The sequence below is a fragment of the Bifidobacterium sp. A11 genome (assembly GCF_000499185.1).
GTDB lineage: Bacteria > Actinomycetota > Actinomycetes > Actinomycetales > Bifidobacteriaceae > Bombiscardovia > Bombiscardovia mizhiensis.
Genome location: NZ_AWUO01000002.1, coordinates 173,014 through 230,684, shown reverse-complemented (window position 1 = coordinate 230,684; position 57,671 = coordinate 173,014). Strand labels below are relative to the sequence as shown.

The 57,671-nt window shown below is 59.4% G+C and carries 37 protein-coding genes, 1 tRNA gene and 3 pseudogenes (2 of these 41 only partly in view); 21 read left to right on the top strand and 20 right to left on the bottom strand.

The annotated features are described in order from the left end of the window. Positions 1 to 1,091, bottom strand: partial view of a chromosomal replication initiator protein DnaA gene (gene dnaA, locus P273_RS0103565; RefSeq protein WP_024627114.1) — the 5' portion only. Its footprint begins 655 nt before the window's first position; 1,091 of the gene's 1,746 nt are visible here — the first part of the coding sequence; its start codon is at positions 1,089 to 1,091; its stop codon lies off the left edge, out of view. 332 nt (positions 1,092 to 1,423) lie between these two features. Between dnaA and rpmH the strand changes: the two genes are divergently transcribed. The 8 genes and pseudogenes from rpmH to P273_RS09770 all read left to right on the top strand — a co-directional run bounded on the left by rpmH (position 1,424) and on the right by P273_RS09770 (position 10,143). Continuing rightward, positions 1,424 to 1,558 (top strand): 50S ribosomal protein L34, encoded by a 135-nt coding sequence (gene rpmH, locus P273_RS0103560; protein ID WP_015022700.1) that lies wholly within the window; start codon positions 1,424 to 1,426, stop codon positions 1,556 to 1,558. A 26-nt stretch (positions 1,559 to 1,584) separates the two neighbouring features. Beyond that, positions 1,585 to 1,956 (top strand): annotated as a pseudogene (rnpA, locus tag P273_RS0103555) (ribonuclease P protein component); the annotation flags it as partial. A 128-nt stretch (positions 1,957 to 2,084) separates the two neighbouring features. Continuing rightward, positions 2,085 to 2,396, top strand: a complete 312-nt coding sequence (gene yidD, locus P273_RS0103550; protein WP_024627112.1) for a membrane protein insertion efficiency factor YidD — start codon at positions 2,085 to 2,087, stop codon at positions 2,394 to 2,396. Positions 2,397 to 2,398: 2 nt separating this feature from the next. Beyond that, positions 2,399 to 3,421 (top strand): membrane protein insertase YidC, encoded by a 1,023-nt coding sequence (gene yidC / locus P273_RS0103545; protein WP_024627111.1) that lies wholly within the window; start codon positions 2,399 to 2,401, stop codon positions 3,419 to 3,421. A 177-nt stretch (positions 3,422 to 3,598) separates the two neighbouring features. Beyond that, positions 3,599 to 4,135, top strand: a pseudogene (locus tag P273_RS0103540) (protein jag); the annotation flags it as partial. A 546-nt stretch (positions 4,136 to 4,681) separates the two neighbouring features. Next, a complete protein-coding gene (locus P273_RS09775) occupies positions 4,682 to 5,563 on the top strand; it encodes a 16S rRNA (guanine(527)-N(7))-methyltransferase RsmG (RefSeq protein ID WP_081709240.1) in 882 nt (293 codons plus the stop codon). A gap of 2,032 nt (positions 5,564 to 7,595) precedes the next feature. Beyond that, the gene (locus P273_RS0103525; protein WP_029676100.1) at positions 7,596 to 8,543 is read left to right on the top strand and encodes a ParA family protein; all 948 of its coding nucleotides are present in this window, start codon (positions 7,596 to 7,598) and stop codon (positions 8,541 to 8,543) included. A 4-nt stretch (positions 8,544 to 8,547) separates the two neighbouring features. Continuing rightward, positions 8,548 to 10,143, top strand: coding sequence for a ParB/RepB/Spo0J family partition protein (locus P273_RS09770; protein WP_081709239.1), 1,596 nt, complete (start codon positions 8,548 to 8,550; stop codon positions 10,141 to 10,143). 766 nt (positions 10,144 to 10,909) lie between these two features. Here the strand turns inward: P273_RS09770 and trxB are convergent. Next, positions 10,910 to 11,854: a thioredoxin-disulfide reductase gene (gene trxB / locus P273_RS0103515; protein WP_024627106.1), complete on the bottom strand. Its 945-nt coding sequence runs from the start codon at positions 11,852 to 11,854 to the stop codon at positions 10,910 to 10,912. Positions 11,855 to 11,963: 109 nt separating this feature from the next. On the opposite strand from trxB, the gene P273_RS0103510 reads away from it, so the two are divergent. Then, positions 11,964 to 12,314, top strand: coding sequence for a hypothetical protein (locus P273_RS0103510; protein WP_024627105.1), 351 nt, complete (start codon positions 11,964 to 11,966; stop codon positions 12,312 to 12,314). Between the two features lie 1,124 nt (positions 12,315 to 13,438). Here the strand turns inward: P273_RS0103510 and P273_RS09220 are convergent. The 5 genes from P273_RS09220 to P273_RS0103485 all read right to left on the bottom strand — a co-directional run bounded on the left by P273_RS09220 (position 13,439) and on the right by P273_RS0103485 (position 23,276). Further along, on the bottom strand, positions 13,439 to 14,653 hold the full coding sequence (locus P273_RS09220; protein ID WP_024627104.1) for a D-alanine--D-alanine ligase: 1,215 nt from the start codon (positions 14,651 to 14,653) through the stop codon (positions 13,439 to 13,441). Positions 14,654 to 14,656: 3 nt separating this feature from the next. Beyond that, positions 14,657 to 15,940 (bottom strand): PLP-dependent aminotransferase family protein, encoded by a 1,284-nt coding sequence (locus P273_RS0103500; protein WP_024627103.1) that lies wholly within the window; start codon positions 15,938 to 15,940, stop codon positions 14,657 to 14,659. A 240-nt stretch (positions 15,941 to 16,180) separates the two neighbouring features. Then, positions 16,181 to 20,401 carry a murein biosynthesis integral membrane protein MurJ gene (locus P273_RS09500; RefSeq protein WP_051354106.1) on the bottom strand — a complete coding sequence of 1,407 codons (4,221 nt, stop codon included), beginning with the start codon at positions 20,399 to 20,401 and terminating at the stop codon, positions 16,181 to 16,183. Beyond that, entirely contained in the window at positions 20,398 to 22,611 is a 2,214-nt protein-coding gene (locus P273_RS0103490; RefSeq protein WP_051354105.1) for a DUF6049 family protein, read from the bottom strand. The genes P273_RS09500 and P273_RS0103490 overlap by 4 nt, the downstream gene beginning before the upstream one ends. Further along, entirely contained in the window at positions 22,608 to 23,276 is a 669-nt protein-coding gene (locus P273_RS0103485; RefSeq protein WP_024627100.1) for an NUDIX hydrolase, read from the bottom strand. The genes P273_RS0103490 and P273_RS0103485 overlap by 4 nt, the downstream gene beginning before the upstream one ends. An 81-nt stretch (positions 23,277 to 23,357) precedes the next feature. Between P273_RS0103485 and P273_RS0103480 the strand changes: the two genes are divergently transcribed. Beyond that, positions 23,358 to 24,770 carry a CCA tRNA nucleotidyltransferase gene (locus tag P273_RS0103480; protein WP_024627099.1) on the top strand — a complete coding sequence of 471 codons (1,413 nt, stop codon included), beginning with the start codon at positions 23,358 to 23,360 and terminating at the stop codon, positions 24,768 to 24,770. A 123-nt stretch (positions 24,771 to 24,893) separates the two neighbouring features. On the opposite strand, the gene P273_RS09495 is transcribed toward P273_RS0103480, so the two are convergent. From P273_RS09495 to P273_RS0103440, 8 genes are all read right to left on the bottom strand, one after another. After that, positions 24,894 to 28,664 (bottom strand): InlB B-repeat-containing protein, encoded by a 3,771-nt coding sequence (locus P273_RS09495; protein WP_172637238.1) that lies wholly within the window; start codon positions 28,662 to 28,664, stop codon positions 24,894 to 24,896. Between the two features lie 233 nt (positions 28,665 to 28,897). After that, entirely contained in the window at positions 28,898 to 29,509 is a 612-nt protein-coding gene (locus P273_RS0103470) for a LytR C-terminal domain-containing protein (protein ID WP_029676096.1), read from the bottom strand. Positions 29,510 to 29,519: 10 nt separating this feature from the next. Further along, positions 29,520 to 30,440, bottom strand: coding sequence for a 4-(cytidine 5'-diphospho)-2-C-methyl-D-erythritol kinase (locus P273_RS0103465; RefSeq protein ID WP_024627097.1), 921 nt, complete (start codon positions 30,438 to 30,440; stop codon positions 29,520 to 29,522). Continuing rightward, complete coding sequence (rsmA, locus tag P273_RS0103460) at positions 30,437 to 31,318, bottom strand: 16S rRNA (adenine(1518)-N(6)/adenine(1519)-N(6))-dimethyltransferase RsmA (protein ID WP_024627096.1); 882 nt, start codon at positions 31,316 to 31,318, stop codon at positions 30,437 to 30,439. The genes P273_RS0103465 and rsmA overlap by 4 nt, the downstream gene beginning before the upstream one ends. A 32-nt stretch (positions 31,319 to 31,350) precedes the next feature. Next, positions 31,351 to 32,754 carry a G5 domain-containing protein gene (locus tag P273_RS0103455; protein ID WP_024627095.1) on the bottom strand — a complete coding sequence of 468 codons (1,404 nt, stop codon included), beginning with the start codon at positions 32,752 to 32,754 and terminating at the stop codon, positions 31,351 to 31,353. A 405-nt stretch (positions 32,755 to 33,159) separates the two neighbouring features. After that, a tRNA-Thr gene (locus tag P273_RS0103450) sits at positions 33,160 to 33,233 on the bottom strand. A 119-nt stretch (positions 33,234 to 33,352) separates the two neighbouring features. Beyond that, positions 33,353 to 34,276, bottom strand: a complete 924-nt coding sequence (locus P273_RS0103445) for a thioredoxin domain-containing protein (RefSeq protein WP_024627094.1) — start codon at positions 34,274 to 34,276, stop codon at positions 33,353 to 33,355. A gap of 61 nt (positions 34,277 to 34,337) precedes the next feature. Further along, a complete protein-coding gene (locus P273_RS0103440) occupies positions 34,338 to 36,341 on the bottom strand; it encodes a serine/threonine-protein kinase (RefSeq protein WP_024627093.1) in 2,004 nt (667 codons plus the stop codon). Positions 36,342 to 36,518: 177 nt separating this feature from the next. On the opposite strand from P273_RS0103440, the gene P273_RS0103435 reads away from it, so the two are divergent. From P273_RS0103435 to P273_RS0103425, 3 genes and pseudogenes are all read left to right on the top strand, one after another. Next, entirely contained in the window at positions 36,519 to 36,917 is a 399-nt protein-coding gene (locus tag P273_RS0103435) for a carboxymuconolactone decarboxylase family protein (RefSeq protein ID WP_024627092.1), read from the top strand. 203 nt (positions 36,918 to 37,120) lie between these two features. Next, entirely contained in the window at positions 37,121 to 38,248 is a 1,128-nt protein-coding gene (locus P273_RS0103430) for an ABC transporter ATP-binding protein (RefSeq protein ID WP_024627091.1), read from the top strand. Between the two features lie 171 nt (positions 38,249 to 38,419). Then, positions 38,420 to 39,772, top strand: a pseudogene (locus tag P273_RS0103425) (DUF4032 domain-containing protein); the annotation flags it as partial. 397 nt (positions 39,773 to 40,169) lie between these two features. Here the strand turns inward: P273_RS0103425 and rlmB are convergent. From rlmB to P273_RS0103395, 5 genes are all read right to left on the bottom strand, one after another. Beyond that, complete coding sequence (gene rlmB / locus P273_RS0103420) at positions 40,170 to 41,162, bottom strand: 23S rRNA (guanosine(2251)-2'-O)-methyltransferase RlmB (RefSeq protein WP_024627089.1); 993 nt, start codon at positions 41,160 to 41,162, stop codon at positions 40,170 to 40,172. Positions 41,163 to 41,277: 115 nt separating this feature from the next. Beyond that, on the bottom strand, positions 41,278 to 42,042 hold the full coding sequence (locus P273_RS0103415; RefSeq protein ID WP_024627088.1) for a carboxymuconolactone decarboxylase family protein: 765 nt from the start codon (positions 42,040 to 42,042) through the stop codon (positions 41,278 to 41,280). 107 nt (positions 42,043 to 42,149) lie between these two features. Next, positions 42,150 to 42,731, bottom strand: a complete 582-nt coding sequence (gene dcd, locus P273_RS0103410) for a dCTP deaminase (protein WP_024627087.1) — start codon at positions 42,729 to 42,731, stop codon at positions 42,150 to 42,152. Between the two features lie 839 nt (positions 42,732 to 43,570). Beyond that, positions 43,571 to 44,974, bottom strand: coding sequence for an MFS transporter (locus P273_RS0103400; protein WP_024627086.1), 1,404 nt, complete (start codon positions 44,972 to 44,974; stop codon positions 43,571 to 43,573). A gap of 13 nt (positions 44,975 to 44,987) precedes the next feature. Next, a complete protein-coding gene (locus tag P273_RS0103395; RefSeq protein ID WP_024627085.1) occupies positions 44,988 to 45,980 on the bottom strand; it encodes a nucleoside hydrolase in 993 nt (330 codons plus the stop codon). Between the two features lie 274 nt (positions 45,981 to 46,254). Between P273_RS0103395 and fbaA the strand changes: the two genes are divergently transcribed. The 8 genes from fbaA to P273_RS0103355 all read left to right on the top strand — a co-directional run. Next, on the top strand, positions 46,255 to 47,319 hold the full coding sequence (gene fbaA / locus P273_RS0103390; RefSeq protein ID WP_024627084.1) for a class II fructose-bisphosphate aldolase: 1,065 nt from the start codon (positions 46,255 to 46,257) through the stop codon (positions 47,317 to 47,319). A 206-nt stretch (positions 47,320 to 47,525) separates the two neighbouring features. Beyond that, complete coding sequence (locus tag P273_RS0103385; protein ID WP_172637237.1) at positions 47,526 to 48,170, top strand: CPBP family intramembrane glutamic endopeptidase; 645 nt, start codon at positions 47,526 to 47,528, stop codon at positions 48,168 to 48,170. A 142-nt stretch (positions 48,171 to 48,312) separates the two neighbouring features. Further along, positions 48,313 to 49,614, top strand: coding sequence for an adenylosuccinate synthase (locus P273_RS0103380; RefSeq protein WP_024627082.1), 1,302 nt, complete (start codon positions 48,313 to 48,315; stop codon positions 49,612 to 49,614). Positions 49,615 to 49,623: 9 nt separating this feature from the next. Next, positions 49,624 to 50,592, top strand: a complete 969-nt coding sequence (locus P273_RS0103375) for an FAD:protein FMN transferase (RefSeq protein WP_029676092.1) — start codon at positions 49,624 to 49,626, stop codon at positions 50,590 to 50,592. A 399-nt stretch (positions 50,593 to 50,991) separates the two neighbouring features. Then, positions 50,992 to 52,248: an MFS transporter gene (locus P273_RS0103370; RefSeq protein WP_253269565.1), complete on the top strand. Its 1,257-nt coding sequence runs from the start codon at positions 50,992 to 50,994 to the stop codon at positions 52,246 to 52,248. A 265-nt stretch (positions 52,249 to 52,513) separates the two neighbouring features. Further along, a complete protein-coding gene (ilvC, locus tag P273_RS0103365) occupies positions 52,514 to 53,563 on the top strand; it encodes a ketol-acid reductoisomerase (protein ID WP_015022635.1) in 1,050 nt (349 codons plus the stop codon). A 408-nt stretch (positions 53,564 to 53,971) separates the two neighbouring features. After that, positions 53,972 to 56,950, top strand: coding sequence for an Ig-like domain-containing protein (locus P273_RS0103360; RefSeq protein ID WP_024627079.1), 2,979 nt, complete (start codon positions 53,972 to 53,974; stop codon positions 56,948 to 56,950). 148 nt (positions 56,951 to 57,098) lie between these two features. Continuing rightward, positions 57,099 to 57,671, top strand: partial view of an immunoglobulin-like domain-containing protein gene (locus P273_RS0103355; protein ID WP_024627078.1) — the start only. It continues 2,601 nt past the right edge of the window; only the first 573 of its 3,174 coding nucleotides appear in the window; the start codon lies at positions 57,099 to 57,101; its stop codon lies beyond the right edge, outside the window.

Here is a 57,671-nt window from a genome sequence, read left to right as displayed (position 1 = left end):
TGGAAGAACTGGTCCAGGGTGGCTTCCTTGCCCCCCAGAAACTGGATGTCATCGATAAGGAGTACATCCACCTGTCGGTAGCGGCGGTTGAATTCCGCGATCTGGCCCGAGCCTTGGGTGGAATTCTGCAGGGCGTCGATGAACTCGTTGGTGAATTCCTCCGAGTTGACATATCGGACCTTGAGCGAGGGATCCTTGACCAGGGCATAGTTGCCGATGGCGTTGAGCAGATGGGTCTTGCCCAGGCCCGAGCTGCCATAGATGCACAAGGGGTTGAAGTCCTGGCCCGATCCTTCGGCCACGGCCAGGGCCACGGTCCGCGCGAAGCGGTTGGAGTCTCCCGGGACGAAGGTGTCGAAGGTGGCGTTCTTGTTCAGGTGGGTCTGTGGGTCGCGCTCCACCCGGTTCTGGTTCATGGGGAAGCGGGGCACGGTGAATGCGGGCCGGGATGCGGTCCTCTCCGCCTCGCTCGGCTGGTCAGCATCAGCGCCTGCTGTTGGCCTCATAGTGGGTGAGGGCTCGGACAGCTCGGCCTGCATATCCAGGGTCATGGGCACATAGGTGCCTTCGTGGAAGTCATTGACGGAGACAATCGGGGACTTGGAGGTTTCAACAGCCTCGGTCCGCCAGTTCGAATGGGCCTCTGAGTCGGAAGAGGATTGGTTGGCGCCAGCCTGACGCTGGTAGTCGCCATAGGGATCCTGAGCAGGACTGGGGACCTGGCGGAATTCACCGCTGCCCGGGGCGGAGCCCGCCATGGCGGATGTACGTTGGTCACTCTGCTGATCGGCGGCCATCTGCTTGGCCATCTGTTCTGGGTAGACGATTTTGATGGCCGGGAACATTTCCTGGTTGGTGACCAGCTGCAATGCACTGAGGACGGGCTGGCTAAGAGGCCCCTGAATTGCTTCCTGGGTAGCCTTGGAGGAGACCCGTAGAACGATGGTGGTGCCGAAGACCGCCTCGGGGGTGATGTCCTCCAGCCAGCCCTTGTCCCTGGAGGTCAGTGAGCTGCTGTAGCGGAGCACCTGCAGGACCGAATCCCAGATGCTCTTGGCCTGGGCAGCGGCATCCAGCGGATCCTGCGCCATCAGTGTGCTCCTCTCTTCTCGACGACGGATTGTCCCGTTCTTCATGCTTCTCTCAAAGTCGACAGTAGCCCATTGTTACACCGACTTTGCGCGGTTATCCACAGGATAGCGTGTTGTATCTGCGGCGAATGTGAATAACAGTGATGTAATTTGTGGATAAGTGAGGGGGCTCTTTCTCCCACCATGACAGGGTTTGCACGGGGTAAGTAGCAGTGCTCAGGAGTTGGATGACGGAAGCTTGTTTGACTCCGTCCCGGCTCATGTGTACCGTGATATAGCTTGACTCATAACGAGCCGTACTCGAGTATGTCTACACACGGGAGCAACGAATTATGAAGAGGACATTCCAGCCCAACAATCGCCGTCGTCACATGAAGCACGGATTCCGCGCTCGCATGCGCACCCGCTCCGGTCGCGCTCTGATCAACCGCCGCCGGGCCAAGGGTCGTCGCACCCTCTCCGCCTGAATCGGATCCCAATTCCTTTTCAGAAGGTGGAACGGCTGAGGAGCCACCGGGAGTTTACGGCGGTGCTCAGGCGACGCCATCGGGTCAGCAGCCGGGATCTGGTCATACATTATTTGATACCCGGATCTGACCGGACGGTGACCCCGCTGCCGGCGACATCGGCTGCGAGTGAAGGGCGGCATGACATCCTGCCTACTGGTAGACGCCGCATGGGGCTCGCTGTATCCAAAAATGTGGGTAAGGCAGTGACCCGGAACAAGGTCAAGCGCAGATTCAGGCAACTTGCCGGATCCAAGGAGGACCTGCTGCCATCCTCCTGTGATCTGGTCATGCGCGCCAAACCCAGTGCTGCTACAGCCACCTACAAGCAGTTGGATGAGCAAGTGGACAGGCTCTTCCGTGACCTCATGCGCAAGACCGGAAAGACTGCCAACGGTCTCGATGCACAGGGACAGGCAGATTCGCAGCTGGCCGGGTCCAAGCGTCAACCGGTTCAAGGGCTGGAAGTCAGCGAAGGAAGCAGGGCATGAGCGGCCTGGCCTCCCGGGCTCTGCAGGGTGCAGTCCGCTGGTATCAACGCCACATCTCACCCTTGTCGCCGCCTAGGTGCCGTTACTATCCGACTTGTTCCCAGTATGCTTTGACTGCCCTGCAACGGTTCGGGGCCTTGCGTGGAACTATTCTGGCCGTTCTGCGGCTATTGCGTTGCACGCCCTTCAACAACGGCGGAATCGATGACGTGCCCCGGAGATTTTCCATCTTCTATCGATTCTCGTGGTCCAAGGCCCATGAGGAGGCCCGGCTGACCCCCATGGCCCCAGACAAGGAGACGGCCTGACAATGTTCCAGAACAACGACACTTTCACTTTCGATACGGGCATATACGGCTTCTTCTATAAGATCCTGTACCCCATCGAGTGGCTCATGACCTACATCATGACCTACTGCCACAAGTTCCTGACCCTGATCGGGTTCCACAAGGGTCCCGGCGTGGCCTGGGCGCTATCGGTAGTGATGCTGGTGCTGGTCGTCAACCTGTGCGTGCTGCCGCTCTTCATCAAGCAGTTGCGTTCCATGCAAAAGATGCAGGCCCTGCAGCCCAAGCTGATGAAGATCCAGAACAAGTACCGCAACAAGAAGGATCCTGCCAGCCGAGAAGCCATGAGCCGGGAGACCATGAAGGTCTACCAGGACAATCATGCCAACCCCATGGGGTCCTGTCTGCCCGCACTGGTTCAGGGCCCGGTCTTCATGACCATGTTCTACGTGCTATCCGCTGTGCCCTTCATCGCCCGGGGCAAGCGGGCACCTCTGGGAGCCTTCAACAGACAGGTGGCGCGAGAATTCGAAGAGACCACCTTCTTTGGCCTGCGGATTTCGGACAACTTCATGTCTGCCCAGGGTGCGGGCCGCATAGTCATTGTGGTCTTCATCGTGCTCATGTGCCTGGCCATGTTCTACTCGCAGTTCCATAATGTTCGGCGAAACATGCCCAGGTCGGCCATGCAGGGACAGCAGTACAAGATGCAGCAGATGATGGCCTTCATCTTCCCGGTCATGTACATCTTCTCGGGTATCTACTTCCCCTTCGCTGTGCTGATTTACTGGCTGACCAACAACCTTTGGAATCTGGGCCGAACCCTCTTCCAGGTCCGCCATATGCCAACGCCTGGATCGCCTGCCGCGGAGAGCAAGGAGGAGCGGGATCACCGCCATGAGAATGCCCGCCGCAAGCGCCAGGGGCTGCCCTCCTTGGAGGAGGAGCAGTTGATGGAGGCCAAGCGGCTGGAGGAGGAAGCCCGCAACAATAAGAACGTCTCCCACCAGCGTTCTCAGCCCCATCGCAAACGTCGCGGCCGTTGATGCAGCTACTGGCAGTGGCGGCCGACGTGGTGACCTGGCTTTCGGTCGGGCGGATACTGGAGTAGTCTGCAATCATCACGTCCGTGTATCCTCAATACTGGACACTCGATTGGTGACCAGGAATCCAGTGGGCCTGAGGTTATGAATCGGATGTAAACGCGTGTAAGGAGAGCATAGATGTCTCAGTCTCTGGACCAGGGAAAGACCATCGAGCAACTCAACGAGGAGGCGGATGTCGCCGCCGACTATCTGGAGGGGTTGCTGGACATCGTCGATTACGAGGGCGATATCGAGATGGGGGTGCGCAACCACCGTCCGACCGTGCAGATTGTGGCTGATGACGATACGGATATCAAGCATCTGATCGGCAAGGATGGTGAGGTAGTCGACGCTCTTCAACAGCTGACGCGGCTGGCCGTGCAGCAGAAGATAGGGGAGCGCTCCCACCTGATCGTGGATGTGGACGGCTTTCTGCGGCGCAAGCGTGAGCATCTTCGCGAGCAGGCCCTGGATGTGATCGACGAGGTTCGCGAGACCGGCGATCCCGTCAATATGAAGCCTATGAACTCCTTCGAGCGCAAGATCGTCCATGACATGGTACGCGAGGAGGGGCTTAAGTCACGCTCCCACGGTGAGGAGCCTCACCGGTACGTCACCGTCTACCTGAAGGCCAAGAGCGAAGACGAGGACCTGTCTGACGACGTTGAGGACGAGCCAGTCGGGTATGACGCCCCGCTTGATGCTGATGAAACCGATCAGGTCGATGATTCGGCTGACTACGCGGCTGATGACGATCCTGCTGACGCGGACAGGGAGTGACAGTAGAGCCAAGTAGAGCTATGCTCCGATGAAGTATTTGTGATGTCGGCCTTTTTGGATTGCTCCATTGTTTGGTGCGGCCATACTGTGTAAGTCCGTTTTGTTGTCGGTCTGTGTTGCGCTATTCGGTAGGTATGTTGTCTTGTCTGGTTCATGATGGTGCTTAGTTTGCCATGCTGATTAATTCGGAATGCTCTTGGTTCGTGATCCTCTATAAGAGGCTGCCTTCTATGCTGCTTCCGTTAGGATATTGATGTGTGCCTTTGACGCTCTTTTGTGGTTGAAAACCATACGTTGGTAAATGGGCTGCCTTCGGAGTCCAGAGGTTTTCGATTCTGACAGGGTGAGATGCCGCTTGATACGAGATACAAGACAGTATGACGCTGTCAAGGTCTGTGGCTGTGATTAATTGTGTGCCGAATGCAGATGTGAGGAGTTGAAATGGCTGTTGTGGATGATGAGCTGAACAATAGTCCCCTTTTGAGGCAGGTTCTCGGCGATGCTTTAGTACCCATGCAGCGTTTTCACGACAAGCTCCTACGTGAGGGCGTGGAGAGAGGAATCATTGGCCCCCGCGATGAAGACATTATTTGGGAGCGGCATATACTCAATTCAGCTGCCATTGTGCCTTTTGTGCGTGAACGATTGACTACTGATGGTCAGACAGCGACAGTGGCAGATATAGGTTCCGGTGGCGGCTTCCCTGGTATTGTACTGGCTGCGTGTCTTCCGCAGTGCACTGTGGTACTTGTCGAGCCAATGGAGCGGCGTGTGCTCTGGTTGCAGGAAGTCATTGATGAGTTGCAACTGGTTAATGTGTCAGTGCTTCGCAAACGTGCAGAGGATCTGGCTCCGCAATCCTCTCATGCATCAAATCGGCACAACAAAAAAGGTTCACATAGCCACCGTCATGGTCGTCGCCGAAGCGAGGAAGTGTCTAGTTCCGTTTCTGGCCACGGTTCTTCGACTTCGGTCACCACCAGGAATGGTGACAGTCAGCAAGTTGCGAATGGGATCGAATCCTCGGCTGTGATGGGCGGAGCAAGTCCGGCAAATATGGATTTCGTGCCTTCAGTTCCTCAGAATTTTGATGTCGTGACCTGTCGGGCTGTAGCACCTATGACCAAGCTCGCTGGGTGGACTCTACCTCTCTTGAGGTCAGGAGGTCAGCTTATTGCTCTTAAAGGTCGTTCGGCGCAAAATGAGCTTGATAAAGCTGCTAAAGAGATAAAAAAATATCATGGAGTGAATCCACGGGTTCGTCAAGCCCCTGTTGCACCCGGTCTTGAGGACACTCATGTGGTTCTTGTGGACAAAAGCTAAAGCACGATATTGTTAGGACACAATTTAATGACTTCGTTGTCAGCGTCTTTGCACAACAGGGAGATAAGACTCTGCTAAATCAGAGAATAAATTATCAATTTCTAAGCAGAGCTTTGTCGAGTCTGACCAGGAATGACTGATTCTGTCTACTAGATCGAGCCTGCTTTTGCCGGACTGCAACTCAACTGGCTGCCACCTAATCGGAAGGGATGACATGCTCAGTTAAGGGGAGTACAAAGTATGTTTGAAATCAAATATGACTTTCTTAAGAATGGTTTGCAGTCCGAGGCTGTTAGCAACTTTGATCCTCCAGTATCTAATCTGTCCGCAGAGCAAAGCCATCATAAGTCACATATGAGTATAATATTTGAAATAGTAAAGCTTGTTTCATTTGAGATCAAACACATCGCCCCGTCTCTTCCGACTGCTTTGCTATAAGGCTTATTTCATACTGGTTTTGCCTTTCAAACATTGTTGTGCCGGTTGTATAGGGTTATAGCTTAGAACGGGATATACCGCCAACTTTAGGATGCTTGATTAGCCAACTCTTGTGATGCCGTCCTTTGATACTCAGTGACCTAGCAATTCACCTGTTTCATGTGCTAATTCGTCTTATTTACGCCCGCCCTGCTGTTTCTATTTACGGGTTCCCATTGCATAAGTGCAGTTTGGTTTGTCTAACCTGTGTGTTGATCTGCGTTGTATCTTCATTAATACTCATAGAGCGCTGTCGATCTTTGCAAATATATAAGTGAGTGCTTGATTAATCGGTTAATACAACCAGAAGTAATTTCTAAATCGGTTTCAACGCTGACTATGCCTTTTTGATGTCGGGTATGGAGGGATATGGAGGGATATGGAGGGATAGCTGAATTGAGCACAAGAGGCCATCCCCCGTTTCTAGTGCGTGCACTAAAGATAGTTTCACGTGAAACATTGCGTAATCAACATCTGTTTTAGTGTGTGGCATGTTGCGCGCTTCGCTACTTATAGTGTTACAGATTCACTCATTCACAAAGAGCCGAGGGTATGTTATATACGAGTAAGTCCACACAAGACGGCTATATCCTGCAGCATCTTGTATCTGACATTATTCTGCCCTGCTACTCTGAGTGGATGACTCCTAACTAGAGATCAGATGCAATGTTTCACGTGAAACCATTGACATGGAATTCAATAATCTTGATCACGGGTAATTGAGTATAAATGAAAGGGAATCACGATATCCTCTATGTTTTGATTAGGAATGGTCCTTGAACTTTATTTTAGCTATTTGCTTTCAACCATATTCTCATGAAGTATAGTGGAACACCTATCAGTATATTGATGCCAGCTGCTTAACAATGTAACAGCTTAAATTCATAATTTTGCGACCAGCGCTGTCTGCTCAATACGTGGTAGTCCTTGCTTGCGCATAAACCTCCTTAGAATACACAGTGGGCAGAACTGTGACACCGAACTGTGTAGGCTAACGAGCAATAACGAGATGGAACTTCCTGAACAATTGAGATGTTTCACGTGAAACACTATCTTGCAGTACAGTTGTATAAGGATTTGTCTATGAGTTTAATTAGACATTTGTAGCAGTCTTATTAAGACTTCTCAGTAGGTGGACTAATCATTGATAATAACCATGAATAGAGCTTCGTGCTGATGAGGCGTAGTTAATTTATTGATTCGCGGTTTTTTAAGTTATGCACAATTGAGACCTGACAGATGAATTATCCACATTGTGTTTTGTGGGTCATGATGTGGTGCAGGAAGCGGCAGAATTGCCAATAATCACAAGGCAAAGCTAATAATTTAAGGGGAGGGTCGGTGACAGATCCGGTATTGGACCTATCCACACTTATCCACAGTTATGAACAGTGACTGTGTGTAACTAGCGATTGGTTCTGACATGTCCAACTAGGACGGGAAAATTGATTTGTTATCAAAAGGAGGATGGTTCGTGACCGCATCGAAGAAGGTGAAACCCGTTTCGAGAAATACCTCGGATATCGGTGAGCAAGGTACGCCGAACGCATCAGGTATGGAGTCGGCAACGGATATTCTGAATCGAATATTCGCTGACGGGACAGGTTCGGTGTCAGGTGCGGAAATGGCAGATCTTTCTGCACGCTATCAGGCTTTACGCCAGGCTGAATTCCCTCATCCTTCAAAAACTCGCTTCATTGCCGTTGCAAATCAAAAGGGCGGGGTAGGGAAGACCACAACTACAGTTAATTTGGCATGCGCCTTTGCTGAATTCAATCAGCGTGTGTTGGTCATCGATATGGATCCACAAGGCAACGCTTCTACTGCATTGGGAGTAGCTCATGAGTCCGGGACTCCATCAACGTATGATGTACTTGAAGGCCGTCTTGGGATTGACGACGTTAAGGTAGTTTCCCCTGAATTCCCCAATCTTGAGGTTGTCCCATCTTCCATTGACTTAAGTGGAGCTGAGCTGGAAGTTGCGGATATGCCCAACCGCAATCAGCTAATGAAAAAAGCAGTTGCTGACTATCTTAAAGTCTGCCATCAGCATTATGACTATGTTCTCGTTGATTGCCCACCTAGTCTCGGATTGCTAGTTCTGAACGCCATGTGTTCAGTCAATGAGGTATTGATCCCAGTACAAGCTGAATACTATGCGCTTGAAGGACTGCAACAGCTACTGCATACCATAGGGCTTGTTCAGCAAAGCTATAATCCCTACCTTGTAATCTCGACAATGTTGTTGACGATGTACGATAGGCGAACACTGTTAAGCAAAGAAGTGTTTGATCAGGTCAAGGAACATTATCCAGAGATAGTGCTTAATACGACCATTCCGCGTTCAGTCAAAATCTCTGAAGCTCCCAGCTTCCGGCAAAGCGTTGTCACCTACGACCCTAAAGGAGCCGGCGCTATTGCTTATGAGGAGGCAGCGTTAGAAATCGCCCAGAGATCCAACCAGGTACTGGAACATATTGCTAATAGAAGACAGGGGGAGTGAGGACATGACAAGCCGTTCACGGTTAGGCAAGGGCTTGGGGGCTCTATTCCCCGCTTTGCCAGGTGAAGATGATGAAAACAATGCTGACAATAATAGTCGGCGACAAGATAATAAAGTACCAAATTCAAGCAATAAGCAGCCGATTTTTCAAGGTTTGGGTGCGGAATCAAATGGACAAAAGCGCCTAGAGAAGGACGACACAACAAAAGGCAAGGCAAAATCAGAAAGAAGTACTCAGCATTCGGATCGTGCTGGCTCAGAGCTAGCGGATTCAGCAAAGTCCTCTAAGAGTGGTCGTAAACGTACCAACGCAGGACAAAAGCGAGTCAGTATTTCCAAGTCAATCGCCGACGATGTTTCACGTGAAACATTAACGTCGAAGAGGACCACCAAGCGTCGGTCTGTTCCCTCCATCAGCAGCTTGGAACACCCTAGTGATTTATTCTTTGGCCCTACGACGACGAATGTTTCACGTGAAACATCGTCGATGATGAAATCGAGTGATGCTGTCGACGATAGGACAAAAGAGGCTCGGCAAAGCGTTAACCGTGCAGTTCCTGCTGGCAATGATACTGAGCTAAATAAGGCAGAAGGCAATACCCAAGAGAAGCTGGAACCCGTCCAAGGCGGGTACTTGGCTGAAGTGCGTGTGGACGATATTAGGCCCAACGCACAGCAACCGAGACAGATCTTCGATGAAGATGAACTGTTGGAGCTGTCCCGCTCCATCAAGGAAGTTGGTGTATTGCAGCCGATAGTGGTGCGAAGATCGACTCTTGCAGACTATCCAAGAACAACTGGAGATAAAACAACCTCAGTTGTCAGCGCAGGCAGTAAATCAAAAGCTGTTGACGCTAAGACCGGTGAAGAGCGATCGGGACAGCTTTTAAACCAGAGAGACGTGAATCTGCGGCAAACAACTCATTATGAAATAATAATGGGTGAGCGTCGTTGGCGTGCTACTAGGTTGGCTGGCCTAGATACCATACCTGCAATTGTTAAAACGACGAGCGATGACACCATGTTGCGTGATGCCTTGCTCGAGAATCTCCATAGAGTAGCTCTTAATCCTTTGGAAGAAGCAGCAGCTTATCAGCAAATGATCGATGAGTTCGGCTTGACTCAGGACGGTTTGTCTAAGTCAATTTCTAAGTCCAGACCTCAGATCACCAACACGCTTCGCTTGTTGAAGTTACCCCCCAGTGTTCAGAAAAAAGTCAGCTCAGGTGTGTTGTCAGCTGGACATGCCCGCGCCTTGCTTACTTTACCGGATGAAAAGTCCATGACTGCTTTGGCAGACAAGATCATCGCTGAAGGATTGTCGGTAAGATCTACCGAGGAACTTGTGGCCTTGCAGACCGGACAGGCGAAGAAGAAAGCAAAAAAGCCTAGAGTAAACGCCTGGGCCGATAGTCCTGTACGCCAGGACCTGGAAAGTCACTTTGATACGAAGGTGGCTATTAAGGGGACTAAAAAGCACGGGAAAATAGAAATCGTATTTTCTTCGCCTGAAGATATGGACCGTATTGTTGGCATTCTCTTGGAGAAGGATCAATCCCCAAATAATGGCAATCGTTCGGGCGATAAAGGCTGGGTTTGATCCTATTCTCAGAATGCGACTGCAGGGGTTGCTTAACCAAACCCTGCCGATAAGGCGAGCGATTGCTTCATAGCCCAAACAGGTCCCGTATGAGCTGATGAGCAATCGCTGCATTTGTCTTAAGACCAGAATGATTAAACCATCATTAGTAAGTGCCAGTCACTGTCCAGATATATCTGTGCTGAAAGGCTGTGCGCAATATACCTATGTTGGCAGACTGTTCGGTTCTGAATAACTGCTAACTGATCAGCCAAGTCGTGTTGTCGGTTAACTACATCCGGTCCGATCGGTATCTCAACTGGTTAGCTGTCATGGGTGGATGAGTGCGCCCAAGTGTGGGGTATGTGGTGAGTCGTTGACTAAGCTGGCTATCTAGTTGGGCGTACTGGAGTGGTTGCTTATGTCTGTGCTGTGTGCCGGCTAAGAGGTAAGTCTCCGCTTAGATGTGGTTCTAGAGGAAGCAAGGTTCCTTTCCTGGCAGGGAAGTAGCATATCTAAGCTAGCCAAGGTCTGTAGGATTTTCGACGTGGCGTTGGGGGGGGGGTGGGGTTCTGTAATGTCTCCTTAGCAGAGAGTAGTTATATCAGCAGGAGACGATAGAAAAAGCTGTAGGGTCAGTGATGTTTCTGTTGAGCGGGCTATTTCGTCGTAACCAATAGACAATTAAGAGCAACTGAATAGGCTGCTGAAATAGTCGATAAACGAAGTGCCTGGCAATCTTAAACTGCCAGGCACATAAATTCTTGTTTGCAGGGCGTATCAGGTCTTAACGGTTATCCAAACTCGTAAGATACTCTTGGGCATCCAAGGCTGCACGGCAACCCATGCCAGCAGCAGAGATGGCCTGACGATAGACTTTGTCGGTTACGTCACCAGCGGCAAAGACTCCGGGTGTGGAGGTCTTGGTTGAACCGCCCTTGACCAGGATATAGCCGTCCTGATCCAGGTCGACTTGTCCATTAAAGAAAGCGGTCTGGGGGGTGAATCCGATGGCAACAAAAACTCCATTTGCTGGAATATTTGACTGCTGGCCAGTTGCTGTGTTGCGCACATCCAAAGAGGTTACACCGCTACCGTCACCGTTGATCTGCGTGACGACCGAATCGAGAAGGAAGTTGATCTTGTCATTGGCCTTGGCTCGGTCCACCATGATTTTTGAAGCGCGGAAGCCTTGGCGACGGTGAATCAAGGTGACAGAAGAACCGAAACGGGTCAGAAAGTCTGCGTCACTCATGGCAGAGTCGCCGCCGCCAACGACCACAATCGGCTTATTCTTGAAGAAAAATCCGTCACATGTGGCGCAGTAGGAAACACCTCGCCCAGAAAACTCGCGCTCTCCAGGAATCTCCAATTTTCGATATTGCGAACCAGTGGTGATAACGACTGCTCGAGTTTGGTATTCTTCACCGCCATCGGTAGTGATCCGTTTGATGTCTCCACTCAAGTCAACTGAGACAACATCGTCGTACTCGATCTGAGCACCAAAATGTTCGGCCTGCTCACGCATCTGATCCATCAGATCCGGGCCCAATACCGCTTTTGGGAATCCAGGGAAATTCTCTACCTCTGTGGTGTTCATAAGCTGACCGCCGGGCGTTAGGGCTCCAGCAATCACAAGTGGAGCATATCCGGCTCTGCCAAGATAAATGGCGGCCGTGTAACCTGCTGGTCCGGACCCTATAACAATGGCATCATGAACAGTTTGCTTCATAACGCTACTGTATCCATGCAGGATGACCGGGTCACACGCGGTGGGCGAAAAGGGCGCTACTTATCTCACAGTAGGTCTGTTTCTGACAGAAGCAGGTTATTCTTAAACTATGGAGAAAACCGTGATAGTGGCCATCGTAACCAATCTTGGGACGATTCTGGTGCTGATCTGGTTTATGCTCCGAGTTGATCGGTTACTGCGGGAGCATCCTAGTCATCAAACAGATGATAAGAGTGAGGATGACAGCTGGCATAGCTGGCATTTTTGGAATCCTCCAAGCTCTGATGACAATGAAGACGAGTTGGACGCAGATTCTCCGGTAACAGATAAAAACCTTGTCGCTGATGATGACATGTCAGTTAGGTCTACCGACCGGTATGCATCCTCAACTCAGGAAGAACTTGGTGAAAGTTCCTCGCGCGGATCGAACAAGAGCGAGGAAAGCAGCAGAGATGAGTAAGGCATATTGAGCAAGGCCGAGGACTGCCCAATTGTAGTAGGGTACGGTTTTAATCGCTTGTTTGATCTTATGAAGTATGGCCTTTGAACAAGGATGGATCCCCTTGGATATATTAATCCACTGATTTGCAGAGTATCTATGGGCATTTATCTATGAGTCCTAGAGTGCGTGGGGTGAGCAAACCGCGTCAGCAAGATGGCTTAATAAATGAAATCTGATCGGAAGATGTGTTCTCAGCGATGAGGAAGGACAAATAGGGGTAAATGAACCGGGATAACTATGCCGGTGACCGAATGATAATTTGCAGGTGAAGACTCAACCCTCGCTCGAAGTTCTTGCTGGCACAGTTGAAGTGGCTCGATTCTTGATGACGTAAAAGCAGTAAAGCATACATGCGATTACGCGTACTTTGATGAAATAACTTGGTATAACATCTTCAGCAAAATGAGGCAGAAGTCGTAGTGATTGCAATCCTGCGAGAGTTGTCTTTATTTTCGTTCGACCATATCTTTATTCGACTCGCACTTTTAACGTGCAGGATTCGCTGTCGGCCGTAGACCGTTATACCGTTTGGGGCTCTCGCTGGAGTCATGCCGTAATTTGATCACCCCAGAATGTTTCACGTGAAACATTGGATATCAACTGTGTTTGCATTCAAGGGTGTGGACGAATACGACGGTTTACAGTGAGTTGGATCTCGGAGGATGACCAGTCATTGCAGCATCGGCAATCCATTGGTCTGCGTCGCTTTTGCAAGTCGGGTTGGTCGACAACATAAAAACCGTGATCTGACTGAACATGCTCTTCGATCAATGTCGGCTTTGGCTGAGTAGCAAAAGAGAAGTGGAGAGTATGGCAGAGGTGGGGAGCTGGACATATCGAATAAAGGGCAGGAAATAACCGATGATGAGTGGCGAACAATGAACCACTGCCATTGTATGGCTGGGAAAGAATGCTAATGAGAATCTGGTGCCCGCCCTGTATGCTATCTGCTGCGCCTGTATTGCAATCGGCGTATATTGCAGATCCGCCTGACGCATATTGTACAAATTGCACATCATGCATCAGGCGGACCTTGTACGTGCTAGCCGAACGATAGGCAGAACCAGAGGGGCTTTAAGGTCTCAATCGGTTCGCTTTTGATTCAAAACTGATTGAACCAATGCCGTGTATAGCTCTGGCAGATTGTAGCCAGCGGCCTGGGCTGACTGTGGCAGAAGCGATGTGTCCGTCATACCGGGCGCCACATTGGACTCCAGGAATTGCGGCTGACCTTGGGCATCAACGATGAAATCAGTTCGTGAAATATCGCGGAGCCCCAGAGCCCGGTGAGCGGTCAGTGCGGCATCGCTGACAGCCTGTGTGGTCTTGGCATCCAGTCGGGCTGGAACATAGAACTCTGTCGGGCCAGGTGTGGAACGAGCCTCGAAGTCGTAGGTGCCTGAGGGAGTCCAGATTTCAAGCGGAGGCAGAACCAGGGGGTGTCCGTCAAACTCAAGGATGGACACAGAGACCTCGGTGCCCGTGACAGCCTGTTCAATCAGGGCTACATCACCGTAGGCAAAGCAATTGATCAGCGCCTGAGTGAGCTGGCTCTGTTCAGTCACCATGGTGCAACCCATGGCTGAGCCACCCATGGTGGGTTTGATGAAGAGTGGAAGTCCCAGCGAACCTAGAAGCATATCGATAACGGGTTCGACACCCAGCTCGCGGAACATGGACTCCGGCAGCGTCACGGAATGCGGTGTGTGCAATCCGGCCATGCGGACGACGTTCTTGGCGATGGGCTTGCTCCAGGCGGTCCGGGAGGCCTTGGCCCGGGATCCGATGTAAGGCAATCCGGCCATTTCCAAGACGTCACGGATGGAACCGTCCTCGCCGTTGGCGCCATGCAGCAAAGGCCAGACCAGATCAGGGCGGGTCGACTCGTCGGTCAGGTAGGGAAGGAGCGAGCCATCCATGTCGTGGACGTGGACTGTCCACCCGGCCTCCTCCAGGAATCCCTGAACTCGATGACCCGAGCTGATGGAGACATCGCGCTCATGGCTGAGGCCACCACAGATCACCAGAAGCGACTTATCTGCACGTTTGGTGGCCTTGCTGGCCAGGGAGGTGACATCGTCCATGGTGACTGGCGTGGCCTCACGGATGGAGCGATGTGAGGTCCGCCTGGCTTTTTTGGCCACTTCGCTGGCACCTGTGGCTGAAGTGGTGGTCGCAGTGCTGGTCGGGCTTGCGGCCGTGGTCATCTTCATGCTCGCGGTTGTCTTGGCCTTGCTGGTTGCCACGGTTTTGCCGCCGGTCTGTTGCCGAGGTGTCTTGCTGTGCTTGGCCGCCATGATTCAGCCCCTTTTCTTGTCGTTGTCAGGCTCGAACAGCCGGACGGTGGCGAGTTCGTTCTCGATGACTGTGGACAGTCTGCGTATTCCTTCTCGGATCCGATCGGGAGTGGGGTAGCAGAAGGACAGGCGCATATGATCCGCGCCCTCCCCGTTATCGTAGAAGGCTGTGCCTGACACGTAAGCCACCTTGGCGGTGATCGCTCTGGGCAGCATGTCCTTGGCGTTGAGCCCCTGGGGTATCTTCAGCCAGATGTAGAAGCCACCCTTGGGCTTCAGCCATGAGCAGTAGGGCAAATATTCCTTCAAAGCCTCGTCCATGGCATCGCAGCGTTCCTTGTACATTCCCCGGTAATCGTTGATCTGCGATTTCCAGTCGAAGTTGTCCAGATAGGTGGTGATGGTCATCTGGCTCATGTTGGAAGGACAAAGGATGGCTGACTCGTTGGCCAGAACCAGCTTCTGTCGGATGCCAGGGGGCGCAACCATCCAGGCCACGCGCATGCCCGGGGCGATGATCTTGGAGAAGCTACTGAGATAGACAATGCCCTCGGAATCGTAAGAGCGCAGGGCCGGATAGGTCTGGCCGTCGAAGGCCAGTAGTCCATAAGGATTGTCCTCGACAATAAGCACATGGTACTTTCTGGCGATCTCGATAACTCGCGGCCGCCGCTCGACACTCATGGTGGCGCCGGCGGGATTGTGGAAGTTGGGCACGGTGTAGAGGAACTTGACCGCTTTGCCTTGACGGCGCTGCTCAAGAATGGTCTCTTCCAGAGCCTCGGGAATCAGTCCGTCTCCGTCCATGGCCACGTTGACCACATCGACCTGAAAGGACTGGAAGACGCCCAGAGCGCCCACATAGTTGGGTGCCTCAGCCAGCACCACATCGCCGGGGTCGCACATGATTCTTGTGATCAGGTCCAGTCCCGACTGGGAGCCGTTGACGATGACCACGTCATCCGGCTGGACGTCCTTGATGCCTTCCAGCTCCATGATGGGCAGCACGTCCTCGCGCAGATGGGGATCGCCCTGTGCTGACCCATACTGCCAGGCCACCTGGCCCTTGCTCCGCAGCATGTCGCCAAGCTGGTCGGCCAGTTTATCGAAAGGCATCCGGCCCAGGTAGGGCATGCCGCCGGCCAGAGAGACCACCTCGGGTCGATTGGCGACAGCGAAGAGGGCGCGAATTTCGGAGGCGCGCATCTGCTCGGCTCGTGCTGCATAGGAGCTATACCAAGGATCGTTCTTGATGACCTTGGGTGCGATATTGGGATCATCCGCCATGACTGACTTCCGCCTTCCTGCCGCCGTTGTCTAAGGAAACTGTATTACCTGCAAGGGCTTTGTTGGAGGAAAAATCCAACACATTACCATTTCGGTACACCCATGGTCGGAACCCCGCCTGGGATTCCTTCCCATTTTCCAGGAACTTTCAATCCTAGCTGCTTTGAGGATCGGCAACAGCAAGACAGCAGCAAGAATGGACAGCCAAGTGTTCCAGCCAGGGACGTGTGGAGGACCTGCTTAGAAGGCCTGGACGGACGTGAAGCGTAGGGAGTTGCCCGGCATGCCGTCCATGGGCACCCAGACGACCAGATCCTGGGTCGTGACCGGCTCACGCAGGGTGACCTGGGTGGTGCCCGAGGGATCGAAGCTGAAGTCGGCCAGCGGCTGCCCCTGGTTGGGCTGGGCTGCTGTGGAGTTCGCGTAGATCTGGGCATGGCCGCCGCTCTGAGGCATGACGATGGTCAGGCGGGAGACTTCCTCCGGTTTGGTCAGGTGCATGTACCATCCGAAGCCCTGCAGGCCGGCGGGCTTGTTCAGGAAGAGCTGCCGATCCGACTGATAGGCTGTGGTGTTCTTGGGCTTGGGCGGATTGGGAACCTTCTTGGCCACCTTGTCAGCATGGCTGACCTTGTCGGTCCCGGCCTTGGCCTTGCCGTTGGTCCTGGCCTTGCCATTGTTGGAAGTCGTCGCCTCCTCGTCCCCATCAGTCCCACCGGGGAAGGGGACGTTGGACATGACCGGCCAACCGCCCTCCTCCTTGCCGACCTTGGGTCGGGAGCCGGAGATGGTCGAGATCGCCCACACCAAGGCCACTACGATGATTGCGGCCGCTACGGCAATGACTACGGAACGAGTCGTGAAACGACCGAATAGACGCGTGTCGGCCATGTCTGTCTCGTCATCCAGATCCTCGTCTTGGCTATCGTCCGGAAGTTCCGAATAGGTCACCGGCGCTGGCATGGAGTGAATTTCGGGCGTGAAGCTGGGGGGCAGAGGCTCCATGACCGTGGTCTGCTGCTCTTCTTCGTCAAAATCGCGCTTCTTGGAGGATCGGGGCGCTCGTTCGGCATCCTGATTCGAGTGGTCATTCTGCCGCTCTTCGTATGTCTGATCGGTCGAGCCGCTGGCCACGCGCGCATGGGTCCTGTCGTGTGCCTCGGCGTCATCCTCGCGCCGGGCATGTGTACTCTGTGGGACGGTCTGTGAGGCGGTCCGGCTGGATGCTGCCCTGGCCTGACGACCGCCGGTCTCATCGCTTTTCTCGTTGCTGGACTTGTCGAAGTCCCACTGGGTGAAGCCGCGCTCCACGGGGTTGTCTGCGGTCACGCCGCTGCCGCTGATGGCCTCGGGCGGCCGATGCTGATCGTCTCCCACGGTCGGCATCCGCCCGGTCACTGCCCTGGACTCCTCGTCATTCAAGGCAGCGGGCCTGGCAGTCGTCGTCCTGAGTGCGCTCACATCCATGGCCGCGGTCTTGCGGGAGCGGCTGCTCAAGGAGCGCAGCCGTTGACGTTCGTCGAAGAGCGAGAAGAGGTCGGTGTCCGTGTCTTCGGGATTGAGCATCTCGATTTCGCTCCGGCCGGGGAAGAGCAGTTGGTTGGTCTTCCAGTGCGGCTCATTATGGGTCACAGTCTGTGCGGCAGGCAGGGCTGAGGAGGTCAGCCCATCGGGCAGGGGCAGTACATCCTTGGGATCCACCGGTCTCAGAGCCACGGTCTCGATGGAGGCGCGGCCGTCCATCTCAGGCCAGATCAGATCACTGTCGGTCAGCTCCTCGGGAGGGATCCAGGGACTGAGCAGTGCCGACAGCTCGGCCAGGGTGACCAGGGGCACCGGCTTGGCCCCTTGATCATCAGTCAGTCCCAGTCCGCGCATGCAGATGATCCTGAACTCCCCGGGTGTGTGTTTGGGGAGCGCTTGCAGGCTGGGCTGTCGTCCGTCTTGGTCGGGTCGGCGGGTCAGCATGGCGTAGAGCACGCCAGCCAGTTCGCGTATGGCATGCTCCTCGTCAGCCAATCCCGTCTCGTTCGGGACTGACGGGTGCGCGATCATAGGCGAGATGGGGGCATCGGCCAGGGTGATAGAGGCCGGCGCCAGCCTGATGGTACTGGTTGAGACTGCATAGTCGACCATGCCGGCGGCATGCAGGGTGCGCATGGCCTCGGTGACCTCACCCATGATGGTGCCTATGGCCCGGTCGCTCAACGTCTCGCCGGCGGGCCCGTGCATGTAGTCCCTCAGGGACATGCCGGCATCGGGAGCGGTGACGATCAGGGAGACCCCATCCCTGGTGTGCAGCTGGTAGACCGGAGTGAATCGGCGGTCCTTGCTCAGCGCCAGGCCGGAGGCGTTGACGTTGATCAGATCCGTGCAGGTCGAATCGCCGGCGATAAAGAGCTGGCAGTCCCTGTCCAGCACCTTGTCCTTGGCCCGCCAGACGCTCAAGCCGTTGGCACGGCGGAGCAGGGTGACCAAGGTGTATCTGCCGAGGATGGTGTCTCCGATATGCGCGTTCATGCTTGCCGAGCTCTCATCAGAAGTGGGGCGTCGCCCGTAGTTGGCGACGCCGTGGTGGACCGTGCTGTTCCTAGGCTCAATCCTAACGGGTTGCGGGGCCGGAGGGGCCGGAGGGGGCCCGGCTGTCGCGGATTCTCCATCAGTGCCATGCTCGCGGGTCTCTTCGAAGTTCTCCAGAGCCGCGTCCATGCCAGGCTGGGTGGAATCAGGAGAGGAGGAGTGCACCACCCTGACCGAGCGGTCGGCCAGCCGGGAGGGCCGTCCGTCCAAGGCGTCTAGGCTGCGGACAGGATGTCGGGCCGTCCTGCCTAGACGGCGGGCCAGGTCGATCATGAGCTGGGTGAATTCCTCGGTGCGTAGCGCAACCAGGGTCACGGCGTAGATGGCCGCTGTCAGCAGGGTGATGACCACGCAGATAAAGAGCGCCTGTACCCAGCTCATGTGGCCCTGCCGGTCCTGGACCCAGGCACCGACCAGGCGGGTCAGCGGAGTCTTGACCGTCAGGGAGGCCGCCAGTGCCAGACCCGCCGCTAGGAAAGCCTTGGCGTAGGTGCCAAGGATGCGTCGGCCATCCAAATATCCCTGGAAGGGCCTGCGCAGCATGCCCGCCAGCATGGGGAAGCTGAGGATGTTGCTCAAGGACAGGCTGAGTCCCACCAGGGCCGCCCAATAACGGGGAGGGGCCAGGCGGATGGATGCCAGGACCAACACCACCTGGATAGTGTTGGAGACGGCCGCGAAGATGAAGGGATGCCGTCCGTCCTCGAAGGCGTAGAAGGTGCGCTGAATGAGCAGGAAGGCGCTCATGGGCACCAGCCCCAGGGATAGACCTATCAGGGGTCCCGAGATCAGGACTGCCTCGTGGACGCCCACGGAGGGCAGCAGGGCACGGGTGATGGGCACAGGAATGGCCAGCATGACCGCAGTGAAAAAGAACATCATCAGCCCGACATTGCGCAGGGCCTGGCTCAGATCCTCGCGGGCATCCCCAATGCGGCCGTCCGAAACCGCCTTGGACAACTTGGGGAAGATGGCCGTGCTGACGGAAACGGCCACCAGGGAGTATGGCAGGATGAAGAGGGTGTAGGCGTTCTGGTAGGAGCCGTTGCCGGCGATGTCCAAGGGGTTGCCCTCCAGGGGGGCGCCATTGTTGATGCGGGCGTTGATCACGTTGGCCAGCTGGTCGATGACCACCACACCCATGCTCCAGGCCGCCACCGATCCCATGGATCGCAGGCCGATGCCCCGCAGACCCCAGCGCGGTCGATAGCGGAAGCCGCTCATGATCAGGGGGATGAAGAGGACCAGCGCTTGGAAGGCCACTCCCAGGGTCCAGGCTCCGGCGGTCAGGGCCACCTTGCCGTTGTCCCAGAAACCCACCGGCTGACTGCGGGCGTTGCCGAACAGAAGAATGAAGACCAGGAAGCCAAGGCAGCTGATCAGATTGGCGCCCACCGAGCTCCAGGCGTATGCGGTGAACCGGCCCTTGGCGGCCAGGATCTGACCAAGTACCGTGTAGAGCCCGTAGAAGAAGACCTGGGGCATGCACCAGAGGGTGAAGGAGTTGGCCAGAGCGCGCTGTGCGGGGTTCCACTTGGAGTTCAGATAGATGGTGGTCAGCACCGGGGTGCCCAGCATCAGCAGCAGGGTCAGCAGGGCCAGGAGAACCATGGCGACGGTGATCAGCTTGTTCAGCCGGTCAGCCGCGTCCCTCTCCTTGAGGGTGCGTACGATCTGCGGGACCAGGACGGCGTTGAAGATGCCACCCGAGATCAGGGTGAACATGACCTGGGGGATCATGGCGCCGGTCTGGTAGGCGTCGGCTGCGATCCCGGTGGTGCCGATGGCGGCTGCCAGCAGGATGGTGCGGATCTGACCGGTCACCCGGGAGGCCGCGGTGCCCGTGGCCATGATGGCGGAGTTGCGCCCTACGGAGCTCATTCGTCCGGGTCCTTCGTGCGGTGGAACTGCCGCCAGAGCCCCAGGAGCCCAAGGAGCACGGCGAAGACAATGATGAGCAGGCCGCTCATGTCGCTCAGGCGCAGATTGCTGGTGATCTGAGCCCGGCGCATCTGACCGAAGGGACGGCCCTGGCTGTCCAGCAGGCCGATGTCCACGTTGGCCCTGCCGGCAGTCGCCACTCTGACCTTAAAGGTCACTTGGGCCTCGGATCGGGCGGGAATGACCACATCCGCCAGGCGCGAGGTGACGATCTCCATGGAGTCGGTTCGTGCGCTGATGCGGGCGTGGACCGGGTAGGGATGGCTGTTGCTGACGGTGACGGGCATGGAGGCCGTCTCGCTGACCACGTTCAGGGACTCGCTGGGCGTGATGCTGATGCCGTCCAGGAGCCGGTGGGATATGGCGCCGGCCTGATCGGCCAGGCCGGCGGCGGCTGGGGTTCCGCCCAGGGACTTCAGGGCTAGATCATCGTGGGCTGTGGTCAGTCGGTTCAGCCACTGGTGTGGATCCTTGGGCTGGCGGGCGGTGGTGTCAGCATCCTGTCGGGCCAAGGCCTGGCTGTCGGCCTTGCCGGCCGTGGCGCTGGCAGAGGGCTGGGCGGTCTGCTGATCGTCGGCCAGAATGGAGGAGGCGAACCGGTCGATGTCCGCCCTGCTGGCGATCAGGGAGTCCAAGGTGGCTGCCGAGCTGTCACCATGTTTGGCGCCGCCCTGACCGTCATCGGCTTCGAGGGCCTTGAGCAGGCCAGATGAGCCGCCGGTGAAGTCGGGTGCTCGCATCAGATTGTCCATGGGTTCCAGGTGGATCCAGGGAGCGTGCTCCAGCTCGGTCATGATCCTGTCCGCATGCTGAGTGTCCTGATCGGCATCGAAGCAGACCATAAGGGAGCGCTCGGCGTAGGGCTGTTCCATCTGATAGAAGGCGCTCTGGGCCATGAAGCGTGCCGTCTGCCCCGCCTGGGTCTGCTCCCCGGTGGCCCGCGTGGAGCTGGGGTTGCCCCTGGCCAGGTTGCTGAGTTCGCGCTGGGCCGACAGGACGGTCACCTGTCCGGCCTGGGTGTCGATGGTGTACTTGCCGGTGTGAGCGGAGGTGCCGGCTCCTACCTCGAAGCCCTGCGGGGCAATGACCGTCTGGTAGCCGGCGCGGCGGGCTGCAGCGATGGATTCCATGGTCCACTCCTGCCTGCCCTGCCAGGCGTATGTGCCGGAAGCGGCATCAGTATAGAGCTTGGTTGCAGTCTGGGCGCTCCAGGACTCGGGGGTGACTCCGGCCTTGGCATAGCGATCCTGGTTCTGGGAGGCGTATCCGGTGATGTCGAAGTCGGCTGGCTGGATCAGCCCCTGGATCTTGGGACGGTTGGTGAAGGCGGACAGGTAGACCGGATCGCCCAAGGCCTGCAGGGCCCCGTGCTTAGCCAGCAGCTGACTCTGATCTTCCTGGCGGCGGCTCCCTTGACGGGTCAGTGTCACGCTCTGGTCTTCATCCTTGCCCGGGTCTGACTCGGATTCGGTACCTGGCTGGGTCATCAGCGCTGTCATGGCCTTGTCGTCAATGTTCCAGTCCGAGGAGATCAGCGGCATGACCATGGTCAGAGACAGTGCAGGGGTGCCAGCAGTGGGCAGTCCATCCCATGTCCGGGTTAGAAAGGTGAACACGTCGCCCAGAACCCGATTCTGACCGTCGCTTAGGGAAAGCCGGATGGGTTTGGGCCCCCAGCTGGTCATCTTCTTGATCGCGCCTTGATCAGCCGGCAGATTGACTGCAACCTCAGTGCTCTGCCCGGCCGGGATTGTCGGTACGGTCTGTGTAGCCAGCACGTCCGGGGTGGGGATGCGGGCGTGGCCTTCGGACCAGGCCTGCATGTCGGCCCGGGAGCTGAAGGAGTACAGGGCACTGGTGGACACGCTCAGATGGGCATTTTCCATAGGCTGGTTCGCGGTGTTGGTCACCGTAGCGCGCAGGGCATAACCGGATTTGTCAGTCACCACAGGCGTCGACCAGCGCAGAGCCACCTCGGCCGAGTTCTGATGATTGGGGGCAGCCAGTGCCGGTGTTGGTAGCCAGGGAGTTATCACCAGGGCTAGCAGGAGGACGATCGCCGGCAGGATTCGAGCCCACCCGGCCCATCGATTGAAGGCATGGGTGCGCTGGCTGGTGCGCCCGCTCGGGCGCAGGGGGGTCTGGATCATGGCTGTTTTTTGTACTTCCTCGCGTAGAGCCAGGCTATTTTACGCTCATTAGGATAACTGAGCACCGAGGTCAGGTCGGAAAAGTCCACCCAGATGGCATCTTCGGCCTCGTGATCAGGGTCGCCCTCCACGCTCAGGGATCCGCCGATCATCCGCAGGACGAAATGGTGGACCAGCTTGTGGACCCGTTGGTTGGTTCCGGTGAACCAGTAGTCGATGGTGGCGATGGAGTCGGTCACCCTGCCCAGTATCCCCGTCTCCTCGTGGACCTCGCGCACGGCCGTCTGCTCGGGTGTTTCCCCCTTCTCTATATGCCCCTTGGGCAGACACCATTCCAGGTGGCCCGAGCGGGAATGCCGGGCGATGATGGCCACCCGGTCATGCCGGTCGAAGATCAGCCCACCCGCCGAATATTCGCGCACCACAGGCAGATCCTGGGCATCCAGGGAGGCGAAAGTGGAAGGACCGGAAGCGTGTTTGTGCCGGGGCATGAGGGCAGGCGTGGGAGCATCATCCTCGGTCTGTATGCGCTCGCGAACCTGCGGATCCAGGCGTTCGCTTACAGTCTCCACTAGGTGGTCCCGCCCCTGCTGTCCGCGGGCATGGGTGCCCGCAGAGTCGGCGCTATGTGCAAGCATGCGCGCCATGTCCGCGGGCGTAATCATACTCCAACTCTACGTAAGGTAATGTGCAGGTGGGGTAACGGTATGCTAGTAGGCGCATCAACTCCGTAGGAAAGGGTGAGCGTGGATTTCCAAGTCTGGCCGGAGGCCATCGAGCTCGGGCGCCTCTTCGCCGAGCAGGGATATGAACTGGCGTTGGTAGGGGGTCCTGTACGCGATCTGCTCCTGCACCGGCCCTCCCATGACCTGGACTTCTGCACCTCGGCCCGGCCCGAGCAGTTCGAGCCCATCCTGCGTCACTGGGGGTCGGGCTTCTGGGATATGGGGCGCAAATTCGGTACCCTGGGCGCGCTTCGCCGGCGTCCAGACGGCACCGAGGTCAAGGTGGAGGTGACCACCTACCGGCGAGACACCTACGATCCCGACTCCCGCAAGCCCGAGGTGGACTATGGGGACAACCTTGAGGGCGACCTTTCACGGCGTGACTTCACCGTCAACGCTATGGCTCTGCGGGTGCCCGACCTGGTCTTCGTAGACCCCTACCGGGGGGCCAACGATCTGGCCAAGCAGGTGCTGCGGACCCCGGTGGATCCCCGCCAATCCTTCGATGACGACCCCCTGCGGATGATGCGGGCCGTGCGGTTCGTGGCCCAGTTGGGATTCACCATCGCACCGGAGACAGCCGAGGCCATCACCCGCATGACCGAACGAATCAGCATCGTTTCGGCCGAGCGGATTCGCGACGAGCTGACCAAGCTCATGCTGGCCGACCACCCCGTCCGGGGCATCGAAGCCTTGGTGCAGTCCGGCTTGGCCGACATCGTTCTACCCGAGATCCCAGCCCTGCAGCTGGAGATCGACGAGCATCACCGGCACAAGGACGTCTTCGAGCACACCCTGATGGTGGTGGACCGGGCCATCGCCCTGGAGACCGGACCTGACGGACCTGTGCCTGCTCCGGACCTGACCCTGCGTCTGGCCGCCTTGCTGCACGACATCGGCAAGCCCGCCACCAGACGCTTTGAGCCCGGTGGCAAGGTGAGCTTTCATCATCACGACGCGGTCGGGGCCCGGTTGGCCCGCAAGCGCCTCAAGGCCCTGCGCTTCGACCACCATCTGATCGCCGACGTCTGCGATCTGATCTCCATGCACCTGCGTTTCCACGGCTATGTGGACGAGCGTTGGACCGATGCGGCCGTACGCCGCTACGCCCGGGAGACCGGTCCGCTTTATGAGCGGCTCAATCGCCTGACCCGGGCCGATGCGACCACCCGCAACAAGCGCAAGGCTCAGGTCTTCTCCTCCGCCATGGACGAGTTGGAGGACAGGGTGGCTCAACTGCGTCGGCAGGAGGATCTGGATGCCATCCGGCCCGACTTGAATGGACAACAGATCATGCAGATTCTGAACCTCAAGCCGGGACCGCAGGTGGGACGCGCCTATCAGCACATGCTGGACTACCGCCTGGATCAGGGCCCGGTCGACCAGCAGACAGCCGAGCAGGAGCTGCGGGACTGGTGGCAGAGCCAGAGCTAGGGCCAGGCCTGGTCCGCCTTCTGCAGGTTCGGCTGCCGCCGGATTATATGTGGAAGATGCTTGCCGGGTCATCAGGTGCCAGGCTGGTATTGGCTGTGATTGTTGTGTGGCCCGGACTGTTGCTTACTTGTGTGAAGTGTTCATGCTGTCTGTCGTGCGGGCCTGCTTTTGGCGGCTTTTGGCGGCTATGGCGGCTCCTGCAGTGAGCAGTCCTGTGGCGAGCAGAAGGAGCATGCCGTCGCCTCCGGTCAGGGGCAGGCTGGCGATGGCCAGGTACCGGTAGGTGTTGCCCTTGTCGGTTTCCTGCTGTTTGCCGTCCTGGGTCCAGTCGATGGCCACGGGCACCAGCCCCGGCGTGTAAGGGGGAGTGGTCACCTTCCAGGTGCCGTCGGGGCTGGGCTTGAGGTCCTTGCCTGCGGCGAGGCACGTGCCCTGCTCCTGATTCTGGCCGAAGCATACGCTGGTGGTCTGCGGCTCTCCGGGGAAGCCGACCGGTCCCGGCCTGTTGGCCGGCCAGGCGTTGGAGGGGGCGCGCCCCAGCTGACCGTTGCCGTTGTTTCCCCAGGTGTAGAGCTGGCCGTCGGAGCCGATGGCTGCGGAATGATACCATCCCACGCCGGATTGTTTCCAGGCGAATCCCTTGGGCGCCCCCTGGGGCTTGCTGACCAGGGTCGGCGTCTGCCGGTCGGTGGTGGTGCCGTCACCCAGCTGGCCGCTGATGTTCCATCCCCAGGCGTACAGGTTTCCATCGGATCCGGAAGCTACAGAATCACCGTCGCCAAGGCTGGGTTGTGCCCAAGTGAATCCATTGGACTTCGCGATCTGAATTGGCGTCTGCCGGTTGGTGGTGGTGCCGTCGCCCAGCTGGCTCTCGGAGTTTCTTCCCCAGGTGTACAGGCCGCCGTCGGAGCCGATGGCCGCGGAGTGATGTTCGCCTAGGCTGGCTTGTGTCCAGATGAATCCTTCTGGCGCTCCTTGGGGCTTGCCGATTTGCACTGGCGTCTGCCGGTTGGTGGTGGTGCCGTCGCCCAGTTCGCCGTACTGGTTGTCTCCCCAGGTGTAGAGGCTGCCGTTCGAGCCGATGGCCGCGGAATGCCAGCCGCCTAGGTTGACCTGTTTCCAGGTGAATCCTTCAGGTGCGTCTTGGGGCTTACCTATCAGGACTGGTCTGTTCTGGTTGGTGGTGGTGCCGTTGCCGAGCTGGCCATATTCGTTGTACCCCCAGGTGTAGAGGCTGCCGTCTGAGCCGATGGCTGCGGAATGAAAGCCACCCAGGCTGACCTGTTTCCAAGTGAATCCTTTGGGTGCCCCATCGGGCTTGTTGACCAGGACTGGTCTGTTCTGGTTGGTGGTGGTGCCATCGCCCAGCTGGCCACTGCCGTTGTCTCCCCAGGCGTACAGGTTGCCGTCTGAGCCGATGGCTGCGGAATGCCAGCCGCCGAGGATGACCTGTTTCCAGGTGAACCCGTCCGCCGCACCCTGAGGCTTGTTGACCAGGGCCGGCCTGCTCCGGCTGGTGTTGGTGCCGTCGCCCAGCTGTCCGTCGTCGTTGCCTCCCCAGGTGTAGAGGTTGCCGTCTGAGCCGATGGCTGCGGAATGGTTGTAGCCCAGTCTGATCTGGTTGAATCTGATGCCTCGCTGTGCGGGCGGAGTCAGGGTCACCTCGGTGCCGCCGGTCTCGGGCCCATGGTCCGGGCTGATGGACCAGTGCTGCGTGTCTTCCCTGGTCCAGTGGGCGGTCAGGGTGGTGTCATGGGTGACTGGTTGGCTGAAGTCGTAAGCGACATCGCCTTGGAACCAGCCGTCGAACAGGCAGCCTTCGGCCCTCGGGTCCGGGTAGGGGCGTTCCGCCTGCCCGTCCTGGGTGACGGACTGGCTGGGGGGCATGCCCGTGGGGGCGGGGCAGGAATCGTTTTTGGAATTGAAGCCGACTTGGTATTGGGGGGCGATGTACGTGTATTGCAGGTGATCGTCCGGCTGCGGCCCGTTCCGGCTCCAGCCGACCGTCACGTCCACGCCCCCCGGCTCATGCTTGGGCGTGGATGCCTGCCAGGTGCCGTCTTGGTTGGCCGTGATCCCTGTGGCCTTGGCCTGGCCGAACAGGACGCTAGTGGGAGTGAGGGCGCCGGGGAAGTTGACCATGCCCGGCCTGTTCCAGCTGGTGGTGGTGCCGTTGCCCAGCTGGCCGTTGCCGTTGACTCCCCAGGTGTAGAGGTTGCCGTCCGAGCCGATCGCTGCGGTATGGTTGCATCCTGGGATCGTGTATTTCCAGGTGAACCCGGCGGGTGCGCCTTGAGGCTTGTTGACCAGGATTGGCCTGCCCCGGGTGGTGTTGGTGCCGTCCCCCAGCTGGCCGTTTTCGTTGCTTCCCCAGATGTAGAAGTTGCCGTCCGAGCCCAACGCCTCGGTATGCCAGTCGCCTAGGTTGACCTGTTTCCAGGTGAATCCGGCGGGTGCGCCTTGGGGCTTGTTGACCAGGGTCGGCGTGTGCCGATCGGTGTTGGTGCCGTCGCCCAGCTGGGTTCTGTAGTTTTGCCCCCAGGTGTACAGGTTGCCGTCCGATCCGATTGCCGCGGAATGCTGCCAGCCTATGCTGACCTGTTTCCAGGTGAATCCGGCGGGTGCACCTTGGGGCTTGTTGACCAGGGTGGGCGTGTGCCGGTCGGTGGTGGTGCCGTCGCCCAGTTGGCCGCTGAAGTTCCATCCCCAGGTGTAGAGGTTGCCGTCCGAGCCTATAGCTCCGGAATGATTGCAGCTAAGGCTGGCCTGTTTCCAGGTGAATCCTGCTGGCGTGCCTTGGGGCTTGTCGACCTTGATCGGCCTGGTCTGGTTCGTGGTGGTGCCGTTGCCCAGCTGCCCATACTGGTTGTTTCCCCAGATGTAGAGGTTGCCGTCCGAACCGAATGCTGCGGTACTCAAGTCGCCTAGGGTGAATTGTTTCCAGGTGAATCCTGCTGGCGTGCCTTGGGGCTTGTCGACCGGGGCCGGTGTGTTCCGCTTGGTGGTGGTGCCGTCGCCCAGCTGGCCGCGGCCGTTTTGGCCCCAGATGTAGAGGTTGCCGTCCGAACCGAATGCCGCAGAATGGTCCCAGCCTATACTGACTTCTTTCCAAATGAATTTTTCCGGCGTGCCCTCGGGCTTTTTGACATGGACTGGTGTGGACCGGTTGGTGTAGGTGCCGTCGCCCAGCTCGCCGGCGCCATTGTCTCCCCAAGTGTAGAGGTTGCCGTCCGAGCTGATGGCCGCGGAATGAAGGCCGCCCATGCTGAGCTGGCTGAGTCTGATGCCGCGTTGCGCGGGCGGGGTGAGGGTGACCTTGGCGCCCCCGGCTATGGGCCCTTGGCTGGGGCTGATGGCCCAATGGCCGTCTCCCTTGGTCCAGTGGGCGGTGAGGGTGATGCTACCGGTGACGGGCTGGGTGAAGTCGTAGGCGACGTCGCCTTGGAACCAGCCGTCGAACAGGTATCCGTCCCTGGTGGGGTCGGGGCTGGGCCGACTGGCCTGGCCCCCGTCGGGGATGGTTTGGCTGCCAACGCTGCCGCCGCCTGCTGTATTGAAGCTGACCGTCCAGGCTGCGTAGGACCGGGCCTGGGCGCCGGCAGCATCGCCGGCAGTGTCGAGCGTGGGTGAGGAAGGTATCGGGGTCGTGTGGCTCAGGGGTGAGGACGCTGGCAGGGGTGAGGACGTTGGTGGTGAAGACGTTGGTGGGGAGGACATTGGTGGGGAGGAGGACGGCGATACGGCCTGCGGGCTATCATCCCCCTGCTGTTTATCTAGGGTGGTGGGCGTGGCTGCTCCGGATGGGCTGCCGGTGCTCCCGGCCAAAGCGGGTGTGCAGGACAGGGCTAGGAGAAAGGCTAGGGCGGCGGCTGCCATGCCCGAACGTTGACGCATGATGAGTCGACCCCCTTCTTCGCAGAGTCTGCTACAACATCCCCCAGACATCGCACTCAAAACTGCACCAAAAAGCTGTACTAAGAAACTGTATCAAGCGCGCAAACACCCACCAACCAAGGGTATTACACTCCCTACCATACCACGGGTGCAAACGCCTCCGGTTGAAGGTTCTACAACAGCCGGGTCCGCGCTCCTGGGCGGGATGCCAGGCCGGCAACATTGCTGCGGTGTCAGGCCTTGGGAGCCTTGGGCAGGTTCTTCAGGGAGGAGGGGTCAGCCAGGCAGCCTTTGATGGCTTTGATGTTACGGCCTACGACAGAGGTGCTGTCCTCGTCGTTCAGATCGGTAAAGGTTGCCCCGATGACCACATCGATCAGATCGTCGCTGCGGTCGTCCATGACCAGAACGGCATCGTTGAATTGGGACCCCACCGTGTAGCCGCGATCAATGGCCGAGGCGCCAAAGCGTATCTGGGTGCGCGCTGTCTCGGTCTTGCCCGGATAGTCTGCCACATCCTGCATGTTGAATCCCCGATTGCGCAGGGCCGACGCCAGGGCAGTGGCCAGACCGGACTTGTTGGTTCCGTTGAGCACCCGCACACGGATGTCGGGGTGGTTGACCAGCTTGGACTTGTCGGGCGGACAGGGCACGGCGACCCCATAGTTGGGTTTGGCGATGGTGGCGTGTTTGGCGGTATGCCCGATGGATCCGAAGATGATCAGACCACAGATGACCAGGATGACCACTAGGGCGCTGACGGCTATAGTGAAGACCATCTTCTGCCGCCGTCGTACGAACTGCCTGCGGGCCTCGCGTTCGTCGAGTGGTTCGGGATTCGTCATGTTGCCTACTCTACTGTCCATGGGTGACTCGCAGGGGAACCATCCTGGGCAGGACTGGCGAGTCAGCCTCAATGATTCGGTCCACGGCATTCTGCTCCCGCCAGAGTCTTATCAGTGTTGCCGCCTGGTCCAAGTGAGGAACCATAGCCACCACCGATGGGCCAGATCCCGAGACGAAAGCTGGCCCTGCTCCTGCCCGCCGGGCCAGATCCAGAGCCAGGAGCGAGCGTGGGTGAAGAGCGCAGGCGGTTTTTTGCAGGTCGTTCAGGTCGCCGGGGCTGGGGCCGATCGCGTCGAAAGCCTTGTATACCTGGGCCGTGCTCAGCTGATCTTCATAGGCGCCGATCAGCAGGCGGCCGGTCAGTCCGGCATTGCGCAAACTTCGAGCTTCTGCGCCAGCCGGATCCAAAGGCTCCAGAACCTGGCCGAAACCCGAGCCGTGGCTGAGACCACCATGCAGGCAGAAGGGCAGGTCTGCGCCCAGCCCGGCGGCGATCTCATCCAGTTCAGCTGCGCTCAGCCCGAGCTCCCAGAGCCGGTTCAGGCCCAGCATGGTTCCGGCCGCATCCGTGGAGCCCCCGGCCAGACCGGCACCCACCGGTATTCGCTTAATGATGCGGATGTCCACATCCGGCTGGTGCCCGGTGGCCTGGGTCATGGCTAGGAGGGCCTTGACGGCCAGGTTTGCATGGGGATCAGCGTCATCGTCAGCCAGATCACCCAGATGCTCGCCCTCCATGTGCAGCCTGAAACCGCTGCCAGGTTCTCTTGGACGCAGCTCCACTCTGTCCAGGATGCTTACGGCGCTGTAGATGGTGTCCAAGCGGTGACGGCCACCCCAGTCCGCCCGGGCGGGTCCGACCCGAAGCAGCAGGTTGATCTTTGCCGGGCAGTCCAGGGCGATCCCCTCCCTGCCGACAGCCGGGCTCACGCGGCCACCTCGCGGCCGGCCCGCTCCAGGGCGGCGAATTCCGCAATGGTCATGGTCTCTCCACGTCGGCTCGGATCGATACCTGCCACTTTGAAGGCCTCGGGAGACACCAGGCCCTTCAGGGCAGCATGCAGGGTCTTGCGGCGCTGGCCGAAGGCAGCGTCGATCAGAGCGAAAACCCGAATCCGCGTTCGCTCGTCCTCGCCGATGTGTCCTTCCTCGTTACGGACAAAGCAGACCAGTGCCGAGTCGACATTGGGAGCAGGCCAGAAGACGTGACGTCCGATCCTTCCCGCTTGGGTGGCACGGCCGTACCAGGCCAGTTTCAGGCTGGGGGTGCCGTAGACCTTGGAACCCGGGCCAGCTGTCAGACGATCCGCCACCTCCTTCTGGACCATGACCAGGAACCGGTTCAGATTGGCGAACCGGGCCAGGAGGGTCAGGATGATGGGAGTGGCCACGTTGTAGGGCAGGTTGGCTACCAGGGTCAGGTCGTCGGTTCTGCCCGCGTCGCCTGCCAGCTGAGGAGTCAGGGTCAGGGCATCCCGGTTGATCACGGTCAGCCGATCCAGGGCTTCCGGCATGCGTTGGCTGACGGTCTGAGGCAGGCGCCGGGCCAGCCCGGAGTCGATCTCGTCGGCGGTCACCAGACAGCCTGCCTCCAGTAGCCCCAGGGTCAGGGATCCCAGACCTGGACCCACCTCCAAGACGGACTGACCGGGTTTCACCTCTGCCAGGCGGACGATCCTGCGTACAGTGCCTGGATCGATGACGAAGTTCTGGCCCAGGCGCTTGGTGGGATGGATGCCGGCCTGGTCGGCAATGCGTCGGATATCGGCGGCACCCAGAAGGCGGTCGTTCTCGGTTTTCGTGTTCATGTCGGTTCGCTGCTCGTGAATGTAGTAGGGAGTCAGTACCAGTTGTACTGTTCCGAGTGGCGCCAGGCCGTGCTGGGATTCCCGTATTGTTGGGCGATATACCAGAGGCCCCAGTCGATTTGGATGGCAGCATCGTCATGCCAGTTGGCACCGAACTGGCTCATTTTAGAGCCCGGCAGGCTTTGGGGGATGCCGTAGGCACCGGAAAGGTTTTCGGCATCCCATTGCCATCCTGATTCTTTGTTCCAGAGTTTCACCAGGTCTGCGAACTGCGAACCTGTCCACCCGCGCTGCGCAGCTGCTCCCGAGGCATAGGTCTGGGCAAGCTCTGCGCTGGCATGCCAAAGGCCGCTTGGAGATGGACTTGGTGCTGGCGACGGGGCTGGTGTGTTTTCGTTCTGGCTCGGGGGGTCTGGTTTGGGCGTTGTATTCGAGCCTGATGGTTGTGATGTCTGCGAGGGCGTGGTAGTTGTCTTTCCCGACTGCGCATCCTTGCTTGGCGAGGAGCTTGGAGAGGAGGTGTCCTTGGCGTGATCGGACCCCTTGTCCTTGGACTGCTGCCCGCTGCTCTGCCCCTCCTTTGGCTTGTCGGGGCCGACGGCCACCACCTGATCCACTGGCATGGCCACGGTCTCCTCCTTGACGACCTGCTCCGATTCTGCCTGTCCGTCCACATAGGTGACCTGGATGGTCTGCAGACGCTGGCCGGCTACGCCCTCCTGTCGGATCTGGGTCTGGCCTGGTGCCAGGTTCGGGTCGACCACGGTACGTGTGGCAAAGGCCAGGGGGATGGTCTTCTGGGTGTTCCCGTGGGTGACCCGTCGGACACGCAGAACGGTGGCGCCCTGGTCGTGCTCCACACTGACCCGGTCCTCCTTGCCCAGCACGATGCCCTTGGAGTCCAGGATGGAGGCAGCCGGAAGCTTGCCGTCAGGGGCCACCGAGGTCTTCCCGTCGGCCACGACCGTGACCGGCCCCGCCTGGTTGATGACCAGACCGCCAGTCAATTGGTTGTAGACGTTGCCTATATCCACGGTGACCTTCATAGCCTGCTTGCGGTTCTCCTCGAAGAATCCCAGCAGCTGGTCCATGCTGGTGGCTGTGGTCCAGAAAGGCACTCGCTGGCCCTGGATGACGATGGTGGTCTGATAGGCAGAACGCACAGTGACTGCCGCATGGTTGTTCAGCTGGCCTCCGGAGGTGGAATCGACCAGGTCGTGGGTCTTGACCTTGATTCCCTGCTGGCGCAGCAGGCCGTCCACGCTGTAGGCGTAGGTGGTCACCGTTTTGGTCTGCCCGTTGACGCTTAAAGCTACGCTCTTGCGTGCAGTGATGCCGAAGGTCAGGACCATGGCCAGAACGACCAGGAGCGCGCATGATGCCACGCGGATCCTTCTGAGCATGACAAAACGCCGCGGCGTCCAGCGTCTGGCCATGTGCTCGCCTCCCCGTTCCTGCCTTGTCTGTACCTGGCAATTCTAGCGGCGCGGGCATGGAGCCAAGCCAGACAATCCGCAAGGTCGGGCAAACATCCACATTTGTCACAGACGGGTGGCAACAAAAAAGCCGACCTGGCCGTCATCGGTCAGTCGGCTTCTCAAGACCCGGGCCCTGGGCCGGCGGATCAACGTCAAGAGGACGGGAATGAAGGGGAATGATCCCGTCCTCGAATACGAACGGAGATGGTTGGGGAAAAAGCTCCGTTCGTACTTCGGAGAACGAGCCTCCGAAATGACTTACTCGAGGGAAGTATTTGTAATTATCCAGGTAATGTCCATTATTATAGCCTGTCCCGAGACAAAGCTGAATATGTGGAATAGGGGGGTTCATTCCTGGCGTAGAGCCTCCTGTCAGAGTCGAACTGACGACCTGCCGCTTACAAGGCGGCTGCTCTGGCCAACTGAGCTAAGGAGGCGGTCCCGGTGGTCCATTACAGCTCCGATACAGCTTCGGGCCGCGGTACGGAATGATATCGTACCATCACCATGCCACCAAGGGGACGCTGGACGCGAAATTTCTCTCGTCCTGCCAGGTTCAGTCCAGCGAGCGCGGTTGGCCGGAGGCGCCGATGGCGGGCATGGTGCCCTTGACGCCCATCTTTGACTGGTCCAGACCCAGAGCCTTGAGCAGGCCCGAGCGGTAGTCCAAGCCCGCCTGGGACAGGTTGCCCAGCTCCCAGTAATTGCCGTTGATGCGGACCGTGGGCGTGGTCATCTGCCCCTTGTTGGATCCGGAGGGATTCCAGAGCTCCTTGCGCAGGGGCGTATAGGCGTCCATGGCCTTGATCCAAGCCCGGTAGTGGCCCTTGACCGCCTGATCGGCAACCTTGGGATCAACCCCGGCCTTGATGGCCTGTTGGCGGATCTTGTCGTTGCTGATGGGGTGGTAGTCGGACTCGTCTGGCTGGAAGTCCTTGGCGTAGAGATTGGCGATGAAGGGCAGCAGGTGGTCGGGGTCGTGTTGGGCCACGTAAATGGTGGCCGTGCCCGTCCTGGTTGAGTAATTGTCGGTGGAGAGCCGATCCATGAAGCTCATGGGGTAGATGACCAGGTTGATCTGCCCGGCATCAACCAAGCCGGTCAGGGTGGAGTCCAGCCCGCGATGCAGGGCGCCGCAGCCTGGGCACATGAAGTCCATGTAAATCTCTACGGTCGGAGCCTTGGCCACCGGCTTGTTAAGCCCCTGGGAACTGATCAGGAAGCCACCCTGGTCATTGGCGGCCGAAGGCTTTTCCTTGACCTTTGCGACGGCCTGGCGGGCCTTTTCCAGGTCCTGGGTCTTGACCGGACGATGGCTGCGCCAGTAGAGGAATCCGCCCAGAGCGATCAGTGCGATGAGCGCCACAGTGACGATGACGCCGATCATGGTCTGCTGGCGGCGCTCCTTGGCCTCCTGGAGCCGCCGGGCCTCTTCCTGGGCCTTGAGCGCGGCCTTGCGGTTCTGCTTGCCCTTGGACATGACCTGGATCCTTTCCTTGGCGTACTGAGCATAGTGTAGCCGCCAGGGGTGGAGCGCGACCTTAGGCGCGCAGGAGGTGGATGGGGGCCCAGTCCATGGACGGCTGTGTGATCAGTCCGGCCAGGAGGACGGCAATAATCACCAGCCAGATCAGGAGCAGGATCCACCTGCGACGGGGGTTGCCCGGCGCCGTGGGATTCTGGCGGCCCATGGGGATGCGACCCGCCGCCAGCCGCAGGACCATGTTGCCGCTGTTGGCCTTGGGGGCAGAGCGGTTCTGCGTCGGCAGGGTCGTCAACAGCCAGCCTGCCAGCGTCGCCAGGGCCATGGCCAGTCCGCCGACGGACAGGGGCCTGGCCGCTGGCAGGGGGAGGGTCAACAGGTGTTCGCCCAAGGTCAGACCTGCGCGGACGGTGGTGAGGGCGCCCGCCCAGGTCAGCGGCAGAGCGACCAAAACTTGGACAAGGATCATGCCCGGCAGGCGCAGCAGGGCGGCCGCCAGGCCCTTGAGCAGGTGCCAGGGGAGGGCGGCCGCGTTCAGCAGACGGTCGGTGCTCCGCCGAGGGCCGTCGCGGCGCAGCTCGCGTTCGATCTGGGCTTTGATGCTCCATCCGGCAGTGCTCAGGGCCCAGAGAAGGATTCCGGCGGTTGCCATGGCCGAGACCGGAGCCAGTGCTGTCAGCAGGGCAGGGAACATTCCCAGCATGACCAGGCAGGGGGTTCCGGCCTTGAGGTAGCGCAGGCGTCGCGTCTGGGCAGGGGGCTGGTCTCCCAACCAGTGGGCGTTTGCGTCATTGCCGTATCCGCTGGGTAGGGGCTGTGCCGGCGGTAGCGGATCCTGAACGGTGGTGGTTTGGAGATCTTGACGATCGGCTACAGGCTGGAGATCCTGCCAGGTCTGCGTCTGCTCCTGCTGCTCCTGGGCTGCTGGAAGGGGATTCAAAAGGCTGGTGGGCTGTTCCGAGTCGGGCATAAGGGTCGTCTGCTCATCGGTCCCCTTATCTGTCGGAGGTCGTGACCAGGCCGTCCGCGGACTGTCTGGATCGGCCTGGGTGATCGGCGGCATGGGCATGGTGGCCGGCTCAACGACCATGGTGGGCGCGTCGGCCTGCCCCTCAGCCTCCGAAGAGTCGCCGCCAAAAGGGCGCATCGCCCCCTGACCGCTCTTGCTGGGTTGCTGATCGTCTTGCTCCCCTTGCCAGGCCTGCGGATCCATGGCGTCCTGGCCGATGGCCGCCAGGAGCTCCTCGGGCGTGCAACGCGCACTCCTATCGGGGGAGAGGGCCGAGCGCAAGGCTCTCATGGTGCCGGTGGGAAGTCCGGACAGGTCGGCATTGCCCGAGGCCTCCCGTTCCAGGACCGCCATCATGGGTTTGTCGCCGAAGACCGCACGTCCGGTGGCTGCATAGGCCAGAACAGCGGCCGTGCTCCACCAGTCGGTTCCCTGGTCCGCCTCGGCTCCATCGATGATCTCCGGGGCGATAAAGCCGGGGGTTCCCATGACCAGCCCGGTCCGGGTCACATGACTCTGCCCCTGGCCCATGGCGATGCCGAAGTCCACCAGCACCGGGCCCGAGACCGAAATCATGACATTGGTGGGTTTGATGTCCCGGTGGACGATGCCCGCCTGGTGGACGGCTGCGACGGCATCGGTCAGTTTCCGTGCCAGCCGTTCCAGGTCGTCGCCCCGATAGGGGCCGTTGACGGCCACGTCGTCGCGGAGGTTGCGCCCCTCGATCAGTTCGGTCACGATGAAGGCCAGGGCATCATCTAGTTCCATATCCACGATCCGGCAGACGCCCGGATGACGGATCCGTTGCAGGGCCAGGGCTTCGCGTCGCAGGCGTTCGCGGGCCGAGGCGCGGTCGCGTTCGTCGGAGCTGTCTGGAGATACCTGCTCGTCCTCCTCCAGGGATTCCCGCAGGATCTTCATGGCGTAGTCCTGGCCCCCGCCATCCCGCGCACGCCAGACAGAACCCATGGCGCCGCCGCCCAGGGGCTCAATCAGGGTGTAGCCCCCGACCAGCCGTCCCGGCTTCAGATCCAATCCCTCAAGATCGCTCATATCTCCATTGTGCTCCGACTGCTTGAAAAGGACCTGATTGTTGCCTCCTGCTGTTTCGCGGCCTCGGCCGCTGGGAATCTGGCAGCCTGATCGGAGCCAGCGGCATAATGCATAAACAGGCGTTGATACAATATTATCGTTGGGGAAACATCCGAATATCAAGAAAGAAGGGGCTTCATGGAAGCTTCGCGCTTTGAAAAGGGATCTGAGGCCTTGGCCGCTATTGACGGCAAGGGTGGTCAGGCCGTCATTGACTCTCTCCAGGATATAGCGCCGGACCTGGGCCGCTGGATTGTCGAATTTGCCTTTGGCGACATATACACCCGGAAGGGACTCGATCTTCAGCAGCGTGAACTGGTCACCATAGGCAGTCTGGTGACGCAGGGTGACACGGCTCCGCAGTTGGCCGTTCACATACAGGGAGCCTTGAATGTGGGGCTGAGCAAGGCGGCCGTGGTCGAAGCCATACTCCAATGTGCTCCCTACGTGGGATTCCCGCGGGTCATCAACGCGATCAACGTGGCCAGGACGGTCTTCGAGCGCGACGCTGAGGATTCCGACAAGTCCAAGGATTGAGTCGGCAAGGGTTCACACGTCGGATTCAGACCCTGGTGTATAGTGGGCACTGGCTCAAGGGAGAGTTTCTCTTAACCACAAAACAGAAAACCGTCGCATGGCCATACCGATGTCGGTGTTGACCCCGGGACGGAAACCACAGTGAACATCAACCCCTTCACTACGGATCGTTCGGCACGTACCTGCCGATGAAAGGATGAATAATGGCAGAAGTGGTATTCGACCACGTCACTCGTATCTACCCGGGCAACGATGAGCCCTCGGTCAGTGACCTCAGTCTGGACATCAAAGACGGTGAATTCCTTGTTCTGGTAGGGCCTTCCGGCTGCGGAAAGTCCACCACCCTGCGCATGTTGGCCGGCCTGGAGGAGGTCAACAAGGGCCGCATCATGATTGGCGACAAGGATGTGACGACCATGCAGCCCAAGGACCGCGATATCGCCATGGTCTTCCAGAACTACGCCCTTTACCCCCATATGACCGTGGCCGACAACATGGGCTTCGCCTTGAAGATCGCCGGCACCCCCAAGGATGAGATCCGCCAGCGGGTGGAGAAGGCCGCCGAGGTGCTGGATCTGACCGAGTACCTGGATCGCAAGCCCAAGGCTCTGTCCGGTGGTCAGCGTCAGCGTGTGGCCATGGGTCGCGCCATTGTGCGTCAGCCCAAGGTCTTCCTGATGGATGAGCCCCTATCCAACCTGGACGCCAAGCTGCGTGTCCAGACCCGTACCCAGATTGCCGCCCTGCAGCGTCAGCTCAACGTCACCACCCTGTACGTGACCCACGATCAGACCGAGGCTCTGACCATGGGCGACAGGATCGCCGTCATCAAGCTGGGCGTCCTGCAGCAGGTGGGTGCGCCTACCGAGCTCTACGATCGGCCTGAGAACGTCTTTGTGGCCGGCTTCATCGGCTCGCCCTCCATGAACATCAACATCCACCCCGTGGTCAACGGGCAGGCCAAGATCGGTGAGGACACCATCAGCCTGCCGCGCGAGGCCGTTGACAAGTTGACTCCTGACGACCAGGGCAAGATCGTCGTGGGCTTCCGTCCCGAGAATGCTTCTCTGGCCGGTGCCGACGATCCGGATGCCTTCTCCCTGAAGGTGGCCAACGTGGAGGATCTGGGCTCCGACGGCTACATCTACGGCAACATTCTGACCGACAACAGCGCGGCTGAGCAGGCCATCGTCATGTCCGATCAGAACAAGCTGACCACCATCCGCGTCAACCCGCGTGACCTGCCCAAGGTGGGCGACGTGGTCAAGATCCACATCGATCCTGAAAAGATGCATCTGTTCTCTCCGGCCAGCGAGCTGCGGCTGAACTGAGTATTCCTGTGACCCTGCGGTTTGGCCACGGTTTCCCGCCGACCCGCAGGGCCCGTATCGATCATTGATATCATCTCCTTTCCTTGTTGACCGGGTGACCAGGAGCCCCGCGCGGCGCATCCGTGCGGGGCTCTTCCCGTATAGGATGGGCGGCGATGGGATGGATGAAGCATGACTAGCGTGAACATCAACCGGGCAACGGCCTCCTCTCTGGACCCTCGTGCCCTGAAAGCCACCTCGATAAAGACCACGGCCGATCCCTCCTCCGAGCAGGAGCCGGCCGCCCTGCATATCACGGCCACCAGCTCCAACCCCAGGATGTTCACCCTGCCCTGGGAGCGGCCGCTGGCTACCTGGCCCCGGGATCTGCTGGCCAACCTGCCCAGAGGCATCTCCAGGCACGTGGTGCGCTTCGTCCACGTGGGCGACGATGTCTACGCCATGAAGGAGATCACCCAGCGTGTGGCCGAGCGTGAGTACGAGCTCCTGCGCAAGCTGCAAAAGCTGGAGCTGCCCACGGTCAATCCCATAGCCGTGGTTACCGGTCGGCACACTCGCGAAGGGGAGCCCCTTGAGGCCATGCTGGTCACCCAGCACCTGAAGTTCTCACTGCCCTACCGTGCCCTCTTTGCCCGCAACCTGCGTCCGGACACGGCCGAGCGGCTGATCGATGCTCTGGCGGTTCTTCTGGTAAGGCTCCATCTGGCCGGTTTCTACTGGGGCGATGTCTCCCTGTCCAATGTGCTCTTCCTGCGTGATGCCGATGCCTTCTCGGCCTTCCTGGTCGATGCCGAGACCGGCGATCTGCACCCCAGTCTGACCGACGGCCAGCGCGAGTATGACATCGACCTGGCCAGGACCAACATCATCGGCGAGCTCATGGATCTGGATTCCGGTAACCTGCTGGCCGGCGAGGTGGACGAGGTCGGCGTGGGCAACCGGCTGGTGGATCGCTACCACTCCCTCTGGAGTGCCCTGACGGACGTGGACAGCTTCGATCCGGACGAGATGTGGAAGATCGAGCGCCGCGTCAACCGGCTCAACGATCTGGGCTTCGACGTGGACGAGCTGGAGATGAAGACCGAGGAGGATGGCAACCGGGTGCTGGTGCGCCCCAGGGTGGTCGATGCCGGCTACGCCTCCCGCAAGCTGCTGAGGCTGACCGGTCTGGATGTGCAAGAGAACCAGGCCCGGCGGTTGCTCAACGATCTGGATGCCTACCGGGCATCCACCTGGCGGCAGGGCGAGGACCTGGAGATTGTGGCCACCGACTGGATGCGCGAGGTCTTCGAGCCTACTGTGCGTATGATCCCGCCGGAATATCGCTCGCAGATCGAACCAGCCCAGTTCTTCCATGAGGTGCTGACCCACCGCTGGCTGATGGCCGAGAAGGCCGGCCACGACGTGCCCATGGCCGAGGCCGTACAGAGCTACATCAGCGAATCCCTGCCCGAGTACCGGTTGGATTCCGAGGACATGAAGACCATCAACGAAGAGGCCGACGCCGGGGTGGTCGACGACGAGATGCACTGGCAAGGTGCGCATGCTCAGACTGGTCAGGGCGAACAATCCGTCCATGATGGGACCGGCAAGGACGCGGATGGCAGTGACATGAACATCCAAGCCAATGCTGGAGGCCAGGCCAAAGCAGACACTCAGACGGACCGTGACCAGGCTGGCGAAGAGGTACCGTCGCAGCCGGTCTTTGAGGACGCGAATGGTGGCCGAAACTCACTGCGATCGGTCTACGCCCCCGGCAGCCTGGATGCGGCTGCCGACCAGGACGATCAGGATGACGCGGTCTGGGCCTCCAGCTGACTGATTCGTTTGTGCGGCAGGGGTTTGCTGCACGCTGGCTTTTGTGTGTAGACCCTTGCCGTTTGGGCCTGTCTGTTTTCAGGTTACCGGTGCCTGCCTGGGGCTATTTGGCTTGGCTGGCGGATCGTCGGCGTGCCATGGCTACGGCGTAGAGACTGATACCGGCCGCAACCGAGGCGTTCAGGGATTCCACCGAGCTGGAGATGGGGATAGAGGCAAGGGCATCGCAATTCTCCCGGACCAGGCGGCTCAGCCCCTTGCCCTCGGATCCGAGGACCACCACCAGGGGATCGGTCTCGAAGCCGGTCTCGCCTACTATGGCGCTGCCTGAGCCGTCAAGACCGACCGCATAGTAGCCGCGCTCCTTGAGCCCTTGGATGGCCTTGGTCAGATTGACCACACGGGCCACGGGCAGGTGGGCGGCGGCTCCGGCAGACACCTTCCAGGCTGCGGCTGTGACCGAGGCGCTGCGGCGCTCGGGCAGAACCACACCCGAGGCTCCGAAGGCCGCGGCTGAACGGATGACAGCCCCGAGATTCTGCGGATCAGTCACTCCGTCCAGGGCGATGAACAGCGGGCGGGCGGCAACCTTGGTCGCCTGGTCGGCCCCGTCTAGGGCGGCTGCGTGCTTTTCGGCCCTGTCGACCAGGCTCTGCAGGGAGGCGTACTGGTAGGGCTGCACCTTGAGGACCACACCCTGGTGGTTGCTGGACCGGGCGATGCGGTTCATCTCCAGACGGTCGGCTTCCAGCAGGTTGAGTCCCTCCTGCCCGGCCAGCCGCACGATCTCCCTGGTCCTGTCGTCATGGTCCATCCGGGCGGCCAGATAGAGCTGGCTGGCCGGGACTCCTACACGCAGGGCTTCCAGGACGGCGTTGCGGCCGATGACCAGATCGTCGGAATCAGAGGTGAATCGGTCGGCCCGGCGGCGGGCAGCCAGACGTGGATCGGCCGCCTGCCTGCGCTGAGCCGCCTGCCGGGCCTTGTAGGCCTTGTGGTAGACGCGATCCTCAGCCTTGGGGGTAGGCCCCCGGCCGCGCAGTTTGTTGCGGTGTTTGCCGCCCGAACCCTTGGTCGGGCCTTTCTTGTTAGCCATGTCTTCAGTGTAAAGGCAGGCGGGAACCGGTCAGCTGTCTGTCGGACTCAATCTTGGCAGTGGCGAACGCTCACTGTACCTTTGCCGATCGGGTCGCGCAGATCGGCCGTGCGGGTCAACCTAGAGCGGCTACTTGATCAGGATCTGGGAACTCCATCCACTCGACCGGAGACTGCCCGTTCGAAGCTGGGGTGACGGCGATGTGAGCCATGGATGACCTACCCGAGGCGCCATGCCAGTGCCTGACTCCTGCCGGGCAGAAGACCACGTCACCGGGTTCCAGTCTGCGGGGTTGATGGCCCTCCTCTTGCTCCCAACCCTGCCCGGCAGTGACGATTAGCAGTTGGCCATGAGGGTGGGTGTGCCAACGGTTGACGCATCCGGGCGCGAAGGTCACATTGCTGGCTGAACATTCTGCGTCCGGATCGGTCAGGCGGTGCAGCCAGACATGACCGCTGAAGTTGGTTCCGTCAGCTGAATCTCCCAATGGATAGGGGCCTGAATCCGGCTCGGTCCCTGCTGTGGCTGCGGTGGTGTCCTGGCTCTCGTCATCGGGGTCACCTTCGCCGTATATCTCCTTGGCCAGGTCGAACGCCGACCATGCCTTGGGCCATCCCGCATAGAAGGCTAGGTGGGTGATCAGCGCCACCATTTCAGTGCGGGTAACGCCATTGCCCTTGGCCATGGCCATATGGCTCTTCAACTGGGGGAAGAGCCCCATGCTCATCAGACCTGCGCAGGTAATCATGCTGCGGTCTCGAGCCGAAAGCTCGTCCTCGCGGGACCAGACCTGGCCGAAGAGCACATCATCGTTGAGATGGGCGAATTGTGGTGCGAACTGACCGAGCCGGTCGTGGCCCGCCGTCTGTTTGATTGCCATGGGTTAGTCTCCTTGCCATCATCTTGGCCGGGTCATTCCGGCAGATTCAGCTATACCCCTTCGAGTGCGCTCGAAGTCAAGGTGATGGCGAGGGCGGCTGTTGGCAGTCAGTCCGAGACGTCGGCCTTGTAGAAGTTGACGTAGGAGCGTGAGGGGGTTGGACCGCGCTGGCCCTGGTAATGGGACCCGTTGTGCTTGGATCCATAAGGGTACTGAGCAGGCGAGGAGAGCTGGAAGAAGCACATCTGGCCGATCTTCATGCCTGGCCAGAGTTTGACCGGCAGGGTGCTCACGTTGGACAGCTCCAGGGTGATGTGCCCCTCAAAGCCGGGATCGACGAATCCGGCGGTGGAGTGAGTCAGGATGCCCAGACGGCCTAGGGAGCTCTTGCCCTCCAGCCGAGCGGCCAGCGTCGAGTCCAGCTTGACGTACTCCCAGGTGGATCCCAGAACGAACTCGCCCGGGTGCAGGATCCAGGGTTCGTCTTTGGGTACCTCGAACTGTTCGGTCAATGCACCCTGGTCCTCCGCTGGATCCACATAGGTGTACTGATGGTTGTTGAAGACCCGGAAGTAGCGGTCCAGGCGCACATCCACGCTGGAGGGCTGAACCATGGCAGGTGTCCATGGGTCCAGATTCAGATGTCCTGCCTGGTGGGCATCCAGGATGTCATGGTCGCTGAGCAGCATGCCGAGGTATCTCCTTTAGGCTCGTTGGTCGAGGGTCTCTTCTTGGGCGGGAAACCATTCGAAATCCAGTCTAATCGGCCCTATGCCCGCCTTCTGATCTGGCTGGATTCACAGAGAATTTTCAGATAACACTATCGTCACCATAAGGTAGCTGTTCTTTACTATAGATATCGGCTCAAAAACCGAACGGGCGGTTGACCTCCGTCCGACAACTGATTTCCCTTTCTTCTCTCTCGCCCGGCGGTGTTCATGCACCGCCGGGTTCTCTTCATTTTGGGGGAGTATCAGTGCGCCGACGTTTCACGTGAAACCGCATGGTCGATGGCTCAATTGAGTTCGTTGAGGCCTATTACAGGACGATCAGGCGTCTGCAAACCCATGAGTCGTGCAAACCTATGGGTTATCTAGGGCTTGGTTGGGCCGGTTATCTGCTCTTGGAACTTCTGCCTCCCTTGGATTTGAGCATCAAGGTGGACGGATGCCGACAATGGGATGGAAAGTGCCGTCCAGCTGTATTCCTGAGTTCCCTTTCTCTGGCGTCCGTATAAGTTGTGCTTTATAGACAAAGGATTGAAAGCAAGGGCAGAAGATATGGAAGAACCCCCGTCAGTTATGGCTATGACGGGGGTTCTCCACCGGGGGGAGGGGCGGCGATCTTCTTGCCATCGGCGGCTGAGGGAAGAGGGGGACTATCACAATGCCGAAAGCAGTCCGAACTCCGCTTCCTCCCCGGTTCGCGCGGCCGGGTGCCGGGCCTGGACCTGACTCATTCCCAAGGCTGGGAAGAGCGGACCGGGCCGTGCGGCTATCCGACCAAGTATGTGTGGGTCACACCATCCTCACTCCTGGGGAGCCTTGGCTGACATGGCCTTGTGGAAGACGGCCACGATGATCAGGGCCAGCAGGGCGGCCAGCGCCATGACCCAGAACATGTTGGCCACCTGGGCCTGGATACCGGTCTTGGCACCTGCCAGAGCATGTGACCCGAATTGGGGATTGGCCATGAGCCCGCTGTAGACAGCCATGCCGATGGAAGCCGAGGTGTTCATCATCAGATCCCCGATGCCGATACCGCGTCCGTTCTGGTCCACTGGCAAAGTGGCCGAGAAGGAGTCGTAAAGGGGCGTGTAGGACATGGTGATGCCGGCGATGAAGACCGAGGCCAGCGCAGTCAGGACCCAGAAGCCCGAGGTGAGCATCAGGGCCGAACCGGCAGCTCCGGCAATCATGAGCAGGGCAGACAGGATCAGCATGGGCAAGCGTCCCATGGCGTTCATGATGACTCCGGACAGGCAGCCCACCAGGGTGGCCACGATGTAGACGATGGTCAGGCAGAGGGAGACCTGGCTCAGGGAGATCCCGTAGATGCGGTCGCCGATCACGTTGTAGATGGGCACGCAGGCGAAGTTGAAGAAGTAGAAGACGAAGAGGGCCAGCAGGACAGCCATGTAGGCGCCGTTGGTCACGAACCCGCGGCTCAGGAAGGGGTTGGTGCCCTTCCAGACGTAGCCGGCGAAGATCAGGATCAAGACGGCCAGCACTCCCAACATCCAGGTGGCCGGGAAGGAGAAGTAGACGGCTACGAATCCGGCGATCAGCGCGAACAGGGCGATGCCGAAGACGTCGATGCGCTCGCCCTTGATGCCGGTGTCAGGCGTGTACTTGAGCACCGGGGGGATCAGGAGGATGGAGACCAGCGGCACCAGGAAGAGGTAGCGCCAGTCGATGGAGGTGATCAGTCCGCCGGCGAAGATACCCACGGCAGAGGATGCGTAGTAGACGGCGTTGAAGATGCCCAGATAGAAGGCGCGCTCCTTGTCGCTCAGGTACTTCATGGCCATGACCAGGAAGACCGAGCCGGCCACCTGGCCGCCCGCGGTCTGGATCATGCGGGCCAGGACCACGGCCCAGAAGTTCGATGCGCCGAAGAAGCCCAGGAGGCTGCCGACAATCAGGGCGCCCACGCCGAACAGGGTCATCTTCCGGGGGGAGATGTAGTCGCAGAGGGTGCCGTAGAGCATGCAGACCACGCCCAGGACGATGCCGGGCAGGGTGCTGATCAGCGATGCGTTGGCGGACATCCCCAGGGAGTCACCTACGTTCTGAAAGACCAGGTTGAAAGCCTGGATCATCAGTGTGCCCAGCAGGAAGATGGTCAGCAGGGCCGGCAGGGCGCGTTTGGTGCTGCGGCGGTTTTCGTCCACGGTCGCTTCGGTAGCCGTTGTGATGATGGATTCGCTCATGACTGCCGTCCTTCTATCGTTCGCTCTCGGTCTTGCACACCAGGTTCAGAAGCCTGTCCATGAAGCGCCGGGTGAACCGTTCGGTGTCGACGGACAGGGCCACCTTGGTGTTCTTGACCGTGTCCAGAAGCCTGCTGGGGTCGCCGATGGTACGGGCCCGCTGCGGTCCCTCGGTCTCGACCATCAGGTTGGTGGCGAAGGTGGTGACCAGGCTGGGGTCGATGGCCACCGCGGCGGCCAGGGGGTCGTGCAGGTTGCAGCCGCCCAGGTAGACCCCGCTCTCCTTTTCACTGATATCGATGTAGTAGTCGGTCATGTCTGCAAGGAAGCGGCCGGCGCTGGTGCCTGTGGCGCGCAGGGCCTCGGTGTCCTCACGGCTCATCAGGGCCTGGGTGGTCACGTCCAGCCCGACCATGGTGATGTCTGCGGTGGTGGCGAAGACCCGGTTGGCGGCCTCGGGATCCTGGTTGATGTTGGCTTCCGCGAAGGGGCCCACGTTGCCCGGCTGGGTCAGGGTGCCACCCATCATGACAATGCTGATGCGATCGACGATGTCCGGGGCCTTTTCCAGGGCGGCGGCGATGGTGGTCAGAGCACCGGTGGGCACCACGACCAGCTCGCCCTTGGGGTAGCGACGGACCGCGTCAATGATGAAGTCCACCGAGCTCTGCTGGCTGGCCTGCCGGTCGGTCTGTGCTGGGATTTCAATGTTGCCGGTGCCGTTGGCTCCGTGGAAGATCTCGGAGTCCGGCGGAACGCTGAAGGAGTCGGCCGTGCTGGGGTGGTCGATTCCCTTGAAGACGGGGATGTCCTCCCTGCCGTACATGGCCAGCAGCCGCAGATCGTTGTCGACGCCCCGGTCGAGCACCACGTTGCCGTAGGTGCCGGTGATGCCGATTAGTTCGGCGTCCGGGGAGCCCAGGACGTAGGACAGAGCCAGCGTGTCATCGATGCCAGTGTCCAGATCCAGGATGATCTTGCGGACGGTTTCCTTGCTTGCTGACACGTTGGTCTCCTTCCCAGAAGGATGGGCGGCCCCAACCCTCTGCTTACCTATGTCGTGCCTTCCCTAGGCTGATTCGTTACTGCCGTGAAACAAACAACCTGTTTGATGTAACGTTTCATCAAACTGTACGGAGCTAAACTACCTGCGGCTTGGAGGCTTGTCAAAGCGCGTCGTGGGCTGTTCGCCATCAGGGCAGAGACCTGCAAAGCTATCGGTGATGTCTGCAGCTGCGGGTGGTCGGCTGCTTTTCCTTGCAGCCGACGATAATGAGGGTATGACTTTAGCGACTCCTGAACAGTATGCGGCGATGCTTGATGCGGCCAGACGGGGGTCCTACGCCTATCCCGCGATCAACGTGACCAGCACGCAGACCCTGAACGCGGCCCTGCAGGGGCTGGACGAAGCCCAGTCCGACGGGATCATCCAGGTCTCAGTCGGAGGAGCCGCCTACCTGTCCGGACAGCGTCTGGGCGACCGGGTGGCTGGTTCCATCGCCTTTGCCAAGTTCGCCCACGAGGTGATCGCCCGTTACTCAAGCATCACCGTGGCCCTGCATACGGACCACTGTGCCCCGCAATACCTAGACGAATGGGTTCGGCCCCTGCTGGCCTATGAGAGGGACCAGGTGGCCCATGGTCAGGATCCACTCTTCCAGTCGCACATGTGGGACGGTTCTGGCCTGTCTCTGCGGGAGAATCTGGCTACGGCGGCAGAGCTGCTGGAGCAGTCCCGGGCTGCCCACACCATTCTCGAGATCGAAGTGGGCACTGTCGGCGGCGAGGAGGACGGTCACTCGGCTGCTATCGACCAGCGGCTCTATTCCTCGCCCGAGGACGGTCCCAAGGTGGTTGATGCCCTGGGTCTGGGCGAGCGCGGCCGCTACATGGTGGCCTTCACTTTCGGCAACGTGCACGGATCCTACAAGCCCGGCGTGGTCAAGCTGCAGCCCGACCTGCTGGGGCGGATCCAGGCCAGGACCGCCAAGGCCATATCCGATGGGGAGGTTGGCGGCATCCCCGCTCCGGGCGCCCCTGCCGATAAGCCCTTCCTTCTGGTCTTCCACGGGGGTTCCGGCTCGCAGCCGGGGGAGATCGCCTCGGCCGTCGCTCACGGGGTGGTCAAGATGAATGTGGATACAGACACCCAGTACGCCTTCACCAGGGCTGTGGCCGGGCACATGTTCGCCAATTACGACAAGGTCCTCAAGGTGGACGGGGAGGTCGGCGACAAGAGTGAGTATGACCCCCGTTCCTGGGGGCGCCAGGCCGAGGATGGGATGGCGGCTCGTGTAGTCCAGGCCTGTCAGCAGCTGGGCAGTGCGGGGCGGGCCATGAGATGAAACGGCATACGCAATCCAATTCACGCCCACCCAGGCAGGGAATACACAAGACTGCTGCTTGGGGATTGCTCGGGTTCGGCGTATTGCTGATGCTTGATTTCTCAACGACCCCGATGACCGGCCGTCCCTTATGGGCCCAATGGCTGGTGCTGTTGGTCGCCATCCTCCTCGTGGGCTTCGGTGTCTGGTTTTATGCCAAAGTTGTCATGGTGAGGTGGGCCGAACGTCAGCCTACCGAGTTGACGGCCCATGGTTTCCTCGTCTCCTTGTTGGGTGGACTGGGCATCGGCTTCGGATTGTTGGCCCTTTCGGCTTTCATCCTCATAATCCTTGGGTTTTACAGAGTGGATGGCTTCCGCCCATTCGGCGTCTCCCAGATCCTGACCTTAGGAGTTCTGGCTTGCGCGTCGGTTTTTGAAGAACTCATAATGCGGGGTGTAGCTCTCCACGCCCTGGATCGCTGGCTGGGATGGGTGCCTGCCCTGACTTTGACTTCACTTCTTTTCGGGTTCATGCATGCGCTCAACCCTGGGGCTACCCTCTTCTCCTGTCTGGCCATAGCCATCGAAGCCGGTCTTATGCTGGGCTCCATCATGGTATCCAGACATAATCTCTGGATCTGCATAGGCTTTCATATCGGGTGGAACCTCACTGAGGCCCTCTTGGGAATTCCGGTCTCCGGCCAGGATATACGTGGTTTCATGGTCATGAAGGTTCAGGGACCGACTCTGCTGACCGGTGGATCATTCGGCATCGAAGCATCTCTGATTCCGGTCATCCTAGGGCTGCTCGTCAGTGCGGTCTTCCTGCTCTGTCGGGGCGGGGACACCATGATCGGCTCCAGGACCTGACCAGACTTTTCCAATTTCGGATCTACCCATGCTGATGTGAAAGGTCTGGAAGACCTCCAGCTCCATACGTGGGGTTAGGCTCGTCTATGGATGGTCTGCCTTTGTTTTCCTTGGATGGCGACCAGCGGATAAGGAGCATCGTATGCCTGGAATCGTGATCGTCGGGGCCCAGTGGGGCGACGAGGGCAAGGGCAAGGCTACGGATCTGATCGGCGAGCACATGGACTACGTCGCCAGGTTCAATGGGGGCAACAATGCCGGCCATACCGTGGTCGTGGGCGATCAGGAGTACGCCCTCCATCTTCTGCCCTCGGGAATCATTCACCCGGCTATCACCCCGGTCATCGGCAACGGCGTCGTGGTCGACCCGGCCGCCCTCTTCGAGGAGATCGATGGACTTCAGTCCCGTGGCGTGGATTGCAGCCGCTTGAGGATCAGCGAGTCTGCGCACATCATCGCCCCCTACCACCGGACGCTGGACAAGGTGACCGAGCGATTCCTGGGCAAACATAAGATCGGCACGACAGGCCGCGGGATCGGCCCGGCCTATGCCGACAAGATCAACCGCGTGGGCATTCGCGTGCATGACCTGTTCAATGTCGACCATCTGCGTGACAAGGTGGAGGCCAGCCTGCACCAGAAGAACCAGATGCTGGTCAAGCTTTACAACCGCCGGGCCATTGAGGTGGAGGCCACCGTTGAAGAGCTGGCGGGATACGCCGACCGACTCAAGCCCTACGTGGCCAATACCTCGCTGATGCTCAACCAAGCCCTGGAGCAGGGCAAGAACGTGCTTTTCGAGGGGGGGCAGGCCACCATGCTGGACGTGGACCATGGCACCTATCCCTTTGTCACTTCATCCAACTGCACGGCCGGGGGCGCCTGCACCGGCACCGGCGTGGGCCCGACCAAGATCGACCGGGTGGTTGGTGTGGCCAAGGCCTATGTGACCCGCGTGGGCGAGGGGCCCTTCCCTACGGAGCTGGACAACGAGCAGGGCGAATGGCTGCGCCGTCAGGGCCACGAGTACGGGGTGACCACCGGCCGCTCCCGTCGCTGTGGCTGGTTCGACGCGCTGGTCAGCCGGTATGCTGTGCAGATCAACGGCCTGACCGATATCGTGCTGACCAAGCTGGATGTCCTCTCCGGCCTGGAGACCATCCCGGTCTGCGTGGGCTACGACATCACCCGGTCTGACGGCTCCCGGGTCAGAGTGGATCAGATGCCCGTGGATCAGGCCGAGTTCCAATCAGCCCAGCCGGTATACGAGGAGCTGCCGGGTTGGCGCGAGGACATCTCCGGCGCCAAGAGCTTCGAGGAGTTCCCGACCAAGGCCAAGGACTACATCCACCGCCTGGAGGACCTGTCCGGCTGCCGCATCTCAGCCGTCGGCTCTGGCCCGGGCCGCGACCAGATCGTGCAGATCCATTCCCTGATCGACTGAGGAAGTTCCATGGGGTTGCCCTGCCTGGCCGCCTTCCCCGGGGCGGTGGGTACGGGAATCATCATCTCCACAGACAGGCCCCTGGGAGAACGACTGCACGGTGCCATCGTCGATCTGATTGAGGATTACGAACGTGCCCTGTCACGGTTCAGGCAGGATGCCATACCTGCGCAAATGGCTCGGGCTTCTCATGGGGGCAGGTTCGTCTTTCCGGACTACTGCCAGGGGCTCTTTGACCTATATGACAGGCTGTATTCCGCCACCGACGGGGCCCTGGACCCCATGGTGGGCGAGGATCTGACCCGTCTGGGCTACGGCCGACAGCCCACCTTCCGGCTGCAGGCCGACGCCGCCGGTCATCTGGGACGGATCCATGGGCGACCGACCTGGGGCGATGACCTCAGGCATCAGGGTGCTGTCCTTGTGACTACTGGTCCGGTCAGCCTTGATTTTGGGGCGGTTGGCAAGGGCTATCTGGTAGACCTCATTGCCGACCTGCTCGAGACCCGGGTCGAAGAGTACCTGATCGATGCCGGTGGCGACATGCGTATGCGGACCTCTCACCCGGTCTCCATCGCCATGGAGGATCCCGGTGATCTGTCTGCAGGCGTGGGCCGGATCGAGCTGTCCTGCGGCTCCTTGTGCGCCTCGGCTCCCAGCCGCCGTCATTGGACCGACCGGTCCGAGGATGCCGCAGCGGCGGGACTGACGGCACTTCACCACATCCTGGATGCCATCGATGGCCGTCCGGTCGACCGTGTGCTGGCCTCCTGGGTGGTGACTGGTGGAAAGGACAACGAGCACCCCACGGGTCTGGCTGACGGACTGGCCACCGCCCTTTTCCTGGTTCCGCCGGATGCGTTGGCCGCCGGATTTTCCTTCTCCTGCGCCCTGATGTACGCCGATCGTCAGGCTGTGATCTCCGACGAATTTCCGGGTCGGTTCTTCACTGACTCCAACACCCATCCGTCCACATAGTGGACCTGTCCGGTTGGACCAGCCGATGTCAGGCCTATGGTCGGCACCAATGCGGATGTGCAGAGAACGCATCCGATTCGAGGATGATGAAGGGAGGTTCGCCGTGATGACCAGCTTGACAGACACCCGCCGATTCGGCACCGTGTCCGCACGAATTATTAGCCCGTCCTCACCGGCGGACTGACTCGACAATCTTCATTGTTCGACCCCGTCGGAAGGCGGGGCTGGACGTATAGGCTTCATCGCATCAGACCCTGCCGACAGCGGGGTTTTTCTATAAGGAGATGAGATGAAGTGACGGCAAACGACGTCAGTGTTGCTTCCCCGGCCCCGGCAGCGTCCGTGTCCGGCAGCACCCGTGTGACCCGCAGCTCGGTTCGCACAGTCATCGGGGCCTCCATGGTCGGCACGGCCATCGAGTTCTACGATTTCTACGCTTACGGGACGGCTTCGGCCAACTATTTCCCCAAGCTCTTCTTCCCCAAGACCGATCCGACCGTTGCCCTCCTGGCATCCCTGCTGACCTTTGCCATCGCCTTCATCGCGCGGCCCTTGGGATCCTTGATCTTCGGACACTTCGGGGATCGCCAGGGGCGCAAGACCACCCTGGTGGTCTCCCTGCTGACCATGGGCTGCGCCACAGTCCTGATCGGCGTCCTACCCACCTACGCCACCTGGGGACTCTGGGCCGTAGTGGTCCTCTGCCTGTGCCGGTTCGTGCAAGGTATCGGCCTGGGCGGCGAGTGGTCCGGCGCGGCCCTGGTGGCCACCGAGAATGCCCCGGAAGGCAGGAGGGCCCTCTACGGCTCCTTCCCTGAGCTGGGTGCCCCCATCGGTTTCTTCCTGGCCAATGGGACCTACTTCCTGCTGGAGATGTTCTGCACCCCCGAGCAGATGCTGAGCTGGGGCTGGCGTGTGCCCTTCCTGCTCTCCGCCATCCTGGTGGTTGTAGGGCTGGCTGTGCGCGTTTCTATGCAGGAGACCCCAATCTTCCAGATGGCCCTGGATCAACAGAAGGTTGTCAAGACCCCTCTGCTGGAGGTTTTCCGCAAGAGCTGGCGTCAGGTACTCCAAGCCACCTTCCTGGTCGCAGTCACCTACACCCTCTTCTACACCCTGGCTACTTGGTCGCTGGCCTACGGCACCAAGCCCAAGTCCCAGGGCGGCGGCGGACTGGGCTTCACCAACCAGGAGTACCTGCTCATGCTGATGGTCTCCATCCTGGTCTTCGCCCTCTTCATCGTGCTGGCCTGCGTCTATGCGGACCGCATCGGCCGTCGTCGGGTGCTGATCGGCAGCTCCGTCATGCTGGTGGTCTTCAGCCTGGTCTTCCCCTATCTGCTCATGGCCCATCACAACACCTTCCAGGTCATGGTCTTCCTCTGCGTCGGGTTCGCCCTGATGGGCATCGCCTTCGGGCCTATCGGCGCTTTCCTGCCGGAGCTCTTCGACGCCAACGTGCGCTACTCGGGTTCCGGCATCGGCTACAACTTGGCGGCCATCGTAGGCGCGGCCTTCGTGCCTACCATCGCCACCTGGCTCTCCTCCCACTGGGGAGTGCGCTCGGTCGGGCTCTACCTGGCCGTTATGGCGGTCTGCTGCCTGGTGGCAGTGCTGACCTGCCACGAAACCAAGGATGTGGACTTCACCAAGTAAGCCCTGGGATGCATCCCGCCGGCCGGTTCTTCGAATCGCGTCGGTGTCCGAACAACGAATGGCGGACAGTCCATCTGGCCATATCACGAGTATGGTTGGAGGCATACCGTATCCATTGGGTACGGATCGGGGTCAAGGACAAAATCCGTCGCCCCGGTCGAAAGAGCATCGTCCGCCTGGAACAACGACAGGAATTCACAGTATTTTGCGTTCCCCGGCCTGGAAGAGCCGGTCCGGTTGGACCGCACATAAAGGAGTGTAGATAATGGCAGCACAGATCTGGTATGAGAAGGATGGGGACCTTTCGGTTCTGGATGGCAAGAAGGTGGCCATCATCGGCTACGGTTCCCAGGGACATGCTCATGCACTGAACCTGCGTGATTCCGGTGTGGACGTTGTGGTCGGCCTGCGTGCCAACTCCAAGTCGGTACCCTTCGCCAAGGAGCAGGGCCTGGAGGTCAAGACCGTGCCCGAGGCCACCAAAGAGGCCGACATCGTCATGATCCTGGCCCCCGACCAGTACCAGCGCAACATCTGGCGGGACGACATTGAGCCCAACATCAAGGAGGGTGCGGCCGTCGCCTTCGCCCACGGGTTCAACATCCATTACGGCTACATCAAGCCCAGCGCCGACCACCCGGTCTTCATGGTGGCCCCCAAGGGCCCGGGCCATATCGTCCGTCGTGAGTATGTCGCAGGCCGTGGCGTGCCCGTGGTCGTGGCCGTTGAGCAGGATCCGCGCGGCGACGCCTGGGACATCACCCTGGCCTACGCCAAGGCTCTGGGCGCCCTGCGCGCCGGCGCCATCAAGACCACCTTCAAGGAAGAGACCGAGACCGACCTCTTCGGTGAGCAGGATGTGCTCATGGGTGGTGTCAACCACCTGGTCGAGGCTGGCTTCGAGGTGCTGACCGAGGCTGGCTACCAGCCCGAGATCGCCTATTTCGAGGTCTGCCACGAGCTCAAGATGCTGGTTGACCTGATGAACGAGGGTGGCCTGAACAAGGCTCGCTGGTCCTGCTCCGACACCGCCCAGTACGGCGATTTCACCTCCACCGTGGTGGATGAGTCCACCAAGGACAGGATGCGTCACCAGCTGCAGCGCATTCAGGACGGATCCTTCGCCAAGGAGTTCATTGACGACCAGGATGCCGGCGCCCCCAAGTTCAAGGAGCTCCAGGAGAAGTACTCCCACGAGAAGATCGAGGAGGTCGGCCCCAAGCTGCGCGCCATGTTCTCCTGGAACAAGGACGTCAAGGATGCCGACGAGGCTCAGTCCTTCACCGGCAAGATCGCCCGTTCCCAGGTGCAGTGACCTCTAGGTTCTGAGCATCAGCTGCCATTTTCCTGGCATCGCCGCAGACCGGCATTCGATATGAATCTGGTCTGCGGCTTTTTTATTTGAGGCATCGGGGTTCAGTGTCGAGCCCCAGTTGCATGGTTCCTCGATCCATAAGGTAGGGGGAATGCCTGCCGTTCCTACTCGCTAATACTGAGAATCTATTGTTATTGAATCGTTATTCTTTTCAGGGACAGCGGCTAATCGCAGATGTCAGAATGGATTTTGGCATAGGTGCTGACGTGATGATCGATCATGAGTCATGACCCATCTATGAATACTTGTCGTGCCGACTCAAGGGCAGTCATCGAAGCCAAGCCAGCAGTCGGCATGACACTGCAGGCGGGATTGCGGTATCCCGATGAGCCAAAGGTGGTGGAGTGCATGAAAAAAATGAAAACATTGGTGTCGGTCATGGTGACCCTGCCGATGTTGCTGTCCTTCGCGGGAGGTACGGCATACGCCCTTGAGCGTCCTGAGGCAAAAGGGCAGGAAACCAGATCACTAACCCCGGTTGCCTCCTATGACTTTAGCCAGGGAAACTTATCGGATTCAGTCAATGGCTATGCCATGACCCTTCACGGCGGGGCATCCATTGGGGCCTTCGGAGACCGAAACGGAAACGAGGCGCTGAATCTGCAGAATGGTCAGTCGGATGCTTCAAAAAACGTCCAATATGCTCAGCTGCCTTCGGAGATCTTCGAGTCTATAGGCAACGAGGCGACCATCGACTTCGCTGCCAAGTCGAGGCATGCCGACGATGGCAATTACTTCTCGCTGGCTATCGGCAAGGATGCTTCGCATTACCTTTTCTTCTATCTGAGCAAGACCAGCGCCAAATTGGCTGTTGCGGACAATGGCTGGCACAATGAGCCCTCCTTCAAGGAGCAGCTCGACAACAATGACGGAATCTGGCATGACTTCCGAATCATCATCAAGGATGATTCCATGGCCCTGCTCAGGGACAATAAGTTGGTGGGAATCAAGGCCAAGACCGGTATCAAGCTCTCCGATCTGGGAGGCTCCACCACCTACATCGGCAAATCCTTCTATCAGGGAGATGCGTACTGGAATGGCGCTATTGATGACCTGAAGATTTACAAGGGGGCCGATCTGGTCATGCCGACTGGGATAACCGTGACCGGAACCGGCCTGGTAAACGGATCCCTGGCCTTGATGGAGAACGATGAGCGGCAGCTGACCGCAACAATCACGCCTGAGAATGCCATCAGCCAGGAGGTGAGCTGGGCCTCGTCCAATCCCTCTGTAGCCACGGTCGATGCCAAGGGCAAGGTCAAGGCTGTGAAGGCTGGAACCAGCACCATTACCGCCACCAGCCGGGCTGGTGGACTGGTCAGTTCAGTCGACGTAACCGTCAAACCCTTGGATCCGGAAACGGCCGCCCAAGATGATGTGGATGCTCTGATCGCCGGGATTCCGTCTCAGGCGACAGGGAACCTGCCTTTGCTGGCCAAGGGACCCAGACATGATGTTGATGTCACTTGGACCTCTTCCGATCCCGGTCGCATCAGTCCGACGGACAGCAATTACCACGCACCAGCCAATGGTGCAGCCGACCCCTATCGGGGCGCCGGAATCGTCACCCGACCCTCTTATGGACAGGGCGATTCCAAGAAGGTCAGTCTGACGGTCACCGCCAAGGCGGGCAATGGGCGCACCGTATCGCGCAGTGTCGATGTTGTGGTCAAGGAGAAGCCTCGGTCTGCGCCGAATGTCGGGTACGCCGCGGTCACTTTTCTCTCTGACGCGGACAAGACCGGAGGAAAGATCGGCGAAGCTCTGTATGAATCGGCGACTTCCACCAAGCGCAATGACTTCTTCTCATTCAGCCCCATCAACAATGGCGACCCCGTCATTACTTCCAAGACGGACACCACCGGCCTGCGCGATCCATATGTGCTGCGCTCGCATGATGGCGACGAATACTATATGATCGCCACCGATCTGAAGGTCTCGCGCCAGGGCTGGGGTCAGAACCAGCAATATGGCTCGCTGAAGATCGAAGCCTGGAAATCCAAGGACATGGTCAATTGGACGCGGACCAACGCCGAGGACGGTTCGGATGCAGGCATCGTCGTCAACTCCCCCAACCAGGGGATGACCTGGGCTCCTGAGGCATTCTGGGATGACGCGCTGAACGCCTATGTGGTCTTCTTCTCCTCAAGGGCCTATACCGACAGTTCACGCTCGACGGCCGTCACCGGGAAGAAGGGTTCCCCGTACAACATCGTGCGCTATGCCGTCACCAGGGACTTCAAGACCTTCACCCCCGCCGAGGACTGGCAGGACACCGGATACTCGCGCATTGACTCCACGGTTTTCAAAATCGGCAGCTACTACTACCGAATGACCAAAAACGAGGAGAACGGTGCCGCAGGATCCTACGTAGTGGATGGCAAGTCCACCTTCCTGGAACGGTCGAAGTGCCTGACCTGCACCACGTCCAGTTCGGATCCCGATGCTGATGAGACGAGCACCTGGCGGTTGCTCGACCAGCGGCTGCTTCCCTTTGAGGGGCCGGAATCCATAGCCCTGAACAAGGATGACGTCAACCAGAACGAAGCCGGTGACGCCATGGTCATCATGGCTGATTCCGGGGGTTATCAGCCCTTCATGACCAGCAAGACGGATCTGAGTAAAACAGACTGGTCCCACAGGCTTTCGCAGACGCCGGGATGGTTTACTCAGAAGAAGCCCGGCAAGGGCGTCACCGGGTATGTCACGGATGATGGCATGCCCACCCCGAAGAGGCATGGGGCTTTCGTCGCTGTGCCTCGGAATGTTCTGGAAGCCATGCATAGGTACACCACAGCCAATCCCTCACATCTGGAACCGGTCGCCTCTACGACCCAGGCTGATTATGCCCCGGACAGCCGCAAGCTGAGCGTGACCGTCAAGGCCGAAGACCAGGGCGATGTGGCTGGCACCGTGAGCATCACGCAAAGCCCGGCATCAAGGCTGAGTCAGTCTTGGACGACCGATGTGAAACTAGGGGCCGATGGGAAGGCGACGCTGACTGTGCCGGATGCGGTTTCCGGAGATATCAGAGTCGATTATCAGGGGTACACCGACAAACTGGTCAAGCCATCCTCGACCAAGGTGACCGGGCTTGTCGTCAAGGCTGCGGACATTGGCCTGCCTGGCACGTCGGATACCCACCCCTCCCAGACATCTCCCATTGAACAAGTCAAGGCAGGAGGTGCTGGGTCGGTTTCACAGGACCCGGGGCTTTCTCAAACAGGTGCATCCGTTGGCGTCATTGCCTTGGTTGCGCTCGCATGCGCAGTCCTGGCAATCTGCTGGTTGCGATCGGCCGGGTATAGGTCGGCATCCAGGCGATGACTGTTCTGACCGGCTGTTCCTATGGGTTTTTTCGAGGAACGGCCGGCATTGGCAGTCCAAGACAAAAGGCTCCTGGAATCAGCTGTTCCGGGAGCATTCAAGAGCCACCGCAATGATGTGATGGCATTACACAGGAAGAGGCCCGTTAATGAACGGACATGGAAAGAGGGCCCTGGGGTTGCTCCTAGGGTGTGTAACACTGGCATCGGGGTCGCTGTTGCCCCTTGTCGCATCGGGTGAGGAGACAGAGAAACCGCTGATCCATTATTCCTTCGACGCTGCCCCCAGCGGCCGGACCATAGCCAACGAGGGCTCTGACGGTCACAGTGACGCCACTCTGGAAGGCGATGCTTCCGTCAAGGATGGTCGCCTCGTGCTGACCGGCACCCAGGACGTAGTCATTCCCACCGGTGCCTTGAAGGATAAGCAGGACCTTACTGTTTCGATCTGGCTGAAGAATAATTCCGGCTCTATGAACACTTCAGCGGCCTACATAGGGAACGCAGATACCACCAAAGGGTATTTCCTGCTCAACCCATCCAACCCTGCGGGGCGGGTCAAGGCGGTAATGACCACGGCGACCACCAATCAGCCCAACCAGTCCCCATGGGGCACCGAAGTGGGTCCAGGATCCACCGGGGCTCCCTCATCCGGCTCCAAATCCACTGGCGACATGGCCCTGTACACCACAGTCATCAGCGGCTCCACAGGAACGATGAGC

Excerpts from the sequence above, each read along its gene's own strand:
- rpmH (WP_015022700.1), top strand. The coding sequence starts at position 1,424 with ATGAAGAGGACATTCCAGCCCAACAATCGCCGTCGTCACATGAAGCAC.
- yidD (WP_024627112.1), top strand. The coding sequence starts at position 2,085 with ATGAGCGGCCTGGCCTCCCGGGCTCTGCAGGGTGCAGTCCGCTGGTAT.
- yidC (WP_024627111.1), top strand. The coding sequence starts at position 2,399 with ATGTTCCAGAACAACGACACTTTCACTTTCGATACGGGCATATACGGC.
- P273_RS09775 (WP_081709240.1), top strand. The coding sequence starts at position 4,682 with ATGGCTGTTGTGGATGATGAGCTGAACAATAGTCCCCTTTTGAGGCAG.
- P273_RS0103525 (WP_029676100.1), top strand. The coding sequence starts at position 7,596 with ATGGAGTCGGCAACGGATATTCTGAATCGAATATTCGCTGACGGGACA.
- P273_RS09770 (WP_081709239.1), top strand. The coding sequence starts at position 8,548 with ATGACAAGCCGTTCACGGTTAGGCAAGGGCTTGGGGGCTCTATTCCCC.
- trxB (WP_024627106.1), bottom strand. The coding sequence starts at position 11,854 with ATGAAGCAAACTGTTCATGATGCCATTGTTATAGGGTCCGGACCAGCA.
- P273_RS0103510 (WP_024627105.1), top strand. The coding sequence starts at position 11,964 with ATGGAGAAAACCGTGATAGTGGCCATCGTAACCAATCTTGGGACGATT.
- P273_RS09220 (WP_024627104.1), bottom strand. The coding sequence starts at position 14,653 with ATGGCGGCCAAGCACAGCAAGACACCTCGGCAACAGACCGGCGGCAAA.
- P273_RS0103500 (WP_024627103.1), bottom strand. The coding sequence starts at position 15,940 with ATGGCGGATGATCCCAATATCGCACCCAAGGTCATCAAGAACGATCCT.
- P273_RS09500 (WP_051354106.1), bottom strand. The coding sequence starts at position 20,401 with ATGAGCTCCGTAGGGCGCAACTCCGCCATCATGGCCACGGGCACCGCG.
- P273_RS0103490 (WP_051354105.1), bottom strand. The coding sequence starts at position 22,611 with ATGATCCAGACCCCCCTGCGCCCGAGCGGGCGCACCAGCCAGCGCACC.
- P273_RS0103485 (WP_024627100.1), bottom strand. The coding sequence starts at position 23,276 with ATGATTACGCCCGCGGACATGGCGCGCATGCTTGCACATAGCGCCGAC.
- P273_RS09495 (WP_172637238.1), bottom strand. The coding sequence starts at position 28,664 with ATGCGTCAACGTTCGGGCATGGCAGCCGCCGCCCTAGCCTTTCTCCTA.
- P273_RS0103470 (WP_029676096.1), bottom strand. The coding sequence starts at position 29,509 with ATGACGAATCCCGAACCACTCGACGAACGCGAGGCCCGCAGGCAGTTC.
- rsmA (WP_024627096.1), bottom strand. The coding sequence starts at position 31,318 with ATGAACACGAAAACCGAGAACGACCGCCTTCTGGGTGCCGCCGATATC.
- P273_RS0103455 (WP_024627095.1), bottom strand. The coding sequence starts at position 32,754 with ATGGCCAGACGCTGGACGCCGCGGCGTTTTGTCATGCTCAGAAGGATC.
- P273_RS0103445 (WP_024627094.1), bottom strand. The coding sequence starts at position 34,276 with ATGTCCAAGGGCAAGCAGAACCGCAAGGCCGCGCTCAAGGCCCAGGAA.
- P273_RS0103440 (WP_024627093.1), bottom strand. The coding sequence starts at position 36,341 with ATGAGCGATCTTGAGGGATTGGATCTGAAGCCGGGACGGCTGGTCGGG.
- P273_RS0103435 (WP_024627092.1), top strand. The coding sequence starts at position 36,519 with ATGGAAGCTTCGCGCTTTGAAAAGGGATCTGAGGCCTTGGCCGCTATT.
- P273_RS0103430 (WP_024627091.1), top strand. The coding sequence starts at position 37,121 with ATGGCAGAAGTGGTATTCGACCACGTCACTCGTATCTACCCGGGCAAC.
- rlmB (WP_024627089.1), bottom strand. The coding sequence starts at position 41,162 with ATGGCTAACAAGAAAGGCCCGACCAAGGGTTCGGGCGGCAAACACCGC.
- P273_RS0103415 (WP_024627088.1), bottom strand. The coding sequence starts at position 42,042 with ATGGCAATCAAACAGACGGCGGGCCACGACCGGCTCGGTCAGTTCGCA.
- dcd (WP_024627087.1), bottom strand. The coding sequence starts at position 42,731 with ATGCTGCTCAGCGACCATGACATCCTGGATGCCCACCAGGCAGGACAT.
- P273_RS0103400 (WP_024627086.1), bottom strand. The coding sequence starts at position 44,974 with ATGAGCGAATCCATCATCACAACGGCTACCGAAGCGACCGTGGACGAA.
- fbaA (WP_024627084.1), top strand. The coding sequence starts at position 46,255 with ATGACTTTAGCGACTCCTGAACAGTATGCGGCGATGCTTGATGCGGCC.
- P273_RS0103385 (WP_172637237.1), top strand. The coding sequence starts at position 47,526 with ATGGTGAGGTGGGCCGAACGTCAGCCTACCGAGTTGACGGCCCATGGT.
- P273_RS0103380 (WP_024627082.1), top strand. The coding sequence starts at position 48,313 with ATGCCTGGAATCGTGATCGTCGGGGCCCAGTGGGGCGACGAGGGCAAG.
- P273_RS0103375 (WP_029676092.1), top strand. The coding sequence starts at position 49,624 with ATGGGGTTGCCCTGCCTGGCCGCCTTCCCCGGGGCGGTGGGTACGGGA.
- P273_RS0103370 (WP_253269565.1), top strand. The coding sequence starts at position 50,992 with ATGGTCGGCACGGCCATCGAGTTCTACGATTTCTACGCTTACGGGACG.
- ilvC (WP_015022635.1), top strand. The coding sequence starts at position 52,514 with ATGGCAGCACAGATCTGGTATGAGAAGGATGGGGACCTTTCGGTTCTG.
- P273_RS0103360 (WP_024627079.1), top strand. The coding sequence starts at position 53,972 with ATGAAAAAAATGAAAACATTGGTGTCGGTCATGGTGACCCTGCCGATG.